Annotated in this window: 40 protein-coding genes and 1 rRNA gene (1 of these 41 running past the window's edge); 19 read left to right on the top strand and 22 right to left on the bottom strand. The window is 49.1% G+C overall.

The genetic code is table 11. The features are described from left to right. The 4 genes from FPG75_RS14435 to FPG75_RS14420 form a co-directional block, all read right to left on the bottom strand. On the bottom strand, nucleotides 1–1,392 hold the 5' portion of the coding sequence (locus tag FPG75_RS14435; protein ID WP_143307577.1) for a sulfatase-like hydrolase/transferase. 156 nt of this gene lie to the left of the window's left edge; 1,392 of the gene's 1,548 nt are visible here — the first part of the coding sequence; the start codon lies at nucleotides 1,390–1,392; its stop codon lies beyond the left edge, outside the window. 13 nt (nucleotides 1,393–1,405) lie between these two features. After that, nucleotides 1,406–2,878 (bottom strand): SusD/RagB family nutrient-binding outer membrane lipoprotein, encoded by a 1,473-nt coding sequence (locus tag FPG75_RS14430; RefSeq protein WP_143307576.1) that lies wholly within the window; start codon nucleotides 2,876–2,878, stop codon nucleotides 1,406–1,408. Nucleotides 2,879–2,900: 22 nt separating this feature from the next. Further along, nucleotides 2,901–6,167, bottom strand: a complete 3,267-nt coding sequence (locus FPG75_RS14425; RefSeq protein WP_143307575.1) for a SusC/RagA family TonB-linked outer membrane protein — start codon at nucleotides 6,165–6,167, stop codon at nucleotides 2,901–2,903. Between the two features lie 79 nt (nucleotides 6,168–6,246). Continuing rightward, nucleotides 6,247–7,161, bottom strand: a complete 915-nt coding sequence (locus tag FPG75_RS14420; RefSeq protein ID WP_143307574.1) for a hypothetical protein — start codon at nucleotides 7,159–7,161, stop codon at nucleotides 6,247–6,249. Nucleotides 7,162–7,694: 533 nt separating this feature from the next. On the opposite strand from FPG75_RS14420, the gene FPG75_RS14415 reads away from it, so the two are divergent. From FPG75_RS14415 to FPG75_RS14405, 3 genes are all read left to right on the top strand, one after another. Beyond that, nucleotides 7,695–8,525, top strand: coding sequence for a YitT family protein (locus FPG75_RS14415; protein WP_143307573.1), 831 nt, complete (start codon nucleotides 7,695–7,697; stop codon nucleotides 8,523–8,525). Nucleotides 8,526–8,684: 159 nt separating this feature from the next. After that, nucleotides 8,685–9,806, top strand: coding sequence for an acyltransferase family protein (locus tag FPG75_RS14410; protein ID WP_143307572.1), 1,122 nt, complete (start codon nucleotides 8,685–8,687; stop codon nucleotides 9,804–9,806). Between the two features lie 18 nt (nucleotides 9,807–9,824). Continuing rightward, nucleotides 9,825–10,610: an SDR family oxidoreductase gene (locus tag FPG75_RS14405; protein ID WP_143307571.1), complete on the top strand. Its 786-nt coding sequence runs from the start codon at nucleotides 9,825–9,827 to the stop codon at nucleotides 10,608–10,610. 240 nt (nucleotides 10,611–10,850) lie between these two features. Here the strand turns inward: FPG75_RS14405 and FPG75_RS14400 are convergent, their stop codons facing one another. Beyond that, a complete protein-coding gene (locus tag FPG75_RS14400; RefSeq protein ID WP_143307570.1) occupies nucleotides 10,851–11,471 on the bottom strand; it encodes a hypothetical protein in 621 nt (206 codons plus the stop codon). 146 nt (nucleotides 11,472–11,617) lie between these two features. Between FPG75_RS14400 and FPG75_RS14395 the strand changes: the two genes are divergently transcribed. After that, nucleotides 11,618–12,844, top strand: a complete 1,227-nt coding sequence (locus FPG75_RS14395) for a glycoside hydrolase family 88/105 protein (RefSeq protein ID WP_143307569.1) — start codon at nucleotides 11,618–11,620, stop codon at nucleotides 12,842–12,844. Between the two features lie 39 nt (nucleotides 12,845–12,883). Here the strand turns inward: FPG75_RS14395 and FPG75_RS14390 are convergent, their stop codons facing one another. From FPG75_RS14390 to FPG75_RS14365, 6 genes are all read right to left on the bottom strand, one after another. Continuing rightward, a complete protein-coding gene (locus FPG75_RS14390) occupies nucleotides 12,884–14,314 on the bottom strand; it encodes a SusD/RagB family nutrient-binding outer membrane lipoprotein (protein ID WP_143307568.1) in 1,431 nt (476 codons plus the stop codon). An 11-nt stretch (nucleotides 14,315–14,325) separates the two neighbouring features. After that, a complete protein-coding gene (locus FPG75_RS14385) occupies nucleotides 14,326–17,508 on the bottom strand; it encodes a SusC/RagA family TonB-linked outer membrane protein (RefSeq protein ID WP_143307567.1) in 3,183 nt (1,060 codons plus the stop codon). Nucleotides 17,509–17,772: 264 nt separating this feature from the next. After that, nucleotides 17,773–18,156, bottom strand: coding sequence for a hypothetical protein (locus FPG75_RS14380; protein WP_143307566.1), 384 nt, complete (start codon nucleotides 18,154–18,156; stop codon nucleotides 17,773–17,775). A 214-nt stretch (nucleotides 18,157–18,370) separates the two neighbouring features. Continuing rightward, entirely contained in the window at nucleotides 18,371–19,210 is an 840-nt protein-coding gene (locus tag FPG75_RS14375; RefSeq protein ID WP_236652793.1) for an N-acetylmuramoyl-L-alanine amidase, read from the bottom strand. Between the two features lie 38 nt (nucleotides 19,211–19,248). After that, nucleotides 19,249–19,938 (bottom strand): DJ-1/PfpI family protein, encoded by a 690-nt coding sequence (locus FPG75_RS14370; protein WP_161596807.1) that lies wholly within the window; start codon nucleotides 19,936–19,938, stop codon nucleotides 19,249–19,251. Nucleotides 19,939–19,988: 50 nt separating this feature from the next. Continuing rightward, complete coding sequence (locus FPG75_RS14365) at nucleotides 19,989–20,885, bottom strand: aldo/keto reductase (protein WP_143307564.1); 897 nt, start codon at nucleotides 20,883–20,885, stop codon at nucleotides 19,989–19,991. 1,296 nt (nucleotides 20,886–22,181) lie between these two features. On the opposite strand from FPG75_RS14365, the gene FPG75_RS14360 reads away from it, so the two are divergent. Both FPG75_RS14360 and FPG75_RS14355 read left to right on the top strand, forming a co-directional pair. Then, entirely contained in the window at nucleotides 22,182–23,132 is a 951-nt protein-coding gene (locus FPG75_RS14360; protein WP_143307563.1) for an ADP-ribosylglycohydrolase family protein, read from the top strand. 70 nt (nucleotides 23,133–23,202) lie between these two features. Beyond that, nucleotides 23,203–24,090 carry a DUF6515 family protein gene (locus FPG75_RS14355; protein WP_143307562.1) on the top strand — a complete coding sequence of 296 codons (888 nt, stop codon included), beginning with the start codon at nucleotides 23,203–23,205 and terminating at the stop codon, nucleotides 24,088–24,090. Between the two features lie 62 nt (nucleotides 24,091–24,152). On the opposite strand, the gene FPG75_RS14350 is transcribed toward FPG75_RS14355, so the two are convergent. Further along, nucleotides 24,153–25,724, bottom strand: a complete 1,572-nt coding sequence (locus FPG75_RS14350; RefSeq protein ID WP_161596806.1) for a TPM domain-containing protein — start codon at nucleotides 25,722–25,724, stop codon at nucleotides 24,153–24,155. Between the two features lie 156 nt (nucleotides 25,725–25,880). On the opposite strand from FPG75_RS14350, the gene FPG75_RS14345 reads away from it, so the two are divergent. The 10 genes from FPG75_RS14345 to FPG75_RS14300 all read left to right on the top strand — a co-directional run bounded on the left by FPG75_RS14345 (nucleotide 25,881) and on the right by FPG75_RS14300 (nucleotide 40,551). Next, nucleotides 25,881–26,963 carry a hypothetical protein gene (locus FPG75_RS14345; protein WP_161596805.1) on the top strand — a complete coding sequence of 361 codons (1,083 nt, stop codon included), beginning with the start codon at nucleotides 25,881–25,883 and terminating at the stop codon, nucleotides 26,961–26,963. Between the two features lie 41 nt (nucleotides 26,964–27,004). Then, complete coding sequence (locus FPG75_RS14340) at nucleotides 27,005–27,469, top strand: VOC family protein (protein ID WP_143307559.1); 465 nt, start codon at nucleotides 27,005–27,007, stop codon at nucleotides 27,467–27,469. Nucleotides 27,470–27,599: 130 nt separating this feature from the next. Continuing rightward, nucleotides 27,600–28,229 (top strand): DUF5710 domain-containing protein, encoded by a 630-nt coding sequence (locus FPG75_RS14335; RefSeq protein WP_143307558.1) that lies wholly within the window; start codon nucleotides 27,600–27,602, stop codon nucleotides 28,227–28,229. 181 nt (nucleotides 28,230–28,410) lie between these two features. Then, nucleotides 28,411–31,584, top strand: a complete 3,174-nt coding sequence (locus FPG75_RS14330; RefSeq protein WP_143307557.1) for a SusC/RagA family TonB-linked outer membrane protein — start codon at nucleotides 28,411–28,413, stop codon at nucleotides 31,582–31,584. 11 nt (nucleotides 31,585–31,595) lie between these two features. Next, nucleotides 31,596–33,122 (top strand): SusD/RagB family nutrient-binding outer membrane lipoprotein, encoded by a 1,527-nt coding sequence (locus FPG75_RS14325; protein ID WP_143307556.1) that lies wholly within the window; start codon nucleotides 31,596–31,598, stop codon nucleotides 33,120–33,122. Nucleotides 33,123–33,142: 20 nt separating this feature from the next. Further along, nucleotides 33,143–34,663, top strand: coding sequence for a DUF5689 domain-containing protein (locus FPG75_RS14320; RefSeq protein ID WP_143307555.1), 1,521 nt, complete (start codon nucleotides 33,143–33,145; stop codon nucleotides 34,661–34,663). A gap of 225 nt (nucleotides 34,664–34,888) precedes the next feature. Next, a complete protein-coding gene (locus FPG75_RS14315) occupies nucleotides 34,889–35,713 on the top strand; it encodes an NmrA family NAD(P)-binding protein (protein WP_143307554.1) in 825 nt (274 codons plus the stop codon). 76 nt (nucleotides 35,714–35,789) lie between these two features. After that, nucleotides 35,790–36,788, top strand: a complete 999-nt coding sequence (locus FPG75_RS14310; RefSeq protein ID WP_143307553.1) for an endo alpha-1,4 polygalactosaminidase — start codon at nucleotides 35,790–35,792, stop codon at nucleotides 36,786–36,788. An 87-nt stretch (nucleotides 36,789–36,875) separates the two neighbouring features. Next, a complete protein-coding gene (locus FPG75_RS14305; protein WP_143307552.1) occupies nucleotides 36,876–37,760 on the top strand; it encodes a DUF6438 domain-containing protein in 885 nt (294 codons plus the stop codon). Between the two features lie 208 nt (nucleotides 37,761–37,968). After that, entirely contained in the window at nucleotides 37,969–40,551 is a 2,583-nt protein-coding gene (locus FPG75_RS14300) for a bifunctional YncE family protein/alkaline phosphatase family protein (protein ID WP_143307551.1), read from the top strand. A 39-nt stretch (nucleotides 40,552–40,590) separates the two neighbouring features. On the opposite strand, the gene FPG75_RS14295 is transcribed toward FPG75_RS14300, so the two are convergent. The 9 genes from FPG75_RS14295 to FPG75_RS14255 all read right to left on the bottom strand — a co-directional run bounded on the left by FPG75_RS14295 (nucleotide 40,591) and on the right by FPG75_RS14255 (nucleotide 52,193). Further along, entirely contained in the window at nucleotides 40,591–41,007 is a 417-nt protein-coding gene (locus FPG75_RS14295; RefSeq protein WP_143307550.1) for an LIC_13387 family protein, read from the bottom strand. Between the two features lie 60 nt (nucleotides 41,008–41,067). Further along, nucleotides 41,068–41,637, bottom strand: a complete 570-nt coding sequence (locus FPG75_RS14290) for a Crp/Fnr family transcriptional regulator (RefSeq protein ID WP_143307549.1) — start codon at nucleotides 41,635–41,637, stop codon at nucleotides 41,068–41,070. A gap of 99 nt (nucleotides 41,638–41,736) precedes the next feature. Beyond that, complete coding sequence (locus tag FPG75_RS14285) at nucleotides 41,737–43,722, bottom strand: SusD/RagB family nutrient-binding outer membrane lipoprotein (RefSeq protein WP_143307548.1); 1,986 nt, start codon at nucleotides 43,720–43,722, stop codon at nucleotides 41,737–41,739. Nucleotides 43,723–43,733: 11 nt separating this feature from the next. Then, on the bottom strand, nucleotides 43,734–47,069 hold the full coding sequence (locus FPG75_RS14280; RefSeq protein WP_143307547.1) for a SusC/RagA family TonB-linked outer membrane protein: 3,336 nt from the start codon (nucleotides 47,067–47,069) through the stop codon (nucleotides 43,734–43,736). A gap of 511 nt (nucleotides 47,070–47,580) precedes the next feature. After that, nucleotides 47,581–48,963: a tRNA uridine-5-carboxymethylaminomethyl(34) synthesis GTPase MnmE gene (gene mnmE, locus FPG75_RS14275; RefSeq protein WP_143307546.1), complete on the bottom strand. Its 1,383-nt coding sequence runs from the start codon at nucleotides 48,961–48,963 to the stop codon at nucleotides 47,581–47,583. 109 nt (nucleotides 48,964–49,072) lie between these two features. Then, nucleotides 49,073–49,909, bottom strand: coding sequence for an energy transducer TonB (locus FPG75_RS14270; protein ID WP_143307545.1), 837 nt, complete (start codon nucleotides 49,907–49,909; stop codon nucleotides 49,073–49,075). 52 nt (nucleotides 49,910–49,961) lie between these two features. After that, nucleotides 49,962–50,552 (bottom strand): ExbD/TolR family protein, encoded by a 591-nt coding sequence (locus FPG75_RS14265; protein WP_143307544.1) that lies wholly within the window; start codon nucleotides 50,550–50,552, stop codon nucleotides 49,962–49,964. A gap of 65 nt (nucleotides 50,553–50,617) precedes the next feature. Beyond that, nucleotides 50,618–51,265 carry an ExbD/TolR family protein gene (locus tag FPG75_RS14260; RefSeq protein WP_262712058.1) on the bottom strand — a complete coding sequence of 216 codons (648 nt, stop codon included), beginning with the start codon at nucleotides 51,263–51,265 and terminating at the stop codon, nucleotides 50,618–50,620. A 73-nt stretch (nucleotides 51,266–51,338) separates the two neighbouring features. After that, a complete protein-coding gene (locus FPG75_RS14255) occupies nucleotides 51,339–52,193 on the bottom strand; it encodes a MotA/TolQ/ExbB proton channel family protein (protein WP_143307542.1) in 855 nt (284 codons plus the stop codon). Between the two features lie 747 nt (nucleotides 52,194–52,940). Between FPG75_RS14255 and FPG75_RS14250 the strand changes: the two genes are divergently transcribed. The 3 genes from FPG75_RS14250 (at nucleotide 52,941) to FPG75_RS14240 (ending at nucleotide 57,509) form a co-directional block, all read left to right on the top strand. After that, nucleotides 52,941–55,505, top strand: a complete 2,565-nt coding sequence (locus FPG75_RS14250) for a zinc-dependent metalloprotease (protein ID WP_143307541.1) — start codon at nucleotides 52,941–52,943, stop codon at nucleotides 55,503–55,505. 136 nt (nucleotides 55,506–55,641) lie between these two features. Beyond that, entirely contained in the window at nucleotides 55,642–56,667 is a 1,026-nt protein-coding gene (locus tag FPG75_RS14245) for a LacI family DNA-binding transcriptional regulator (protein WP_143307540.1), read from the top strand. A gap of 23 nt (nucleotides 56,668–56,690) precedes the next feature. Then, complete coding sequence (locus tag FPG75_RS14240; protein WP_143307539.1) at nucleotides 56,691–57,509, top strand: hypothetical protein; 819 nt, start codon at nucleotides 56,691–56,693, stop codon at nucleotides 57,507–57,509. Between the two features lie 47 nt (nucleotides 57,510–57,556). Here FPG75_RS14240 and rrf read toward each other — a convergent pair. Continuing rightward, a 5S ribosomal RNA gene (gene rrf / locus FPG75_RS14235) occupies nucleotides 57,557–57,668 on the bottom strand. Nucleotides 57,669–57,671 lie beyond the last annotated feature (3 nt).

The raw sequence follows: 57,671 nt of genomic DNA, 5'->3' as shown, positions 1-57,671 counted from the left end.
TGCAATATCTTCTCTCACATTATACAGGAACTGTTTATTATTTCTTTCATTCACATACAACTTGTAATCTCCCTTCAGCACGGCTTTGGAGTATCCGCTGCGCCAGTAAAGGATTTCATGCGGCGTAGTGTGCTGCTGGCCGAGATAGGGCAACAGGTTCACGCCATCGTATACACGCCCTTCCGGCAGCGGAATGCCTGCGGCGGCGGCGGCAGTGGTATAGATATCGAGATTGCTCACCGCTTGCTGGTATTGCTTGCCGGCAGGCACTTTGCCAGGATATACCACATAGAAAGGAATACGGATGCCACCATCGAAATCGGAGAGTTTCCCTCCTTTCAGCGGCCGGTTGTCGGTAGCGCGGGTATAGGTGGCGCCGCCATTGTCGCTGGTAAAGAAAATAATGGTTTCTTCATCGAGGTGCAGTTTTTTCAGTTGCTCCCGGATACGGCCTACCGCGCGGTCCAGTGCGGTGATCATACCATAGTACACTCTTTTCGTAGTGTCTTTAACGTTAGGATAGAGATCGAAATCTTCTTTCTTTGCCTGGAAAGGATCATGCGGCGCGTTGAAAGGCAGGTAGAGGAAGAAAGGCTGATCCTTGTTCTCTGTGATGTATTGGATAGCCTCATCCGCCAGTTTATCCGTGAGATACTTTTTTTCCAGCACTTCCACATTGTTACGCACAATACGGTTGGAGCCGTTGCGGTGCCAGGCGGCCACTTCGCTCAGCGACCAGGGCAGGTGCCAGTCTACAATACCGGGAGTATGTTCCGGCGCGTACTCGGTGAGGCCGCTGTAGAAGCCATAATGATAATCGAATCCGCGCTGCTGCGGGAAGAAACCTTCTTTTTCTCCCAGGTGCCACTTGCCGATAACAGCCGTTTTGTAACCGGCGTTATGAAACAATTGTCCTAATGATACTTCCGAGGCTGGCAGGCCTTTGGGCAGTTTGTCGAACTCCTCGTCGGTGATATCGAGCTTTTCAATGATGCTGTTACGCGACTGCAGGCGTGCTGCCAGGGCGCGTTGTTGTTCGGGCGACAGGCGTACGCCTGCATCCTGTGGCACCAGGTACTCAAATCCGAAGCGCTGCTGGTAGCGGCCTGTCATCAGGCCCGCCCGCGAAGGAGAGCAGATGGCGGCAGTACTGAAGGCATGGGTGAAGCGGGTACCGTCTTTCCCCAGCGCGTCGATGTTCGGTGTTTTGATCACCTCATTGCCGAAGGCGTGCAGATCGCTGTAGCCCAGGTCATCGGCCAGTATCACGATCACATTGGGGCGTTTTTTATGTGCAGGTTTTTCATTTTCGCGTGTAGTCATTGCAGTTAGTGCGCCAGATACGATGGTCAATAGCAGCAATGGTGTTCTTAAGGTGGCAAATGTGAACATAAATAATCATTTTTTATTGATCCCACCAGAGGCGGGGCGTTTGATAATTGGTATTAGCAGGCGTATGGCTGTTGAGCGATTGCTCCGACTGTGGATACGGGAACCGCCGCGGAATGGCGCCATTGGGGTTCAGTGCATGTGTCGCATTCTGGGCCAGCGGTATATCGGGGTAGCCGGTACGCCGGTAGTCTGTCCAGGCCTCCGGTTGCAGGAACAAGGCGATATACTTCTGTGTGATCACGGTTTGCAGGTCGGCGTTAAAATCGCCGCTCAGTGTAGCCTTTCCCGTTATATAAGCCTGTTGCTTCGCCGGCGTGGCAAAAGGATCATCTGCATTGGTGATCACTTTTTCAAAAGATGCCTTCACGGCATCCTGCAAGGCAGTTTGGGCCAGAGGATCGGCGGCGTTGAGGATCAGCCTTGCTTCTGCTTCGATGAACTTGGCTTCTGCGAAGCTGATCAATACCACCGGCGAGGTGGGCGCGCCGTAGTAGCTGCCTATCAGCGAGAAAGCGCCTGGCACGCCGGCAACGCTGCCCCTGTAGGTGCTGCTGCCCGACGGCGAGGTGGTGGCGAAGTAGGCCCGACGCGGATCTACCAATGCGGCGGGCGCTTGTGTAGACGGATCTTTCACGCCGTTGCCATTGAGCAGGTTCACGAATGCCGCTCCTAACCCCACCCACCCCGGACGGGTCACATTTTGTTGATAAAACGGGTTTGCATTGGTAGCTGCCGAACCGAAGTTGAGCAGCGCATCCTGGCGGCTGTTGGCGATGCCCCGCCAGCTGTTGTTACTATAGAGATATGCCAATGCCTGCGTGGCGGCCTGTTGCGCTCCTTGTTTGCTAAGATGCAGTGCCAGCCGGGCTTTCAGCGTCCAGGTGGCAGCGATCCATTTGCGGGTGTCACCGTTGAAGACGAGATCGTCGGAGCCAGGCAGCGCGCCTTTATTAGCAGAGGCGGGCTGCGACAGCTCCTGTAAAGCAGTATCCAGTTGTAGTTGCAGGTCTTTATAGATATCCTGTTGTTTGTCGTAAACAGGGGTGGCGGCGCCGCGCAACTGCAAGGCCTGTGAATAGGGAATATCACCGAAGAGGTCAGTAAGCGTACTATAGCCGTAAGTGAGCAGTACCCTCGCGATCCCTTTATAGTAGGGCAATTGCTGCTGTGCGGCCTTCACTTGCAACTGCCGGAGGTTTTCAAAGGAGGTATAATAAAAGTTGCTCCATACCGCATTGAAACGCGCAGGGCCGGCAGTATAATTGTCGTTGGAGGCGGCATCGCCATTGGCGCCGCTTACCTGCTGGATCACCGTACCGGTAATGAGGCCGGCATCCACTCCGAGGCTGAACGACAAAGACACTTCGGCGCCGCTGAGGATGGCGCTCACCGGCGCATCCGGCGTGGCGTTCGGGTTCACGTTGGTGCCCGACAAGCGGCAACCGGCCGTCAGCAATAATAAAAGTGTATATCTGTATATTTTCATATATCCGTTACCGTTATCTTCATTAAAAAACTACATTCAGTGCAGCGCCATAACTGCGGGTGCCAGGCGTTGTCCAGAAATCCACGCCGGAAGCGTTGGACAGGCCATTACGGGCGCCGAGGTCCGGATCACTGCCGGTATAATTGGTGGCCAGCAGGAAATTGCGGCCCGACAACGTTACGCTGGCTCTTTGCAGGTGCACGCTTTTCAGCCAGTGTTCCGGCAGCTGGTAAGTGATGTTGATATCTTTCAACTTGATCCAGTAAATGTTCTTCTCCACATATAATCCCTGTATATTGAAGGTGCTGCGGTACCAGTCCTGGCTCAATACGGCAGGAATATCGTTGGCAGTGCCTTTTCCGGCTTTTATGCCTTCAAATACTGTGGTGCTGCCGCGGTTGGCGGTGGATTCATCCACACCGTTGAATACCATTTGCAAACGGGGCGCATTAAACACGTCAAAGCCATAGCGGGTATCCAGCAGGAAGGAAAGCTGTACCGGGCCGATCTTCAGCTCGTTACGCCAGCCTGCGTTGAATTTGGGATTGGGATCACCTATACGGCTAAACGAAGTATTGATGAGCGGGTAGCCGTAATTGGGATTGGGCTTGCCCCCGATGGTGGCATTATCATCGATGAGCACCTGGCCTTTATCATTACGTTTCACATCATTGCCAAAGAATACGCCATAGGGCTGACCAGCCATACCACGGGCTTCTATCCACACGCCGCCGAGCGTAACGCTGTTGAGGCCATCGGCGAGCGTTCGTACCTCGCTGATATTTTTAGAGAAGAGCAGCGTGGTATTCCATTCAAAATGCCGGGTACGTACGATGCGTTGCTGCAAACTCGCTTCTATGCCGCGGTTCACGATCACGCCGGCATTGCGCAGGTCGTACAGTGCGCCTGAAGATGCCGGCAAAGACACGGGAATGATCTGATCGCGGCTGGTATTATGATAGTATACCCCTTCGAGGATGGTTTTATTTTTGAAGAAATGCAATTCTGCGCCGGCCTCCCAAGTTTGTATGCGCTCCGGTTTCAGATCGGGATTGCCCAACACGCCCGACAGATCCCCTTGCTGATTGCCGATCGCCAGTCCGGGCTGGTTGTTGAAGGGAAAAGTGATACCGCTTTGTATCCATCCGGATACGCGCGCATTGTTATAATACGTTTGCAGAGAATACGGATCAGCATCGTTGCCCACTTCCGCAAACGTAGCACGCACTTTACCAAAATTGAGGATGCCCCAATTGGTATGTATGGCATCTGTGAAAATAAAACTGCTGCCTATTGAAGGATAAAAGAAAGCATTGCGGCCTTTGGGCAGCGTGGAGCTCCACTCGTTGCGGCCAGTGAGCTCCAGGAACAGCCATTGCTTGTAATCCAGTTTGATATCGCCGTAGCCAGCCACCAGTTTCCTGCGGATCGTTTGGTTGAAAGTGAGCGTGGTAGCGGCATTGGAGATATTGAAATTGCCGGGCACGGTAAGGCCGTCGCCGCGGGTATTCACCTGGTTCCGCCAGGAGTTATAATAGTTATGGCCGAGTATAACGGTAAGGCCTATATCCTTTCCGATCTTCCTTTGAGCGGAGAGGATGAAATCGGTGTTGATATCTCTTCTGCCGTAATTAACATCATTGATGGTGCCGGTGGCCACTCCTGAAGTACCCCGGCTGAAGGCCCCTTTGCGCACATCGGTATAGTTATCGATGCCGTAGCGGAAAGTGGCCTTGAGCCAGTCGAGTACGTCGTAGTTGGCTTCCGTAAAGCCAATAAAGCGATTGGTCTGGTCGCTCTGCGGGTTCATGTTGAGCGACCAGTAGGGGTTATCCCATCCGCGGCCATTGGCGTAAGAGCGGGAATCGCCCCAGGGTTTGGCGGTGGTAGGCGGGAGCTTGTAGGCATCGTCGTGCCGCCAGGCATCACTGTAACCATTCGTGATGTCGAAGTTGTCCGGAGAATTGATCAGCGCCCGCACCACATTGGTATTGAAGCCACCCATGAGGGCGCGGTTGTTGGCGCCCGACTGGATGTAATTAATACCGGCTGCGATCTTCAGCCGTTCTGTTACGGTGTAGTCGGCGTTCAGGCGCACCGTATGCCGGTAGAAATCGGTGGTGGGTATGATGCCTGTCTGATAGAGATCTCCATAGGATAAATAATATCCGGCATTACCGGTATTGCCGTAGGCGCTGATGTTGTGATCGCGGGTCCACCCTTTCACAAAAAAATTGCCTATGTTATCGTAGTGGTTAACAGGAACGCCGTTGGAGGTAGGATCGCTCTTTCCTACGATCGTACCATTCCTGTCGAAAAGGCTGGGTTGACGGCTATAGGTGAGCGTATCCAGGCGTGCGCCCCAGTTTTCATCGGAGCCGGGTTGGCCCGGCAGCACGTATTGCCCGTTGAGGCCATTGGAGAAAAGGTGCTGGCGCGGCTGCACGCGGCGGTTGATCTCATCCATCGTGATACTGCCGCTATAGCTCACATTCCATTTTCTTTCCGTTAGCTGGCTGCCTCTTTTGGTATTGATGATCACGGCGCCGTTGGCAGCGCGGATACCGTACAAAGCGGCGGCGGCAGGGCCTTTCAGCACGGTAAGGCTGGCCACGTCTTCACTGTTGATATCGATAGCGCGATTGGAAGGCGTAGCGAGAGAAAGCGTATTGGTGATATTGCCCAGAATATCCTGTACGGAATTATCAATGGGCACGCCATCGAGGATGAATAGCGGCGCATTGTTGCCGAGCAGGGAGCTGTTACCACGGATACGGATACTCGCAGATCCGCCGGGCGATCCGCCGGAGTTATTGATCTGCACACCGGACACCTTTCCGCTGAGTGCCGCTACCACATTGGCTTCGCGGGCATTGCTCAGCTCTTGTCCTTTAATCTCCCCTACACTGTATCCGAGAGAGCGGGTCGTGCTTTTGATGCCTACCGCGGTAACCACCACTTCAGAGAGCACCTGGCGTGAACGCAAGGTGATCTCTGCATTTTCGGGTGGTTCATATATCTCCAGTTCGCGGGGCTGATAGCCTACAAATCCCACCAGTACGGTTTGTGGCAAGGGCCCTTTGAAGGGGAGACTGTAGTTTCCGTTTGCGTCGGTGACGGCGCCGCCAGTGCCGTTCTTAAAGCGGATGGTGGCGCCGATCAGTGGTTCATGTGTTTGCAGGTCGATGATACGACCTTTGAGCACCAGCTGGGCAAAGAGGATATTGCTTGCCAGCAGCAGGTACGTCAGCAAGATGAAAGTGCGTATATATGTAGAGATGAAATGCATAATGTAAAGAGATGCGCAGGACTGTACAGCCACCGGAAAACGGCGGCTGTTGCAGTCTTTATGGCTTTAGCGGTTTAGATCAGTTGCTGGACAGATGTTGGAAGAGTTGCCGGTTTTTCGCCAATTGCTGTTGGTCTTGTTTCAGGAAACCGAAAGCATGCAGCTGTTGCTGGCCCTGGTCAAGGACATACTGTATCCAGGCCTTGAGTGCAGGCTTGCTTTTTTCGAGGCGGCGATCGTAGGCAAAGGTGACGCCTTCTACGGGTATGGCCGCCGGGGGAGCAGTTTCCAGGCGTTGTATCAGAACATCCAGATTACTGTAGAAATCTTCGTCGGCGTCCAGTTTTCCGTTGTCATTCAAATCCAGCGGTATCACGGCGATGTGGCTTACCGGTTTACGATTGTGCAGATCGTAGATAAAGCCCGGGTTGTTGAACGATATACCTCTGGGATCGTCCTGCACCGCTTGTAACAGATGCTGGTCATCCCCCACTACACTCTTTCCTTTGATATCTTCAAAAGTAGCGCCGTAAAAGGCCGCAAATGTAACAGGGGCGCAGGATTTCTCCAGGCGGTTATATATAACGGGGGCAGTAGCGGCGGGCGTCTCTTTCTTCTTATCGATGTTATTATCTTCAAAATAAAGGGCGCGCAAGGCCTTTACTTTAAGCGGATGGTTGGCATATTCATTTTGTGTATTGGCTACCGGCAGCAATGCATAGCGTGCCACATCCACATATATATTTTGCGGGGAGCGCTGCTCCGGTGTGATCTTTTGGGCAGAGATGCGGACATCTGCATTGGCAGCGGCGGCCTCTCTCGGGGAAACCAGCCTGAACACCACACCCGGATGATCCTGATGGAAATCATTGATCCACTGTTGTACCAATGGAAATGTAAAGCGTGTACCCGTTACCGTTATAGTATCTGATTGTGCCTGTGTTGTATGGGCAGCAAATACGGCTGCCAGCAACAGGCTAATGGTTGTTTTCATGAAATATTTTTTTAGAGGAAAGCAATAAAGAAGGCTGTTGATCCCTGAGATGCCGGGTGGGCGCGGGTTAGGTACGATACTGAAAAATTTACCACCAATAAATTTGCAGCATACCCTCCCCGCAGGCCTGACCGGGCATTCTATTTACAGCTTACAGAACGCAAGACTTTTCATCAACAGCAACAGCTACAACAGCAGGTTGCCGTTTGCATGTAACGGGAACAGGTATTAACAGTTCCTGGTAATGGCGTGTGGGAACGCCTTCCACAGATATGTGTGTGCCGTTTCATAGTGTGTATGTTTACACAGTTTTTAATTTGTGGCAGCAGCACCTTGCTGGTGGATCAGGATGCCGGGAGCACGTTGCCTTGACTCCCTTATTGGTGGTGGTAAATTTTATTAGTCTACTTAATTGGTAGACAAATATACATCGTGTTTTTAAATTTCCAAACAGCAGCCCCTATTTTTCTTAAAATAATTTTTAAGAAATGTATAGCAGACGACGCTTCGCTGAAATGGGCTAATTTTGCGGCATGAAAGAGCATATCAAAAATATTCTGCTGATCCTCGCCGGCGCATTCATTTTCGCGGTGGGCATCAATTACCTTGCTATCCCTAACAAATTATCTGAAGGCGGTGTGATTGGTATCACCATCGTTACTTACTATTACTGGGGCTGGTCGCCGGGCATTACCAACTTTGCTCTCAACGTAATATTGATAGCGGTGGGTTACAAAGTGCTCGACAAGCGCACCATGCTTTATACCATACTGGGCATCATTGCATGTTCAGCTGCTTTATACCTGACGGAGAACCATCTGCCCTCCGTTACCTCCAACACTTTGCTGGCAGCCATTTTTGCGGGATTGCTGGTAGGCATTGGCATTGGTCTCGTATTCCTTTCCGGCGGCACTACCGGCGGATCGGCCATTGTAGCGCGGTTGGTCAACAAACTTTTTGGTTGGTCGCTGGGCAATGCCATGCTGATATTTGATATCGTGGTGATCGGCGTATCCAGCTTTATCATTGGTATCGAAAAAACCATGTACACTTTTATTGCAGTATATATCGGCGCCCGGGCGGTTGATTTTATTGTAGACGGCCTGAACACCAAACGCGCCATCACCATCATCTCTGATCATACCCCTGATATTGCCGCGCGCATCACCAATGACATGAAACGCGGCGCCACCGTATTGCATGGCCATGGCGCCTATACGGGCCAGCGCAAGGAAGTGCTGTATGTAGTAATCGGCAAACAGGAACTGATGCGCCTCAAAGCATTGGTACAGGAAACAGATCCCGAAGCATTTGTAGTGATACACGAAGTACATGAAGTACTAGGCAGAGGCTTTTCGATGTGAGAATTTTTTGATTTACGGATTTTTTGATTTACGGATTTATGAATTTGTGGCGTATCTGAAGTCTGCCACAAATTCATAAATCCATAAATCAAGAAATCCGTAAATTTTTTTATATATTGGGACACTCTTACCATCTTGTCAACCATAATTACCGGGAACATGACGCAAACCTCCCAACGCTTTTTACCGCTGGACGTATTCCGCGGCATGACGATATGTTTTATGATCATTGTGAACACCGGCGGCACGGGCGGTGTATTTGCCCCGCTCGAACATGCCGCCTGGCACGGCTTCACACCTACCGACCTTGTTTTCCCGTCTTTCCTGTTTGCCGTAGGCAATGCCATGAGCTTCAGCATGCGTAAGTATGCAGCGCTCGGACAAGCCTCCGTGCTCGGAAAGATATTCAAACGTACCGCGATCATTTTCCTCTTAGGATTTTTGATGTACTGGCTGCCGTTTGTAAAACATACTGCCAACGGGCTGGAGTTCATTCCCTTCTCCCACACCCGCATCATGGGAGTGCTGCAACGCATTGCCTTGTGTTATTGCATTGCTTCTCTCCTTATCTATTATTTTCCAAAGAAATGGGTATGGGGCATCAGTGCCTTACTGCTGTTCGGTTATTGGGCCATCCTCTGGTATTGTGGCACGCCTGGCGATCAATACGGCATCCATGGCAATGCAGGACTTGCCCTCGATAAATGGGTCCTGGGCGATGACCATCTTTATCATGGTGAACATTTTCCGTTTGACCCTGAAGGAATACTGAGCACACTGCCCGCTGTAGTGAATGTGGTAGCGGGCTACTATGCAGGCCTGTTCATACAACAGGAAGGCAAAACCACTAAAGGCGTGTCAAAGCTGGTGCTGGCGGGCGTTATATTGATTGCTGCGGCACTGCTCTGGAATACTGCCTTTCCTATCAACAAAAAACTGTGGACCAGCTCCTACGTTCTCCTTACAGTTGGCATCGATCTGTTGATCATCTCCCTGCTCATCTATCTCATCGATATTTCGGGTATCCAGGCGGGTACCGGCTTCTTCACCGTATTCGGGAAAAACCCGCTGTTCCTGTATTTGCTATCGGAAGTGCTGGTCATTTTTATGCACTTCATTCAGATTGGCGATGTGAACAGTTATCATTGGATCAATGATCACATCTTCCAGGCGATGATACCCGGCAAGCTGGGCTCCCTGCTGTTTTCCGTATCTTACATGTTGCTATGCTGGCTCGTAGGTTATTTCCTCGACAAGCGGCGCATCTATGTTAGAGTATAAACCATCAACAGTACTGCTATGGACCTGTCATTAAAAGGAAAAACAGCGTTGATATGCGGCAGTTCGCAAGGCATTGGCCTGGCCACCGCCGTCGAGTTATCATTGTTAGGCGCCAGCTGCATTTTGCTGGCCAGAGATGAAGAGCGGCTGAAAGCCGCCACCGCACAGCTTCACAGCTCCCACGGGCAGCAGCATCGTTATGAGATTGCCGATTTCTCGCGCATCGACGAAGTGATCAGCGTAGCCAACGATATTGCTGCCGGCGCCACGGTGCATATCCTGGTGAACAACACTGGCGGTCCGGCTTCCGGCCCGGTGCTGGAAGCAGAGACCAAAGCCTTTGCCGCCGCCTTTGAGCAGCATCTCCTCTGTAACCAGGTACTGGCGCAGGCTTTAGTGCCTGGTATGATCGAGGCAAAGTATGGCCGTATTATCAATATCATTTCCACCTCTGTTAAAACACCGCTGAAGAACCTCGGCGTATCCAATACCACCCGGTGGGCCGTGGCGGCCTGGTCCAAGACCTTAGCCACCGAACTGGCGCCACACGGCATCACAGTCAACAACGTATTGCCTGGTTCTACCAACACTGGCCGCCTCAACAGCCTGTTCGACGCCAGCGCTGCCAAAAGAAACATTTCCAAAGACCAGGTTGCCGACGAATGGCTTGCGGAAATTCCCATGAAACGTTTCGGCGATCCCCACGAAGTGGCCGCCCTGGCGGCTTTCCTCGCCACTCCCGCCGCCTCCTACATCACCGGCACCAGCACCGCCGTGGATGGCGGGAAGACGCCCGTAGCGTAATCTTTGCTCAGGATTAAAGGATTGAAAGGATTAACAGGATTTTTTTACAGGATTAAAAAAGATTAAAGGAGATTGACGAGAAGATCGACGAGGTTCCAGCCCTTGAAGCGCTTTGAGCGCTTCAAGGGCTATCTTCGCGAAGATCAAATCGAATTGTTCTTCTCGTCAATCTCCTTTAATCTTTTTTAATCCTGTAAAAAAATCCTGTTAATCCTTTCAATCCTATAATCCTGAGCCAATTTAGCAAGGAATGAAGCAAACTACACTCACCAGTTTGCCGTCTTTGAAGAAGAGCTGGACGGCGCTGTCGCTGTCGGGATCGGTGGAATCACGGAGGGTGATGAGGTCGGTGCGGCCTTCGTTTTCGGCTTGCTTTACGGCCATGGGAAAGAGTTTGCGCGCGTCGGCCCAGGTGGTGTTGCCCGTGAGGGTGATGTTGCCGCTGGTGAGAGAATTGTTGTTGGTGAAATGAAACTGGTCGCAGGCGATGGAATCTTTACAGCGCTCAAAGCGGGAACCATCTTTGAAGATATACAGGAAATCCTCATCGAATTGTGCGGCGCAGACATCTTCATAGTCGGGCGTGATCACGCTGTCTGGCCGGCCCCAGGTGGTTTCAAATTGCCGGATATTGGTATATAAGGGCTGTTTTTTATTGGCCACCGCGCGGGTGAAACTGAATACTTCAATATGCTCCCAGGCAATGTCTTGCCGGGCTTCCTGCAGGGAGTCTTCGTCTTCCACCGGCGCGCTCATGTTTTCGGCTGGCGCCGTTATCACCGTCTGCTCCTGATCGTCTGTTCTCGCGCTATGGCAGGCCATGGCAGCCACTATTATCAATAAGCATGTTACTCTGTTCATACTCAATTTTTCGTATACCCGATACCGTTTGATGCCGAGGCGCACTAAATTTATAAAACTTTCCGCTTATGGAATATTTTAATGCAATCGTTTGCATAAATGAGAAAAACCAGTTATCTTGGTTATATAAAATCCACGGACCCGTTATGAAAAAAATGATGCTATTATGCCTGGGACTGGCCATCGCGCGCATCGGCGCAGCTCAGGACAATGACGCCGCCATTGTGAAAAAAGTGGCCGATTATGTTATCGCGCACGCGGCATTCAAATTCACCGGCGATAATAATCAGACCTATAACAACAGCAAAGACATCCCGGAGAATGTAAAAGCCAAAATATCCGATCATCTCAGCGAATGGCATTATCCCAACGGTGTACTGAACGTAGCCATGATCGACCTGGGCAACTACCTGAAAGACGAGAAATATAACAACTTTGCCAAACAGCATGTCGCCTTCGCATTCGACAACTATCAATACTTTGAAGCGCTGCAAAAAAAAGGCGTGAAATATGCCGGCTTCCCTTTCAATCAACTGATCAACACCCGCGTGCTCGATGATTGCGGCTCCATAGGCGCCAGCGTGATCGATGTTTATAACAGCGTGAAAAGGGCAGACTATAAAACCTATATCGATAAAGCGGCCCATCATATCAGCGATGTGCAGGAACGCCTCCCCGACGGCACCCTCTGCCGCCCAAACCCTTTCAAATGGACACTCTGGGGCGATGACCTATACATGAGCGTGCCCTTCCTCGCACGCATGGGCAAACTCACCAACGACAAAAAATATTTCGATGACGCCGTAGCGCAAGTCAAACATTTCTCCCATTACCTTTGGGATGAAAAGGCCGGCCTGTATGTACACTACTATTACCAGGACCTGCAACGCCCCGGCGTAGCGCACTGGGGCCGCGCCAATGGCTGGATCATGCTGGCAAAAGTACAGCTGCTCAACAACCTCCCGAAAGATCATCCCGGCCGCCAGGAAGTGATCGATGACCTCACCCGCCAGATACTCGGCGTAGCGCCATATCAATCTGCCAGCGGCATCTGGCACCAGGTGCTGGACCGCAATGACTCCTACACCGAAACTTCCTGTACCGCCATGTTCGTATATGCCATCGCGAGAGCCGTAAATGAAGGCTGGCTCGATAAACGCTATATCACCATCGCAGAACGCGGATGGGATGGATTGGTGAAAGAGAAGATACAGCCGGACGGACAGCTGAAAGATGTTTGTATCGGCACTAACACCTCTGCCGATATCACATTTTATTATAACCGCCCCACGGAACTCAACGACTTCCACGGCCTGGGACCCGTGATAGAAGCGGGGATCGAGATCATGCGCTACCGCGCCAGGACTAAATAAAAAAGATGGCCCACTTGCAGTGGGCCATCTTTTTTTATTTTAATACACATCAAACCAGACCCTGGTGGTGAGCACATCGGCTCCCTGTCTGGCTACGGCTTCTTTGTAATTAATTCCGTTCAGCGCCTGTTCGCTGGAAGGATAAGTGAGGCGCAGCGGCATCTTGCCATTCAAAGCGCCGGTATAAGCGGGCTTCAGCTGTGGATAATCCAGTCTTCGCCATTCTGCAAATGCTTCCAATCCTTCGCCGAACAGTGCCAGCCATTTTTGTTCGCCAATAGATTTTTTATAATTAAGCGGATCATACACTACCGCAGGCTGCGCGAGATAAGCTGCTACCGGCGCGCCCGTAATACCATATTGTTTGAAAGAAGCAGTGATCGCTGAAACATACAGCGATGCTGCATCTCCGCTGATCAAGCCACGTTGCGCAGCCTCTGCCAGGATGAATTGCTGTTCTGCATAGCTGAACAATACTGCCGGTGCAGTAGTAGCAGTGAACACGGCGCCGGCATCGGAGGTTTTTGTGAAACCCAGTCTGGATGCGGAATCCGCTGTAAGACCATTGGTCACGCCGATATACACATTGGTATCTTTGGGCAATGCGGCGTATATGGGTAAGCGTGGATCGTTGAGCGCATAGAGCTTATCCACGATCGTTTTGCTGACGCGGTAATCATTACGCGTTTCGCGGTTGCGGCCCACAGGGTTCTGATTGGGGGAGGCAAGATAGTTCAGCTGCACGTCGCCATCATTGGCAGTGAGCAGCACATTGCCGCCGGCCGCAACATCCGCAAATACAGCCTTGGCAGCGTTGAAATCGCGATCAGCAATACGTAATGCGATGCGCAGGCGCAGGCCATTGGCAAATTTTCTCCAACGTTGCAGGTTGTTGTTGTTCAGGATATCTCCCTGGATACCATCTGCTTTATCATCCAGCAAAGCTACGGCTGTCTTGAGTTCCGACAGGATACCGTTGTATACTACCCGCTGGCTGTCGTATTTAGGCGTAAGATATTTTTCGATATTGGCGGCCTGTGTATAAGGCACATCGCCATAAAGATCGGTAACGAGCTGGAAGAGCCAGGAGCGCATGATAATAGCCGTGGCTTTGTAGTTCGGGTTATGGAGACTATCGCCCAGTTGCGCCAGCGTAGTGAAATCCTGTATCCCCTGTGCATAGAAATTACTCCACACGGCCTGCACGCTGGTAGCCGCGGGCACGTAACGGTCAGGATCGGGGTACTGTATCTTGGACCAGTATTGCACATAGAGCAGGGAAGCATCCATGGTGGCATCCTGGCCCCAGTAGGTATCCACATTGGCTTTGATACCGTTCGATAGCAGATAGTCCGGCTGCAAGGTGGTAGGTTCGTTCGGGTTTTTATTGATGCGCTCCAGTTCTTTCTGGCAGCTGGCCAGCAGCACTATAGCGGCGAATATGATGCTTGATGTCAACAACTTTTTCATCTCTCTTCAAATTAAAATGAAACATTCAGGTTAAAGCCGATGCTGCGCGTGGTGGGTATCTGCAAGGTTTCAAGTCCCTGGCCGTTACCGGTATTGAACGCTGTTTCAGGATCGATGTTAGGGACTTTCTTTTGCAGGTATCCGAGGTTCCTGGCCACCAGCGCCACATTCACCTGTTGCAGCTTCCAGCGTTTGGTGAGCGATGCCGGCAAAGTATATCCCAGCTTCACTTCGCGCAGTTTGATGAAGGAGGCGTCGTATACGCTGCTTTCATTGAGGCTGCTGTTATATACTGCTTTGTAGTAACGTTGTGCGGAGATGATGGTAGTGTTCTTCTTACCATCAGCAGTATAACCATCGAACACCATACCATCATGATACACCGTGCTGCCGTTGGGCGCCGGCGCGTCATGACCGGGCAATTGCACCGCTGTGCCATTATTGATGTAATAAGGAATACCGCCGTGGTCTGCATCGCGGCCTGGTAAGGATGCCGCCAATACGCCGGTGTAGATGCCGGTGTAGTTGGTGCCCGACCAGATGTTGCCACCTTGCTTGGTATCGATCAAAAAGCTGAGGCTAAAGCCTTTGAAAGAAAAACTGTTGTTGATGCTGCCTGTCCATTTGGGTGTGAAATAACCCAGTATTTTTTTATTGGGATCGATCGCCGGCGTACCATCTGCATTCACTACTACCCTGCCGAGCGAATCCCGCTGAAAGGCTTTACCATAAAGGGCTCCATAGCGTTTGCCTTTGCTGGCCAGCACCTGTATATTACCCGAGCTGCCAAGCACATAGTCTGTCAAAAATCCTTCTTTATCCAGCTCTACCACTTTACTCACATTGCGTGCGTAGTTGATGTTCACATTCCAGATAAAGCCGGAGCGTGTAGTGATGGGCGTTAGTCCGAGCATCACTTCTACCCCTTTGTTATTGATTTCACCGGCATTGAGCAGTTTCTTGAGATAGCCGGTAGTAGGGCTTACATCTGCGAGCAATATCTGGTTATAGCTGTTGGAGTTATAGTAGGTAACATCCAGTCTTGCGCGGTTATGGAAGAAACCTGCTTCCAGCCCTACTTCTGTGGAAGCTGTGATTTCCGGTTTCAGGTCTTTCTTCAAAAATTTATCTGATACGGTGAGCAGCGGATAAGAGCCGAAGGGCTGATTGAAAGGATAGGTATTCACCAGTTGGTAAGGATCGGTGTCTTTACCTACCTGTGCCCATCCGCCACGTACTTTCAGGGAGCTGAGCACATCGCTTTGTATATGCAGCGCTTCCGAGAGCACGAGGCTGGCATTAACGGAAGGATAGAAATAACTGTTGTTGCCGCGTGGCAGCGTGGACGACCAATCGTTGCGGGCGGTTACGTTCAAAAAGGCGTAGTTGCGGAATCCGAGCTGTGCGGAGCCGAATGCGCTATATACTTTTTGTTTGGAGAAATAGCTGGTGGAGATCAGCGGATCGCGGGAGTTGTTGAGCGTGTACACGTCTTTCACGGCGAGTTTGGGCGCTTGTTGATAGTTTTGCTCAAACTGGTTGCTGCGGATATTGCCGCCGGCGAGTACATCGATATCAAAATCACTATTCAGCTTTTTCTTTGCATTCAGTGTGAACTCGCCATTGGTTTCGCCGAGTGCGTAATTGTCTTCCGTGTAAGAACCGAAGGGTGTGCCGTTGGTATAGTAGGCTACTTTGTATTTGCGTTTATCCGTGTAGTAGTCAGTACCTATGCGCAGGTTGGCGCTGAGCCAGTCGAGCAGTTGGTACGACAGCCGGGCGTTTCCGAAGAAGCGGTTACGCAGCTGGCCTACGGTATTTTCGTTCTGGATCCAGTAAGGGTTGCTATAGTAGCTGTGGTTCCAGTTGTAATCGGTACCATCAGGATTTTTATAATCTTTCAGGCGGGAGATATCCACCTGGCGTCCGAACCAGATGAACTGGAGCGTTACGCTGTTGCCGCGGCGGCCATCCACGCCGGGCAGGTTATCGGCGGAGCTGCGCACATAATCAGCATAAGTGCTGAGTGTGAGCTTGGGCGTGAGCCGGAAAGTATTGCTGGCCGTGAATGTATTCCGTGTGATGCCGGTGTTGGGGAGGATACCGCTTTGTTTGGTATTATTATAAGAGAAACGGTAATCGAGCTTTTCATTGGAGCCGCCAACGGCGAGGCCATTGTTCAGCGTATAGCCGGTCACGTAGAAATCTTTCACGTTATTGGGATGCGCTACAAATGGCGCTGGCTGGCCATTAGAGAAGAATTGCGGAATGAGGCGGCCGTCCATTTTAGGTCCCCAGCTCTCGTCCACGCCATCGTTGATACCGCCGCCTTTACCATCTTTATAAGAGAATTGTCCGCCGGTACCTTGTCCGTATACGTTCTGGAAGGTAGGCAGGATCAGTACTTTCTCGAAGGTGGCGTTAGAATTTACGGTGATGCCGAATCCGCCGCGGGTATCTTTTCCTGTTTTAGTTTTGATAAGGATCACGCCGTTGGAGGCGCGCGAGCCATAGAGAGCGGCGGCGTTGGGGCCTTTCAACACGCTAAGACTGGCGATATCATCTGCATTGATATCAGCGATAGCGTTGGCAAAGTCGCGGCCGGAGCCTATGCCGAGCTGGCTGTTATCCACCGGGATACCATCTACCACAAACAGCGGCTGGTTATTGCCGGCGATAGAGGTTTCGCCGCGTATCACGATACGGGAAGAGCCGAGGTTACCCTGACTGTTGGTTACCTGTACCCCTGCGATCTTTCCGGAGAGGGCATTTACCAGATTGGTTTCGCGGGCTTCGGAAATATCTTTTGATTTCAGCTCTTGTACGGCATATCCCAGTGATTTCTTTTCACGGGAGATACCGAGCGCCGTTACCACTACCTCTTGTAATTTGCTTTCATTGTTTTCCAGGGAGATGTTGAGCGCCCGGCTGTTGCCGACAGCCACCAGGGCCGTTTGGAAGCCGATAGACGATACCTGTAAAGTATCGTTGGCCTGTGCGCTGATGCTGTATTTACCATCTACATCTGTTTGTGTACCCCTGCTGGTGCCTTTTACCTGTATAACGGCGCCGGGTATACGCTGTGCATCGCTGCGGGAGGTGACTACCCCGCTCACCCTTACATCCTGGGCAATAGTTTGTTGCAGCCACAGTATGCCGGGCAACAGGTAGAAGAGCCTTTTCATGTACTTCATTATGAGGACTGTATTTATTGTCTAAATAGACCGTTGGCGCGGGATCGACAACCCCTTACTTCCGATTTTGGTATCCTTGCTACAATTGACTTTGGTGTACGTTTGCGGGGGCGAAGATAAAATAGAAATATTATTCTACCAAACTTATAGACTAAATAGATTATAAAGATTTTCGAATTTATGAATTTACGGATTTACGAATTTATAGCGAACCTCAGCTTCGCCATAAATTCGTAAATCCGTAAATCAATAAATCCGAAAATCCTACTGTCCCAATAGCTTCTTCAGCGCGCTTTTGCAGGCTTCTACGTCGTCGTAAATGGGTCTGTCTTTGCAGGCCGTGCCAATGTACTTGATGGTGACTTTGCTTTTGCGCAGTACAATCTGGTAGTATTCGGAGGCGTCGGGAGAGTTTTCCCAGGTGGTTTTGCCATTTTCTTCTATGCCGCCGGCGAATTTGTCGTCGATGGTTTCGATCACTTTTTTACGCAGGTTATCTGCGAAATCGAAACTGGTTTCAGTTTTTACATGGCAGGTATCACGGGTGGCGATAGCAGGCTGGTAGCGGGCGGCAGACTTTTGCGAGGCGGCTATCAGTAAGGCAACGGCAGCCAGGAAGATGAACGGGAATTTAAGATTGCTTTTCATGGCAAGAGAAATTATAAGTAAGGGTGATGAAACAAATCCAGGGCATCACAGTTTTACATGCGGCAATTGAGGCGATGATCAGATTCCAGATTTTGGCGATAACGGTTTTCTACTCATTATTAAAATAACATATTTATCTCAATCTGCAAAACTTTCGTCAATAATAATGGCCCTCCTGCGGATTGCGGGAGGGCCATTATTATTGACGAAACAGTTATTGATATTTCTTGAGAACGTTGAAGAGGATCTTCTTATCGGCATCCGTCATGCCGGGGAGTGAATCCTGTGGCACGAAATGCCTTTTGAAAGCCTGCATGGCAGCGGATGAATCCTTGATATCATAGCCAATGATGCGCAGCGCCTGCAATTGGTTGAAGTTATCCGGCAATTGCACACGAGTGGTATCGTCGTACCAAAGGCCGAAACCTTTTTGCGCCAGCTGCTGCCAGGGGAAATAGGCGCTGGGATCCACTTTGCGGCCGGGAGCGATATCCCCATGACCAACGAAGTTAGCGGCAGGAATACCATAGCGGTGCTGTAAGGTATCCAGCAATATCATCAGGCTGTTGATCTGCACGGGTGCAAAGGGCTCTGCGCCATTGTTGTCCAGCTCGATGCCGATGGAAGAAGAATTGATATCTGTCAAACTTCCCCATTTCGCGACGCCTCCATGCCAGGCGCGGAGGTAATCATTGAGCGTGTGATGGATGGTACCGTCGCGGCAGATGACATAGTGGGCGCTCACCTGGGTGCGGTCGGTGGTAAATGTTTTCAGCGTTTGCTCGCAGGAGTTTTGTGCAGTATGATGGATGATCACCAGGTTGGGCTTCCGCAGGTTGAAATTGGTGGTGCCTACCCACCAGGCCGGCAATACGCCACCATCGCCGCGAAGCATGGATGGCTGCTCGCGCAGGGTGCGGGCAAATTTCTTTGCCTGTTGTTTATAGATCTTGTTGGTGGCGGCATACGGGTTGCGGGCGCAATAACTGCAACACAGCAGCACTGCCAGCAGCCAGAGCATTCCCGGGAAACCTTTTTTGGCATTGAGTTTCATTGGATATCGTTTGTTGAGTGCATACTAAAGATACTAAACTATTGCGCAGTGCGCCGCTGTAATAAGGAACGGATGATCGTTTTGCGGGTATCGAACATCCATTGCGTAAGCTCGCGCGTTCTCTGCAATACCGGGATACCGGCTGTGTGCGGCGATCCGGCGTTGAAAGGCGGCTGCGGATGATATTCCAGTTGCAGTTGTATGATCTTTGCCAGTTCCTCTCCACCCACCATGGCCGTGAGTTTCAGGCCGAAGTCGATGCCCGCTGTTACGCCGCCGCCAGTGATGCGATTGCGGTCGCGCACTACGCGCTCTTCCACCACTTCCACGCCAAACATACGGAGCAGGTCGAGCGAGCGCCAGTGGGTAGTAGCCTTGTAGCCATCGAGCAGGCCGGCGGCGGCCAGCACCAATGCGCCGGTGCAAACGGATGTGAAGTATTTCACTCCCGGCGCCTGCCGTTGCAGAAAGCCGATCACAGCATCGTTAGTGAGCAAGGCATTGATACCTTTGCCGCCTGGTATGAAGAGCACATCCAGTTGCGGGCAATCGTTCAATGAAATATCGGTTTGCAGCCGGAGGCCGCCTTCGGCGCGGATGAGCTGTGTATCTTCTCCGATGATCAGCACTTCAAAGCAGGGCGCTTTGATAAACACATCATAAGGTCCGGTAAAATCCATGATGGTGAGATCAGGGAACAGCAACATGCCAATTTTCAACTTTTGCATGAACAGGGTTTTAGGGTGTCGTAAATATAACACATCTGCCTGCAGAGGCATCAGCGGTGTTGATCGTAGACGTTCGGCGTCAATACATCCCTTAGCTGCTGCATTTCGCTGCTGGTAAGCGCTGGCGCCTGTGTGGCGCCTACGGCGTCTTCCAGCTGTTCATGGGTGCGTATGCCTACTACTGCGCTGGTGACGGGCGCCTGCTGTAATACGAAACGCAGCGCTGTTTGTGCAGCATTCCTGCCCGGCACTGTCAGCTGCTGAATGGCGGCGGCAGCGATGGATACAGCATCGGCATCATAGTCGAGGTAAGGAGCTGCGGGCTTGCCAGCCAGCAATCCTTTGGCTACGGCGCCTCTCGCCAGCACGCCAATGTTGTGTTGTTCCAGCAGGGGCAGGGCGCTTTCTTCCGGGCGGCGGTCGAGCAGGCTGTATTGCATCATTACGCTCACCATATGCGAACGTTTCACATATTCCCGGATCACATTGGGCCTGATGGAAGAAATGCCGTAGTGGCGGATCTTGCCTTGTTGCACCAGCAGTTCGAATGCGGCGATGGTATCATCTATCGGGTCGTTGATCGTACCGCCGTGTAGTTGGTACAAGTCGATATAATCCGTTCCAAGCCTTTGCAGGCTTGCTTCTACAGCGGAAAGAATATAGGCTTTGGATGGGTTCCAATCCCAGCCGCTGCCATCTGCACGCCACTGGTTACCAACTTTTGTAGCGATCACCACATCGGCACGATGCTGCCGGAGCGCTTTGCCCACGGAGCTTTCATTATGCCCGTGATCATACAGGTCAGCCGTATCAAAAAAATTGATGCCTTTGTCGATGGCTGCATGCAGCAGCCTTGCATTGGCGGCATCGTCGTTGCTTAAAGACATACATCCATAGGCAATTTCGCTGACTTTCAACGTAGTGTTGCCCAGTGTGTGGTATTGCATGGTCCGGAGATTTTATTCTGCCGTCAAGGTAAGGATATTCTGTTGATTGAAATAAGTGGCCTCCCTCCTTGCGGAGTTCGGCCACTTCTCAAATCAACATCTGCACATGAAATCTGTTATCAAACAGGCCGCTTTGATAAACAGCCTGGTCCGCATGATTCGTTTACCACTTCAAAAAACAATAGCCAGTATATGTTGACAGTACCGCGCTTGTGCGCCTGCACTGGAATTTTCAGGGTAAGGGCCGCCTGGAAAAGCAACCCGCGTTAATTGTCTGTCCTATAGTATTTGTTGTTGCCCGACAAGTAACCGTGTTAGTGGTTACAAAGTCTGGATCACCTGGAAAGGCGGCCCCTATGGTTACAAAGTCAACCATTGTGCTTATGACAAAGTTCCGCCCCTGGCATATGTTAAAGCTGTTTGCACAGCTGGATCTTCCAATAAAGGGGACTGTTTGAAAAAACGGTCCCTGTTCGCTGAATCAATCGTACTTCCCGCATAGCTGATTGCCGCAGCTATAGTGGTAGGTTCATCTTATGGCTCTGTACTAAATTTTTTTCATGCTGCTAACTTTAAAAGATAGAGGCTACCTGGAAAAGCGGCCCCGTTGTGCTTTCCATTGACTTCTGTTATGTAGCATTCCAAAAACGTATATGCATTACCGTGACATTACGCCACTGGCGCGAATAATTTTTGTAAAGAGACTGCCTGGAAAAACAGTCCGTTGTTCTCTAGTAAATCTTACCCCATTAATTGCCGATTCTAAGCAAGTGTTTAACAAACAATGAATGTTGTTAACAGTCGGAAACAGCGATGCTTCCGCTGCTACAGCAAAAAAGTTCCGGGAAAAACATGACAACCGCCGGTTGTCGTGACTGGTGCAGTATGCCCAGTTTTGTAAGGTCCACTGCTGGCGGCCTGTAACAACAGGGCTGCCTTTAATAATGGCTGGTTAATAATGCTCATCGATCAGTTTTTTTTGCTCAATAAGAATATGGCTCAAGGGAACAAACAATAACGCCGATGTTGTTGGTCTGCCTGGTTGGTGCGACAGTTGTTACTCGTTACAATGCAAAGGTAGTCCGCCGCAATACAATACGAGCGGGCTTTCGCGGCGATGTTGCAGTGAATAAGAATGAACGGATCAAAATAGCAGTGAATAAAATGGATTTCATCTTCCTGAAAAAAATACTTATGCAGTGGCATCGCGTTACCGGCGGATATTAGCAAATGAAAACGTATATTCGGTGATGTTTCTCTCAAAGGATCCAGCCCTTCATCTTTAAAAATATCTTTATGCAGGAAAAAATAAAAGGTGCTTTCTATGGGGTCGCCATCGGCGATGCGATCGGCGTGCCGGCAGAGTTCAAAACCAGGGCCTTCCTCCGCGAAAACCCGGTAGACAGCATGACCGGCTACGGCAGCTGGCACCAGCCACCAGGCACCTTTTCAGACGACGCTTCCCTCACCTTCTGCACTGCTGAAAGCCTGCTGCAAGGCTATGATATCAATAACATGGCGGCCTTGTTTGTAAAATGGTATCAACATGGCTACTGGGGCGCACATGACGAAGTATTCGACATTGGCCACACCACCCGCCGTTCCCTGCAACGGGTGTCTGTAGGCACTTCCCCGCTGGTAACCGGCGGCTTCGAAGATTTCGAGAATGGTAACGGTTCCCTCATGCGCATGATGCCGGTAGCGCTCTATGCCGCCAAAGAAACCGATATAGAAAAAAGATATCATCTGGTAAGAGAGATATCCGGTATCACCCATCAACATTTCAGATCGGTGCTCGCCTGTTTTATTTATACAGAATTGATGCGCATCCTGCTGTCGGAGCCCGACAAACAGCTGGCCTACCAACGTACCCAACAAACGGTTAACAGTTTCCTCAGCGCCCGTCAATTCAATCCTACGGAAGTCAAATACTTCAACCGCATCCTGCAACACAATATTGCGCTGGTGGCCGAAGCCGATATTTCGGCCTCGGGCTATGTGCTGCATACGCTGGAAAGCGCCCTGTGGAGCTTCCTGAATACGGACTCCTACCAGGACTGCGTACTCCGGGCGGTCAATCTTGGCGAAGACACTGACACTACCGGCGCAGTGGCGGGCGCGCTCGCAGGCCTGTATTACGGCATCGACGGCATTCCTCCAGCGTGGATCACCATGGTGGCCAAATCCGCAGAAATCGCTGCCCTGGCGGAAAGATTTAATGCCACCTTAAACTTCCAGCCCGCTTAGCCGTCTAACAACTATTAAACGCAATAATCACTCGTATAGCAGACATCTACGCGACACAATGTTTTAGATCATGAAGAACAGAACATATATCCTGTTAGTGCTGATTGGCCTTTTAAGCACTTGTACAGCGGGAATAACCTATGCGCAAAGAGGCCATGGCGGCGGCGGAGGCCATTTCGGTGGTGGAGGCGGCAGTCATTTTGGCGGCAGCCGGGTGATGTCGGCCCCAAGAACATCCGTGATGTCGGCCCCCCGCGTTTCATCTCCCCGTATCTCCTCCAATCGCATCGTGAGAGGCGACAACTACGCCGGCGGCAGCCGTGTGATCGCCTCCGGCACCCGGTACTATCCCGGTGGATATTACCACGGCCGTTATTATGGCGGCGGATATTATTACCGGCATCCCTGGTATCGCCCGTACTATCACTTCTTCTATCCTCCGATAGGATTCTATGTATCTGTATTACCTTACGGCTATTTCACACTGGGACCGGCTTTCGGACCGATGTACTACTACCAGGGCACCTACTATCAGCCTTCGAATGATGAGAGAGGCGGCTATAAGGTAACCGATGCACCGCTCAATGCCGAAGTGCCCAACCTGCCGGATGGCGCACAGGAAATACAGGTGAACGGTAACACCTACTACGATGTGAACGGCACCTATTACCAGGAGATCATGACCGACAATGGCCGGCGCTACAAAGTAGTAGGCAAGAATGGAAAGATCGGCGACCAGGACGTTACCTCGGAAAGCAGCGTTCCTAACGCTAACAACCCTACGAATAATAGCAGCACTCCTGACAATATCGTATCACAGCTGCCGGAAGGTTGTCGTACCGTTACCATCAACGGGCAGGAACTGTACCTCTCCCCCGATGGCATGTACTATCAGCTGGTGACCTCCGGTAATACTACCGGTTACAAAGTGGTAGGAAAGATCAATGCAGAACAATAAGATCCTTTTGTCATAGCATTTGTATGAAAGCGGGCCCGCAGCGTTGCGGGCCCTTTCTTTTGCTACCAGCTGCTGCTGGCGCCGCCGCCATCGGAAGAGCCGCCCCCCCAGTCAGAAGAAGATGAAGAAGAGAAAGCATCTGAATCAGAAGAAAAAGAACTGCTTCCACCGGAAGAAGAAGAGGATAATTTCGCGATCACAAATTTGTAGTCATGCGTAAACGCACAGGCGGCGCATACGTACGTTTTCATGCCCCAGCCTTCACTGCTGGTAGTTGCACGTGCTTTGGTAATTGTTTTTTTGCACTGGAAGGTTTTATGAGAACAGGAAGGACAAATCGACACCGCGGAGTTCACATTCGTGTAATCCAGCACCAGCTGTTGTTTGCAATGATCGCATCTCCATACATCATAATCTACAGATTGCATTTTTTCTTCCATCACCTGCGCTTTATCCAGGTAGTGCTCTTCTGTTTTTTCATCCAGTTTCTGCATAGCCTGACGACAGTTCGGGCAATTATACGGATCATTGCGGAGCTTATCCTGCCGGCTTCTGAAATACTGCAAATACAATAACAGGAAAGGCAGGGGGAACATATAAGCCATGGGCTTCAGGTGCTGATGTGCAGCCTCCAGCCGCTGCCAGCGCTCGTGGCGGTCGGCGCCGCGCAATGCCATCTCTGCACGCACCCGTATGATCAGCACGGCCAGGTGCACGAACAAGGCCCACACCACATAGTATACCAGTATAGCCGTCAAGAAACCTAGATGTATATTGGCCCGCACATTCACCCACCAGAAAAGATAGACTGCCAGCACATTCACCAGCAAAACGCCCATCCAGCCGGGACGCAGGTATTCGTTAGGCAGATCGCCCACACTCATAGGCTCGTCATCTGCCTTCCTCGTTTTCTTCCAGCCAAAACAAGCGTGTATGATAGCCAGGGTGACAATAAAACAAAAGATCAACGCGAAGAAGAAACCGCCTCCTGGCGGATCGCTGGATGCGGAAGCAACATTACTGCTGCTATTGCCTGCAAAGGTTTGGGTGGGCGCGTATACCGTGGAATCGTCAGCTGCCATCAGTGAAGTATCGGATACAACCGGCGCTGACAGCTGGTCGTAGGCATAGTTGCCGGTATAGAACAAAGAACGGATCGCATGCACGCCATTCATGAATGCGGCATCATAATTACCTTCCTTGATACGCGGGATCATATACTCCTGCTGGATATGGAAGCAAGTAATATCCGGCATATCCCCTTCGATGCCTTTGCCGGTTTCAAATACAAGTTTATGGGCATCGTTTACAAGCAATACCAGCAAACCGTTATTGGTGGCCTTTTCGCCGATACGCCAATAGTTGAACAGTTCATGCGCAAATTCTTTCGAGTCCTTATCCCCGATGGAACGCAGCAGCACAAGGGCTACCTGTGCTTTATGCGCCTGATCAAGCAGGGCAAGCTGGCTGTTGAGCGAATCAACTGTGATATCGCTGATGAGATGATCCGGATTGCTGACATAACCGCCGCCATGCTGTTTGGGGTCGGGAACATTCTTCACTGAGAACGGCTGCTGGCGCGCGCTTGAAAGTAAGAACAACAGTAACACCAACAGCCACGATGAATACTTCATGGGGATACACAATATTGATGCGGCTAAGATAAGCGTTTTAGGGTATGATCTCAATATCACATACACATGATAATAAAAGGGGATTACCCGCCGTTTATGAAGAATAATACATAAATTGGTATTGTTGCAAAAACAACCACCTCTCAAACAGTGTATATGAAACGGCTTTTCGTATTGATTGCCCTTGCTTTTCCGCTTATCCTGAATGCCCAGTCCAAGCTGACACAGGCCATCATGGACGATTTTTCCGCCCGTGCGGCCTACCATTACCAACAACCGCATGATTCCATTATGGGATACATCGCAGAGCAGATGAACCGCAGCGGCGCCGGCGGACTGGATATCGACTCCACCATCTTCAACCTGAAAAAAGATCCGGCAGCCCTGGATGCCGCACTGAAATATCTTTACCAATACAGCGATTGTAACCGTCAGCGATTCATCGCCAACCTGCGCAGCATGAATGTGCAAAGCGCCAACGTATTCCCGATCGCCACTTACACCGCTAACAAGTATAAGAACGATACCAAATCGCTCCTGGAAGACAAAGCCGATTTTCTGAAAACATACACCGGCCCTCAAACCGGCAAATCGCCGGCAATAGCGGCTGCACCTGCCGCTACAGCCACTTCCGCCACTTCCGCTACACCGGATGCGGCCAGCGCTGCTACCACCACAGGCGCCACGCCTGCTGCTGCGCCAGCGGCTGCACCAACGCCAACGGATACACGTAACTGGGAAGTGCGCCCGATCTTCCAGGCCCGCAATGCCGACCAGCTGGCAGAAATGTTCGGTAAAGAGAACATCTCCGTAAGGGAAGCCACCGACCTTGCCGGCAACAACAGCGGCGATGCCTACGTCATCTACCCCGATACCGACAATGAGCTGGAAGTGCAGTTCGACGGCGATCGCGGTAACATACTCACCTTCTCCCACGAACATTCCAAATGGAAATCACCTTTTGGGATTAAAGCCGGCGATCCGCTGGATAAACTCATCAAAGTAAACGGCCGCCCCTTCGTCATCAACGGTTTTGAATGGGCCGATGGCGGCATCGTGAGCAGCTGGAACGGCGGCGCGCTCGAAGGTAAAGGCGTTACCATCCTCCTCAAAGCCAATAACACCGGCGATCCCAAACAATACGACCAGGTTACCGGCGGTAAAAAGATCCGCTCCGATCTCCCTGTGCTCAAAAAACTCGACGTAGTGATACAATCCGTTGCCTTTAAAAGTAACTAGTGAACACTTGCAGGAGTAAAGACGGATTGTTATCTTGTAACATGAGAAACTTGTTTTTAGCCGGGGTACTATGGCTCATCGCCATGACCGGCATTTCCACCGACATGAAAGCACAAACGAAAAAATATCCGACCGTCAACCATGTGGCGGTATATGTGGTAGACCTGGCAAAAAGCACCGCCTTCTACCGCGATGTGATAGGCCTGGAGCCCATGGATGAACCTTTCAAAGATGGCCGCCATAGCTGGTTCAAGGTTGGCCCGCACAGCCAGGTGCATATCATCTCCGGCGCCGCCGGCGTAGCTACGCACGATAAAAACGCACATCTCTGCTTCAGCGTACCGTCCATGAAAGATTTCATTGCCAACCTGGAAAAACACCAGGTACCTTTTGAAGACTGGCCCGGCCATCCAGGCGCTATCAACAAAAGAGTAGATGGCGTACAACAGATCTATTTCAAAGACCCGGATGGCTACTGGATAGAGATCAACGACGATCCTTATTAATTACGAATTGCGAATTAAGAATTACGGAGTTGTGGGTAGATGATATTAATATCGGTCTACCCACAACTCCGTAATTCTTAATTCGCAATTCGTAATTTTTTTCCTTATATTCAGTAAGAATTGTTCCTTTATGGCATTACTACTGAATGTTCCGGATGCAGACAAATCAGCCGCCCTGGCTGAAGGCGCCCGCTGGGAAGCCGCTTCAAAAACATGGTACCTGCCGACTGAAAATTATGGCAAGCTGAAAGAAGTGGAACGCTGGATGATCCATGATGGTACAGACATTATCCTCTCCAACGAACTGCTGGTGGCCCATACCAACAGCGCCTGCCACAAATGCGGCCATATCAACCGCGTGATCGCCATCGGCTCAGATACTTTTTATGAGAGAGATATGAACGAGCGCGACGAAGCCGTTTGGCTGGAACAGGATTTCTTCACCCTCTTTCAACAGATCACACAGGTATCAGGCAACCTGAAATCCTTACTGCATGAGCATTACCCCCGCTATCAACCTGCCTGGTCCAAAACCGCCAATACGCATCTCTGGTGCAACCATTGTGAACAATGCAAGAGCAAACAGGGCGACTGGTGCCTCTTCGACAAGCCCGGCAGCCCCTTTCATCCGGAGCAACAGGAAGAAGCCGCTAATATTCTGATCAAGATATACCCCCTCAAATTTGCGCCGCTCGTAAATGCCGGATACGGCTTCGGGCCCCATCTGCGCCTCATTTCGGAGTTTGCCGTCCGCGGATGATTATTTCGTGCAGCCGTTCCCGTTACAAAAGAAAACCAGAACAGACTTTACAAAAAGTTCACACAATCTTAATCTGCCATTTATAAAAACTTCCGGCGATCCTTCTACCTTGGCCGCCGCAAAATCAACCGATGCGAATTGGTTCTGATAACTGTAGCAATTATGTAATCAACCTATAAGTATGAGGCATTTTCTATTCCTGCTCACCATCTTCCTGATGGTGGATGCTGCGCTTTTTGCCCAGCAAAAGAAAATCACGGGTACGGTAAAAGATCCCGTCGATAACAGTCCGATTCCTGCCGTGAATGTGCGCGTTAAAGGCGCCGCCCGCGGCACACAAACCAACAGCGAAGGTATCTTCACCATCATGGCCGACGAAAACGAAACGCTCGTTTTCTCCGCTGTAGGCCTGCAACCTAAAGAGATCAAAGTAGGCGCGCAAACCATGATCGCGGTACAACTAAGCAGCGACGTAAAACAATTACACAACGTAGTGATCACTGCTTTGGGTATCAAACGTGAAGAGAAAGCGCTGGGCTACGCCACCACCGTAGTACAGGGCGAACAACTCACCAATGCGCTCTCCAGCAACTGGACAGACGCATTGTCCGGTAAAGTGGCAGGTCTTAATCTCGTAAGGTCCAACGGCGGCCCTACAGGCTCCAACAAGATCATCCTGCGCGGAGAGAACAACCTCACCGGGGAGAACGAAGCACTGATCGTAGTGGATGGCGTGGTGATCAACCACGGCAGCGGACGGCGCACCGCCGTGAGCGGCGAAGCCACCTATGGCGTCAACAACGACAATATGCCCGCCGACTATGGCAGCGGATTGAATGATATCAATCCGGAAGATATCGAAACCATCACCGTGCTGAAAGGCCCTGGCGCCGCCGCTTTATACGGACAACGCGGCGCCAACGGCGCCATCATCATCACCACCAAATCCGGCAGCAACAAAAGAAAAGGCCTTGGCATCACCATCAACTCCAATGGTAACATGGAAAAAGTGAACCGCTGGCCCGACCTGCAATATGAATACGGACAAGGCCTCGATGGCGCGGCCTACTACTCCTACGGCGCATCGCCCGATGGTAACAGCACCAGCGGCACCAGCTCCGCCTATGGCCCGCGTTTCAACGGACAACAATTCTTTCAATATGATCCGCTAACACAGGCCCAGGGCAAAACAAGAACACCGTGGACGCCCTACCGCAATCTCAATTCTTTCTTCAATACCGCGCAAACCTTCACCAATTCGGTAAGTCTGGATGGCGGCACCGACAAAACCACCGCCCGCTTCTCTTTCACCAATGTGGATAACAAATGGATCGTCCCAAACACAGGCTACAAGCGCAACAGCCTCGCCATGAGCGTGAACTCCAGGGTGAACGACAAATTGCAGGTATCTTCCAAAGTAAATTATACCAACAAATTCAGCGATAACCTCCCCGGCGCAGGATATGGTAACCAGTCGCTCATGTACTGGTACATCTTCTGGCAGCCCAGTGCCAATATCGACTGGCTCAGGAATTACTGGGTCAACGGACAGGAAGGTAAAGTGATCAAATATCCTTTCAGCACCTATCCTTCCAACCCTTATGCAGTAGCCTATGAGTATCTCAACAAATCCAACAGACATAATGTAACGGGTAACTTCACAGCCACTTACAATTTCACCAAAGAGCTGAGCCTGCAAGTGAGAACCTCTATGGACCTCTCCTATGAAATGCGCTCCCAGCAAAGGCCTTACGGCGCCGGTGCTAAATATGCAAAAGGCAGTTACCGCACACAGAATATCTTTTCCATGGAAGCCAGCAGCGACTTCCTCCTGAAATATGCGAAGAAGATCAGCAGTGATTTTGACTTTTCTGCCACCTTCGGCGGCAGCACGCTGAGAAATAATTACAACAAAGATGAGAACCGTGCGGACTCGCTCACTTATCCCGGCATCTACACGATGGCCAATGCCGCAGGGCCGCTGGTAACGCTGCCTTACCGCTCCAAATATGCGATCAATAGCCTGTATGGCTTGCTGGCCGCGAGTTACAAAGGATTCCTCTTTGCGGACCTCACCGCCCGCCAGGACTGGAACAGCGTACTCGCCACACCCACACGTACCGCTAATGCCGGCTTCTTCTATCCATCCGCCAACCTGAGCTTCATTTTGTCGGAAGTAGCGAAACTGCCCGCAGTCATCAATTTCGCCAAGCTGCGCTTCTCTGCATCCGGCGTGGGTAGCGGTGGTACGTCTCCCTACACAACGGCGTACTACTATACCTCCGCAGGGAGCTTGTACAGCGGCGGCCTGGAAGTACCGTCCACACTGGCAAATCCGGACCTGCGCCCACTGCGCACCATCACCTATGAAGCAGGCGCCAATGTGATGTTGCTCAAAAATCGCCTCGGTTTCGATATCGCGCTGTATGCCGGCAAAACAAAAGACCAGATCCTGAAACGCTTCACTGATCCGGCTTCCGGCTATACCAACGCCATCATTAACGGCGGCCTCGTTAGCAACAAAGGCCTGGAAGTAGCCATCAACGCCACTCCTGTAACCACGAGAAGCGGCTTCAAATGGACTTCCAACCTCGTATTCTCCACTAACAAAAACAGGATCGAATCATTACCCGATAGCTCCATCGTACTGCAAACCGGCCCTGTTGGCGGCGGACAGATCGTTGCCAAAGCCGGCGGCAGCATGGGCGACCTCTATGGACGCGGCTACCTCAGATCTCCCGACGGACAAGTGATCTACGATAACAAAACCGGCGTAGCCCTGCTCACCACCGATATTGTATATCTCGGTAATACTATTCCGAAATGGAAGATCGGCTTCACCAACCAGTTCTCTTACAAACAGTTTAGCGTGAATTTCCTGTTCGATGCGCAATACGGCGCCGTAGCGCATTCACTCATGAACTATAAACTTTCCGAACAAGGTAAAACTACCAACACGTTGCCAGGCCGCTACAGCGGCATCATCGGCAATGGCGTAGTGAGGAACGAAGATGGATCCTTCCGTAAAAATGATGTGGTAGCCACTAACGTAGATGAATATTACCGCTCGCACTTCGGCCAGGACAACGCAGAAGGAAGCACTTTCCGTACCGACTTCATCAAATTCAGGGAAGCGCGCATCGACTATACGCTGAAACCATCCGTGAGCAAGCGTATCGGGCTGCAACGCCTCACCGTGGGCGTTTACGGACGTAACCTCTTCATCTGGTCGCCATGGCCAATGTTCGATCCTGAATTTGGCACCCTCAGCGGTACCGATATCATTCAGGGCTTTGAAATAGGTCAGTTCCCGTCCACCCGCTCTTATGGATTCAACATTGTTATCGGCCTTTAATTTTTTTGATCATGAAGAAACACATATATATCCTGGGATGTGCTGCTTTGCTTTTCAGCATGGCATTCATCTCCTGTAAAAAAGATTTTGAAGAGATCAACACTGATCCCAACAGTACCCAAAATGCGCTGCCACAGCAGCTTCTGGCGCCCGCACTCGTGAACACCCTCAGCGCTAACCTCTACAGGAACCGCAACTTCAACAATGAACTGATGCAGGTAACCGTAGATATGAACGATGCAGAAGGAAAAGTTTTCCGCTATGATTACCGGGCCAGCTGGTCTGACTATCTCTATACCGCCTGGTACAGTGAGCTCACTAATTTCAAGGCGCTGTATAAAACTGCCAGCGATTCCCTCACCTTCAACAAATCATATCAGGGCATCTCCCTCATCTGCCAGTCGTGGATATACTCCCTGCTTACAGATACCTATGGCGATGTGCCTTATTTCAAATCCAATATGGCGAAAGACAGCGCCATCTCTTATCCTCCCTTCGACAGGCAGAAAGATATTTATGTAGATATCTTCAAGCAGCTGGAAGCCGCCAATGACCTGCTCAGCGCGGGCGTCAACATCTCCGGCGGCAGTGATCCTGTATACGGCGGAGCGGTATACAAATGGCGCAAGTTCGGTAACTCCCTTTACCTGCGCTTGCTGATGAGAGTATCCGCCAAACAGGAAGTGGCAGATACCGTGATCGGGAAGATCAGGGAGATAGTAGATATCAATCCCGGCAAATACCCTGTCATGGCTGGCAACGACGAATCCGCCATCCTGCGCTGGACGGGCATCGGGCCCTTGTCGTCGCCACTGCTGGGTGTAAGGGAACAGGATTTCCGTTCTCCCGGTCTTGCCAGTTTCTTCATTAGTCATTTGTCTGATTGGAACGATCCGCGTATTGACATTCCTACTTATGGCAATGGCAGCTATAACCGCTGGGCTATCATCCCTTACAACGGCATGTACCAGGGCATCCCGAGTGGTTATGCACCCGGTGAAAATCCGCAGAAGAAATGTTACTTCGGTTCTTACGTAGCTACCTCCACCGCCCCCAGTTTGATGAATGATCCGATGACCGGCATGATGCTCAACTATGCGGAGCTGAACTTCATCCTGGCGGAAGCCGCCACCAAAGGCTGGATTAAAGGTGCAGCCAAAGATTATTACAATACGGGAGTGAAAACTTCTATCACGCAGTGGGTGCCGAAATATGAAGATCAACCGATCGATAAATATCTCGCAGCAGCAGATATGGAATGGAATGAGGGGGAGACGCTGGATCAGAAGATGGAAAAGATCCATCTGCAAAAATATTATGCATTGTTCCTTACCGATATGCAGCAATGGTTTGAATACCGCCGCACCGGCCATCCCGTATTACCCAAAGGCGCTGGCTTGAAAAACAATGGTATCATGCCTGCGCGCATGCCTTATCCGGTGTTTGTACAATCCACCAACCCGGGCAATTACAAGGCCGCTGTGGCAGCGCAGGGCCCGGATGTACTGTCCACACAGGTGTGGTGGCAGAAACCATAATTCAATTTAAAAAATGTGTCATGAAGCAATTCAATATATATGCATTTCTTTTGCTGACGCTGATGATAGCGGGAGGATGTAAGAAAGATAATTATCCGGGGGGAGAGATCAGCCAGTACATCGCGATATTTGATGTGAGAGATCTCTACAGTGGTAACGATGTAGCCCTTACAACGGAAGCCCTGCGCGGCTCCAGCAAACTGGCCGCCATGGTGGTATCCGATCATTCCGGCAATAACCTGCCAGCAGGCTTGCTGGTGGTGCAGGACAGCCGCCGCCTCTCCAAGTTGAGAGGCATCTCTATACAACTCGGCGCTGATGCAGCGAAATATCAACCCGGCGATTCCGTGATCATCAACATCACTGGTGGCGTACTGAAAAGAGTAGATGGCATCCTGCAAATTACCGGTATCAATAACAGCGCTGTTACCAAAGTATCTTCCGGCAATACCATTCCGCTCAACCGTGTGCCTGCCAGCCAGATACTTTCCAATCCCGGCGATTACGAAAGTACTTTGTCTGTAATCGTAAAAGGAGGCTTTAATCCTTTGCCCAAGCCTGGCGACAAGATCGGCGGCGACAAGCTCCTCAACGATGGTTTCGGCAACATCACTTTGCACACGGAAGCACGCGCAGCCTTCGCCGACAGCACAACGCCCTTCCTTGCGAATTTCTATGGCATCGTATTCAATGCCAAATCCGGCGATACGCTGGCGCCGCAACTGCGCATCCGCAATTATAAAGATGTGACGGTGCTCAGCTCCACCATCAATGTGGCGCCCATCGTGATCTCCGGCTTCGCCAGCGATGTGAAAGGCGCCGATGGCAACTACGAATATGTACAGCTGCTCGCCACACAGGATATTGACTTTGCGGCAACGCCCTACTCCTTTATCGTGAATAATAACGCCAACGCCTCTACGCCAACAGGCTTCCCGGTGAATGGCTGGGCCACCGGCGGCATGCGTACCTACAAAATAAATATCACACAGGGCAAGGTTGCCAAAGGCGCTTATTGCTATGTAGGCGGCACCACCAAAATGATCAATGGCGCCGGCTCCACCGTGATGAGCACTTCCAACTGGGTGCGTATGCTCGACTATACGAAATATGATGGCGACGACTTCGGCCTGAAAACCGGCGGCCTGATGGCCAACAGCGGCAACTCCTTTGGCATGGCCATTTTCGCCGGCACAAAGGTAACGGCTGATTCTCAACCTGTAGATGCCGTGTTCATCAGCAATGGTGGAAGTCTGTATACTGCCGGCCCGCCAGCATTGGGTTACCGCATCCCGAACAATGACTTCTATGATGCTATCAACCCCATCACGCTGAAAGAGCAGGCATTCTACAGAAGCGGTTCCAACACGCTTTGCTTTGCCTACAACACCGCAGATATGGGCTATTTCAACCAGCTGGGCGGCGTTTACAGCCCCGCCCTCGGCAGGTGGATGAAAGCGAGATCACAAACCAATATCCTCATGAGCAAAATGACTGTGGCAGCGGATATTGAAGGAGCTGGATCTACCGCGCTGCAATAAAGACCAGAGCGATTTTTTCTCGCAAAGACGCAAAGAAGCAAAGGACCGAAGCGGATTTTAAGTTTACAGAGAGAAGATGGCCTTCCTTCTCTGTGAGCTTAAAATCCGCTTCGGTCCTTTGCTTCTTTGCGTCTTTGCGAGAAAAAATCGCTCTGGTCTCCCGCTGTCGGTTTTGTTCTATTTTCCCGCTTTGCCGCGTCATAGTTTTGAGTAAAATTCAACACCATGAAAGCAAATAACACTGTACTCGTATTAGGCGGCACCGGCAAAACAGGTAGCAGAATTGCACAGCAACTCACACAAAAAGGATGGCCCGTGAGGATCGGCTCCCGTGGCGCCAATCCACCTTTTGATTGGGAAGATCAATCTACCTGGGCCGCCGCACTGGATGGCATCAATGCGGTATATCTCTCCTATCAGCCCGATCTCTGCGTTCCTGGCGCTATTGATACGATCCGCGTATTCATCACAGCCGCTAAAAAAATCGGCGTAAAAAAAATAGTTTTGTTATCAGGCCGTGGAGAACATGAAGCGCAGGCATGTGAAGCCCTTGTACAACAAAGCGGCCTGGCCTGGACCATCCTGCGTTGCTCCTGGTTTTCACAGAACTTCAGCGAAGGTCCGTTCTTCGAGTCTGTGCAGGCAGGCCATGTAGCGCTCCCTGTCAGCGATGTGAAAGAGCCTTTCCTGGATGTTAACGATATCGCTGATGTAGCTGTAGCCTCCCTGACGGAAACAGGCCATGATGGCCAGTTATACGAACTCACTGGTCCTCGCCTTATCACATTCGCAGAAGCTGTGGCAGAGATATCAAAAGCAACCGGCAAAGACATCCAGTTTCATTCCATCACCATGGAAGAATATAAAGACATGCTCCATGAATATGGTATTCCGGAAGATTTTATCTGGCTGGTAAGCTATCTCTTCACAGAAGTGCTGGATGGCAGGAATGAAAAACTGACCGATGGCGTACAACGCGCGTTGGGCCGGGCTCCCCGCGACTTCGCCGACTACGCACGCACAACAGCCGCAACAGGCGTATGGGGATAATATAGGGGGAAATGAGGATCCTCACGTCTTATTTCCGGAAAAACCCATTATCCTCTAAACCGAAAACCGAAGAACCATGCGGCATTATTTTTCGGCCATGGCAGCTGTGATCCTCTTCACATCCTGCGGCAAGCCAGAACAGATCAGCATCAAAAAAGTAAAAGAACACCTGCAAACAGAAGGCATCAACTACCGCCAGGAACTGCGCACCTTCATACAGGATATCAGCGCCTGGGCACGTACACAGCAGCCCAATTTCATTGTGGTGGCGCAAAACAGCTCCGAGCTACTTACCACAGGCGGCAGCGCTACCGACAGCGTAGTAAGCGCCTATGTGAAAGCACTCAATGGCATCGGAAGAGAAGAACTGTTGTATGGTTATGACAACAATGACGACATGGCCACACCTGCCGACGTAAAAAATGAATGGTTAAGTCTTTGCAAGCTCGCCAAAACCAACGGCCTGCAAGTAATGGCCACCGACTACTGTACCACGCCGGCAAAGATTACGGACTCCTACCAAACGAACAACAAGTACGGTTTCATTTCTTTTGCCGCCACCAAACGCCAGCTGAGCAATGTCCCGGCAGGAGCGCCTTACAACGAAAATACCAACAACATCAACACCCTGGCGGATGCAAAGAATTTCCTCTATTACATCAATGCCGGTGATGATACCAAATTCCTCGCCTCGCTGAAAGCCACCAACTATGATGTGCTGGTCATCGACGCTTTTTCGCAAGACAATCGTTTGCCCTGGTCAAAGGCCGTTATCAATTCCTTGAAAGTAAAAAAGAATGGCGCCAAACGCCTGGTGCTGGCCTATATGAGCATCGGCCAGGCGGAGCAATACCGCTGGTACTGGCATAGCGACTGGAAAAGTAACCCGCCCGAATGGCTCGAACAACTCGATCCCTACTGGGAGGGCAACTTCTACGTCCGCTACTGGATGCCTGAATGGAAAAAATTGATCTATGGTAACGCCGACGCCTATACGCAAAAGATCCTCGACGCAGGATTCGACGGCACCTATCTCGATCCCGTAGACGGATCAGGATATTGGGAAGAGAAATAAAACTGAAATGCCGGAGGAGAAGGGCTTCTCCGGCATTTCTTTTATCCACAAAAAAGATTATCTTTTATCCGGTAAATCCACCGGTTTATGAAATCATCCCTATTGCTAATTGTATTTCTGCTGGTATCTGTAGCAGGTTTTTCCAATAAAATAGATAGCCTTCAGACGATCAAAGAGGCAATACAATTCATAAATACGCTGGGCTACCACCTCAATGATGACACTACCGCATCCTTTATCAAGATAGATTTAGATGGTAATAAGCTCACCGATCTGCTGATCAAGGGAAACCCGCTCACCATCGTGATGGACAAGGGCAAGGATGGTTATCAGGTTCAACGTCTCTCTCCTCCTGACTTCAATTTTATATATAAACTCCAACAGATCGACAGCTCCGATACGGCCAAACGCCTGCTGCTGAAAAAAGCGCTGAAGCCACAGTTCGAATATTATCTGAAAGAGACACCCGACACCTCACTAAAGAAACTCCTCAGCCTAAATTATTCCGACTCCCTGTATGCAAATCGTATAGACACCATGGTGTATCAATTCGGTCATTTCATTGAATATACCGCCGCTCCTGCCAAATATAAAATAAAGTCGATTCGCTTAACCACCACCACTTGCTTCGGCGTTTGTCCGGAATACAATATGACGATACACAGCAACCGTAAAGCAAAATATAACGCCGGAATTTTTACAGAAGAATCCGGTTACTTCAGTGGCGTAATCGACGAACATTCCTACCAGGAGCTGATGGAGCTGATAAATTATATCCACATTCGCTCACTACACGACAATTATAGCATCAAGTCAACCGACTCTCCCACCGTTTATCTAAAAATAGTGTTTGAAGACGGCAAGAAAAAATCTATCCGTGATTATGGAAAGCGGGGAACATTCGGCCTGAGAGCATTGTATCAATTCATAGACGGTTTGAGAACATCGCAGAAATGGGTCGCCACCCATTAAATGCACTGGGCTTCCCTCAGCCTCAAAAAAATATCACAGAAAGCAGCTTTCGAAATAAAATACTTCCGTAGCATATTAGGCCCCTCTCAGCGGCATGCAGGCTGCCAATTTTCTTTGCCCACACAAATTAACCATATGTTCATTTTTAAGATTGAACCAGCCGCCGTACTTTTAATATATATTAATTCATGTTTAGCATATATATATTATGAAGTCAAGACCGCTTTTTTCTCTAAAAAATACTTTTGTCTGCGCGCTATTGGCCGCTCAAAGCCTGCAGGCACAAAATGCGGAGCCACACAAGGATATCAGGAAACCCGTTGAAACTAACCGGGATAAATTTTTAGCAGGAGATAAATTATTGCCCAATGGCCAGTTGCTAACACCCGCAGGGCAAAGCCTCAACTTAAAAAAAGGCACCAGGGTATTGAACCTGGAACTTGCCCAACAACAGCAGGTACTCATTGCCAAAACCAATAGTCAGCTGTCTTTCATCGATGCTAAAGATTTCAAAACGCTGAATGCGTTTGCCTATCAGGATAAAGAATCAGGCTCGATGAATGGGCTGGCGGTGGGCGACAACGATTCTACCATTTATTTCACCGGCCTGCAGAAGAATTTATATGTGGGCAATGTGGGCAGCAACGGCACATTTACGCTGACGAAGAAAATCGATCTGTCTATACATAATAAAAACACCAATCCCCTCGGTATTGGCTTATGCAACAATAATATCGCCCTTGTAGCGCTTGCCATCACCAACGAAATTGCAGTAGTAGATCTTTCAAAAGGTAAATTATTAAATACGATACCAGTAGGTGTTTGTCCTTACGCGGTCGTGATCAGTAAAGATAAAAAACTCGCATTTGTGAGCAATTTCGGAGGACCGCACCCGCAAAAAGGCGACAGAACAGAAGCATCAGCAGGAACAGATGTGGCGGTAGATGACCGCTCTGTAGCGCTGCGGGGTTCTGTGACAGTCATCGATATCCAGTCAGGAAAAAAGATGACAGAGATCGCCACCCGCATCCACCCGGAATCCATGACCCTCTCTCCCGACGGTAAATTACTCTATGTAACAGATGATAGCGGCGATGGCATCAGTGTGATAGACGTAAAGACCTTGAAAGTTGTACATACCATTAATACCAAGCCCGATCCTTCTCTTCCCTATGGCAGCCTTACAACGGCCCTCGCATTCAGCGCCGACGGCAAAACACTGCTGGCCGCCAACGCCGGCAATAATTCTATCGCGCTTATAGATCCGAAACACCCGCAAAAGGCGCCCTATGGCTTCATCGCAGCAGGAGGCTTTCCCGGAACGATCGCCGTTGGCGGAAATAATTTATTTATTGGAAACGTTACTGCCCTGAAAGGAGAGATCCAGAAAGTAGCGCTTCCCCATAGTCCAACCGAAGTAGAGAGCTATACAACTGAAGCCAGAAAAGGGTTTCATTTCATAGAACTGCTGCGGGCGCAAGCCATGAGCCAGGCCAGCGTGAAACCCAAGCCCATCCCCGATCATCTCGGAGAACCATCTTCCATCAAACACGTTGTATATATTATTAAAGAGAATAAAAAATTTGACCAGGTACTGGGTGATTTCGGCAAAGGTAACTGCGATCCCAAACTGGTTGAATTTGGGAAAACGATCACTCCCAACACCCACGAACTGGCGAAACAATTTGTACTGCTGGATAACTACTATTGCAATGGCGTTAACTCCAGCGACGGCCACCAATGGGCGATCCAGGGCATTACCACGCCTTACCACGAAAAAGATTTTTCAAACGGGCATTGCGCCTATGATTTCGGCACCGACCCGCTCTCTTACGCAGGCTGCGGTTTCATCTGGAATCACCTGCTGCGTAAAGGCATCTCCTTCAGAAACTTTGGAGAAACAGATCTTGCCGAAATAACCAAAGGAAAAACCTGGACAGACGTATATAACGCCTGGAAAAATAAAAATGACTCCGCCCGGTTTAAATGTTCGTACGCCATGAAGAGTCTCGAAAAATACAGCGACCTGCGTTACCCGGGCTGGAACATGAATATTACAGACCAGGTGAGAGCAGATGTATTTATCAACGCACTGAAGGAATACGAAGCAGCCGGCAACCTGCCTGAATTTATGATCGTTTACTTACCCAACGACCATACCAGCGGATATAGTGAAGAAACGCCCACTCCCCGCGCCTATGTAACGGACAACGACTGGGCAACAGGCAGAGTGGTGGAAGCGCTTTCAAAAAGTTCTTTCTGGAAAGATATGGCAGTATTCATCAATGAAGATGATCCGCAAAGCGGTACAGATCACGTAGACGGGCACCGCTCCCTCTGTTTGATTGCCAGCCCTTATGCGAAGCATGATTCGATTGTTAGTAACTTCTACAACCAATCATCGGTACTGCATACCATTTGCCACATATTCGGCGTACAGCCCATGAACCAAATGGTGGCCGCCGCGCCGTTAATGACGACATGCTTTCAACAACAGCCTGATTATACCGCCTATACCGCTCAAACGCCAACCATTGCGATCAATGAACTGAATCCACGCAAAGATCAGATCAAAAGCAAAACCACCGCCAGGTTAGCGCCCATGACACAGAAAATGGATTTCTCCAAACCCGACCTGATTGATAAAGACGCTTTGTTATTCAGCGAATATGTATGGTCCACCATACATGGCGACAAACCCTTTCCCAGAGCGTATTTCGGCGCACATCAAAAGGGTCTGAAAGCCCTCGGCCTGAAGCTGGATGCCAAAGCCGAAAAAGATAACGACTAAGAAAAAAACCGTCCTGAAAATATTTTTCGGGACGGTTTTCTACATCATCAATATCATGATATAAGAAAGGATAAAACAAGCCCAGGCCACACTCAACATTATCATCACCACTTTAAGCCAATACTTCCACGCTACCCACACATAAAACCCCATGGCAAGTATCGTCAACAAAAGCAAAAATTGACTGGACCTCAAAAACGTAAAGCAGCACAGTGCCAGGTAAAAGTTCGCGATCCCGATAAAAACAGCGCCGCTGCTATGTGTAGCGTTAAATCCTATCCATGATTTCCATAGCATCAGTTTATCTGAAAACAGCAGCGAAGTATTTTTCATTTCTCCTATCAGTTTTTCATCCCGTGGCGATAATTTATCGGTTCCCAGTGTAACACGAAGGTGAGAAAGGCCCATCAGTCCAATAATGGCGGAACCTGTTTCCCAAAGATATTGAGCGATCATATTGTTGATATATTTCCTGCAAAATTAGCAGACAAACATCCTCCCGTAAATGAACCTGGGTTAAGAAATCCGCTTCCGGATCCTGCTCAGCGCCTGGGGCGTAACGCCAATGTAGGAAGCGAGGTATTTCAGCGGCACCTGCCGCAATAAGTGAGGAGCGATGTTGAAGAGATCGAGGTAGCGTTCTTCAGCGGATTTTGTAAGAAGAGAAAGTTCCCTTTCAGATTTTAATAAAAGCATCTGCTCAGTAGCCAGCCGTCCTATTCTTTCTACTACTTTTAACCGCTCAAACATTTCCTGCAGATCATCGTAATGCATGCGCCAGATGTGAGTCTCAGTAAGGGTTTCGCCATAGTACATCGAAGGCTTGCGCGTATAAAAGGAACTGAACACGCTCATAAACCAACCTTCAAATGAAAAGCCGACCGTGGTTTCGTTGCCATCTTTACCTTCTACATAAAATCGCAATAACCCGCGATCAACAAACGACAGGTAATTTTCGGTTTCTCCCGCCTTCAGATAAAAAGTTTTTGCAGGATAAATTTTCTGTTCAAAACGTGAAGAAAACAATAACCAATCTTCATCAGAGATATCTACTTGCTTTCGCAGCAATTCATGCATCAATTGCATAGCTCACCATATTGCGCCTCAAGATAGCACTAAAAACAATAAGGCCGCGCGATGGCGGCCCTATTGTTGTCTTTTATATGTTTTTAAAACTGGGGATGCCTATTCCAATGCATTCTTCCATTTGGTAGTACGACCAGTAAACCACACAGGGAGGTCCGGATTGTTTGAAGGACTGATAATCGACCAGCCTTCCGGATCGGAAGCCTGCACGCTACTTGGGTAGGTCATTCTTTCTTTCCATTTGAACCTTTCATACATAGAAGCCGGATTGGTGCCCAGGTATTTAATTAATCTGCGGGCAGCGGTATATGGCACTTCAAAGTTCAACATATTGTAGTGCAACTGAAGTTGATTAAAAATTGCCTGAACTTTTTGTGTGCTTGACATTGCGTCAAATTTCTGAGCCGCATTCTCTGCAAAAGCGCTTGCGTTATATTCCATTGCCGGCCGGGCATTGATTCTCGAATTGTCCATCGTTGTGGGCATAGCCGGCAAAGTTGTTTTGGAATATTGATTAGAGTTATTCAGCTCATACCAATATTTGCAGGACAAGATGATCGCATTCTTGTAGTGATCACGGGCAGCGCCATTCAATTGACCGAAACCTCTTACTGCTGCTTCTGCCAGGGAAAGCTCTGTTTCAACTGCATGAATGGTGGGATATTTCAATGCAAAGTTGAATTGTGCGCGTACATTGTACTCGGCAACCAGATTGTTTTCTGTACCTACGTTCCAACCATTGTCGTCGTAATTGGCCACTCTGCTGCGAAGGGTATTTAACAGGAATGCCTCACGTTTACTCAGATCTGCTTTTGATGCAGCATCCAACACAATCGACTGGCTATTATTGACGCCATAATAAAAGGTTGTTTTTGAGATATCAGTCAGGATAGGATCGTTGATGTAGAAGCCACGTAAAACTTTGTTTAAATAGCTATTCTGATCTGTATTGCCGTCCCATTTTGTATCAACGCCAAGGTATCTGCCACTCCAGTCGGGAGCGAATATATAAGCAACACGCGGGTCAACGGTACCATCCAGTAAACCTGTTGCGGAATTATCACCGCTGAAATAGTACAAGGTTTGTCCGTTTACCATTTTGCTGCCTACGGTAGGTTGGCAGTACATCACATCTTGCAGGAATTTTTTTCCTGCGCGGCAATCATCTGCTCTTTCCCTGAAAGCACGCGTAATGCCCAGTTCATTACAGATACGATTAAGCGCTATAACAGCTATGTCGGCTACGCCGGCCACGTCGTTATAGTCTGTCAGTAAAGGCTTGCCTTGTAAGTCGGCCAGTACCTGCCTGGTAAGTTCAGGCATTACTTCGCTTACGTTCATGGCACAACGCAGCCTTAATGAATTAATATACTTGCGCCATTTCACGACGTTTCCGCCAAAGAGAATGTCTTGCTGGCTGAATGCTGCCTGCTGGGTAGCGGTAAGCGTCAGTGTTGTGAGCGCTGCTTCGGCACTTTTGAAATCACTGAGTATTTTAGGATAGATGTCTGATTGGCCGAGGTATTTTGCTTTAACGCCATCGAGCCCGCCTGCTGAACCTGTTTCTATATAAGGAATCTTATCGTACATATCAGTGGCCCTTTGGTAGGCATAGCCTTTTAAAACATGCATCAGGGTGATATACAGGCTATCCAGGTTAGTCCTTTTAGCTTGCGGCGTGTTATTGTATTCACGTTGCGCCCACAGGATTGGCGTGATCCATTGTGTATTAACAAAGTTAAAAACAGATTCATTGAAACCGCCTGTACCCCAGTCGTGCTCTACATCTGCGAGCGTATGCGAACTTCCTTCTGCGGTCACATGATAGATCTGAATGGCATTTGCCATGATCCTGTCGCCGCTTCTTACCTGGTGATAAACGGAACCATAATCGCCGCTGAGGAAGAAACCCTGGGTTAGCTGTGAGGTGAAGAATCCCGCAATAACGCTTACGCCAGACTTGTCAGCCATTTCTTTTGAATAGCCATCAGGGTTTTGATATAAGTCGTCCAGTTTCTTCTTACATGCTACTGAAGATAGCAACACCGTAAGCAAGAAAAATGATTTTAATTTTATGTATTTCATCTTAGTTGCTTTTAGAATTTAGTTTTGATAGAAATACCTATTGAACGTTGTGAGGGTAAGGCCGTTGTTCCATAGGAACCAACGCCCCAGCCTGTTCCATTGGTTGATTCAGGTACTGCATTGGGAGCAGCTTTGTAGAGGTAGGCCACATTGTTTGCAAAAACAGATATTACCAGGCTGCTCATATGGATCTTTTGAGGCAGCTTTGAGCCTACGGTGTAGTCAATGGCGATATTACGCAGTGCTACGTAGTCGCTTTTAAAGATCCTGTCTTCAGGGAAGAAGCCATTGGAAAAATAAGAATCGTAATAGTAATTATCAGCAGAAACTACTTTGGTATTCGGTTTACCATCAGCGCTAACACCATCCAATATTACACCGTCGTGGAAGGTGGGTCCGCCATTGGGGTTTGTACCAGCAACTTTTTTGGAGTTTGCATCTAAATAATAAGCAGCGCCGCCATGAGCCTCGTCTCTATATTTCAATGATTCTTTTAATGCACCGGCAGCCATCATATAGGTTTCTGAACCAGACAGGAAAGTGGCGCCAAACTGGTAGTCGATATTTGCAATCAGGCGTATCTTTTTGTAAGAGAAGGAAGTGAAAAATCCTCCCGTTACATCAGGAATTGTTTTGCCGATCAACTTGGCAGCGCTTTTATAGTCATAGGCAGAACCAGCAGCATTAACCACTCTCTTTCCATTGTTTGGATCATGTGCGTCATTAGGATTGTTGTAAGTATAGGTGGATTTAGTGAGGTAAAGCTGACCATATTCCTGGCCAACATTAGCCACTGCATTCACGGCGCCGAAGGCGGTCCACAAGGTGAGGGATTGCAGTTTGCCATCCAGTTTTTCAACATAAGTTTTACCGTGTGCAAACATCAGGTTCACATCCCATTCAAAATCCTTCGTTAAGATCGGTTTGGTTTTAATTGCCAGCTCCCATCCTTTGTTCATCACGTTACCAGCGTTCATGCGGATATTTTTAACACCCATTCCCGGAGGTGCAGCTACCGCCATGATCTGGTCGTAGATGTTTGATTTGTAATAGGAGAAGTCTACGCCAATTCTTCTGTTTTGCAGCAGGTAAGTTTCAAAGCCTACTTCAAATTCACGTTTACGTTCAGGCTTCAGATTGGGGTAGCCATTAGCATCCATCGGAGGAAGATCGGACGGAGGAGTAAGCACATAGCCGCCGCCGGTTTGAGAAGAAGTATAGTTCACATTACTGAAATAACGTGGTCCCGGACGGCCCACATCGGCCCATGATGCCCTTACTTTGGCATAATCAAATACCGCCGGCAGTTTCAGGCTCTCACTTAATATCCACGCTGCGCTCACACCAGGATAGAAATAACTGTTATGACCTGGCGGCAGGATAGATGACCAGTCTTGCCTGGCCTGGGCTTCTATATACACCTGGTTTCTCCATGCCAGTTGAGCGGACCCCAGCAAGCTGTATAACATATCCTGCCCGTTTGCAAACTGGTACTGAGGCTGTACGCCTAAAGGCAAATTATTAAATGAGAAATAGTTGGGAATAACAAGTTGTCCGTAACCATTCACAGAAGCGCCTTTCCCTTCTGTATAATTTTTTCTGATCACTCCACCCACAAAACCAGACAGATCAAAATCAGCATTTACTTTGGTATTGAAGTTCAGCATACCTTGACCATAGGTGTTCTTGTACGTATTCGTTACATCGCTGTACATGAAGCCGCTATTAGGTCCTATCAACTGTGGGTCTAATAATCTGCCCTTATATTCATTCCGCTCAGTGCTGTAATCTATACCACCCATTAATGTGGCGCTGAAGATATTGGTGAGTTTTATATCAGCAGATAATGACTGGATATTATGCAATCTTGTAAAGATAGATTGATTCTCGAGTTGATCCCAGAGATAACCTACAACACCCTTTCTGCCATTAGAGATCAAATTCCTTTGGCTTGGGTTGGCAAAGTAATTATATCCGTCGGGCGTTACCAAATGCGACTTTATCAGGCCTACATTGATATCAGCGCTAAATGCCCCGATCTCTGCCTGCTGGCCTTCTCCGTTCATGGTGCTCAGGTTGGCGGCATTCAGGTTTTTAGAGATATAGAAGTTACCGGTGTATTTAAGAGTGATGTTATTGTTTAACTTGTAGGAGGTATTAAGGCTAAACGTATTTTTGTTATAATCTGAACCTGGCCTGATCGGGGTCATACTCATGTTAGTGTATGAAAAACGGATCTGTCCCTGATCATTTCCTCCGGTTAAAGCCACATTTGTGGTGTTTTGATGCCCGGTTTGGTAAAGATCATTATAGATATTTTTGGTTTGCGCCTGCCATGGTCTTTCTACGCCATCCCACCACAAGAGCTTCACGCTCGGGTCGAATTTCGGCCCGAATGCAGCTGCGCCAAAACCGTCTCCCAAAGTAGTTGCCAGCGCTCTCTTTCCATTCGCATCAATATAATATCCCTGGGCATCATTCCTCGGGTTACTAGGACTGGAGCCTGTTCCATACTCGTTCTGTAATTTAGGAAGGAATGCTGCGCGATCCCATGATGTGGTAAAAGAAGCTGCCACTCCCAGACCTTTACCTTTTGTACCGCTTTTGGTGGTGATGAGCACAACGCCATTGGCGCCTTCACTACCATATAGCACAGATGCTTTAGCTCCTTTCAAAATTTCCATAGAAGCGATGTCGTCAGGGTTGATATCGTTAATACCTGTTCCATTATCACGATCCGTAGCGCCAAATCCCATTTGGGTATTCTGGTCGTGAATGGGCACGCCATCTACTACGATCAGCGGACGAGTGGATGAGTTCTGGTCAAAAGACACGGCATTACGAATGTTGATCTTCATACCAGCAGACGGGCCGGCTGCCGTGGCGGCTACCTGTACGCCGGGTGCAGCGCCGTAGAGCGCCTGTAAAGCATTCGTAGGCGTGCCACTGGCCATAATCCTGTCATTATCTATTTTGGATACCGCATAGCCTAATGCCTTGGATTGTTTTTTGATACCGAGGGCTGTCACAACTACTTCTTCAGCGGTCCGGATATTCGCTTCCAGCGTTATCTGCATAGAAGCGGTGGCCGGCACTTCTTTGGTGATAAATCCAACATAAGAGATCACCAGTTTTGCATCTGGTTTTACGTGGAGGGTAAAGCTACCGCCCTTGCCTGTGGGCACCCAGTTGGATGTGCTTTTTTCACTCACGGTAGCTCCTTCAAGGCCATTGCCATTTGCGTCCTTGATGGTACCTGAAACCGTCATTTTCTCTTGCCCATAGGCAAACATGCTCCCTATGCAGAAGAGCATAAAAAGCAAAAGACATCTTTTGGTTGACTGCATCGTTTTTAAATTTTAAAAATTGAAGTGTTACGAATGGAATATTACTAAACGGTACTGATGCTTATTATTTTGGTCGATACGTTTTGGCAAAAGCCGCAGCTATTGCGCTATTTTATAACACAAAAACATGGATTAATTAAAATGGAGTAAAGGTGTCCTGCTCGGACATCACCGGTCGCCGACGCTACTTTATAACAGGAAGCCGATGTGATGAAACAGTCTGGCTACTAAGTGAATGACTAGGTTGAGTGCCCAAAATGGATAAAAGAAGTTTCTTGTGATTGTTATTGATCCTGGTTGGATTTTAAAGTTTAGGAATAAAATGTTGTAGGTGATTCTGCTCCTGACAAATACCTAAATGATTAAACGATTTAGCTACCCGTCTCCAATGCTCTTCTTATATTTTCAAACCTATATAAACTTTTTCAGGCTTCACAATTTTTTAGCATTTTTTTTAGCGAAAGATCAATATAGAATTACTTTTTATCAAAATAGGATCATCAGGAAGTTGTTACTTCCCGATACAAAACTTACTAAAAATATAATCCAGCCTGTCTTCATTCGTCACTTCACCAGTGATCTCTCCCAGGTAATGCAGGCACCTGCGGATGTCCAGTGCCAGCAGGTCTCCGGGCAAGCCGTTATCCATACCATGTTTTACATCCTGTAAGGATTTGAGCACTTCCTGCAAGGCAGCATGGTGGCGGGCATTGGTGATGATCGTATCTTCTGTATTGATATCGCCGGAGATCACTTTATGCACCAGCCTATCTTTGAGGTCCTGTATATGTGAATGATTTTTTGCAGAGATGAAGAGAATGCCCGGGATATCTTTGAAACGCTCACGGATGGCGGCTTCGCCGGTAACATCGGTTTTGTTGCCTACCAACAGGTAATTCACCTGATCCTGTTCAAATGCATCGATCTGATTACGTATATCCGTTGCCGTTAGTTCGTTCACATCAAAGAGATAAACCACTACGCCTGCTTCTTTGATCTTTTCCATAGTTTTCTGTACACCAATACTTTCGATGGTATCAGCGCTTTCGCGGATGCCGGCGGTATCTATCAGGCGGAAGAGAATACCGTCTATATTGAGCACTTCTTCAATAGTATCACGGGTGGTACCGGCGATATCGCTCACAATGGCCCTGTTCTCGTTGAGCAATGTATTCAGCAAGGTAGATTTACCGGCATTGGGCTTGCCTACAATGGCAGTATTCACGCCATTCTTGATCACATTGCCCATGCGGAAAGAATCGATGAGATGTTGCAGTACAGATGTAGCGGAGCTCACCAGCTCATAGAGGCGGGTACGGTCAGCAAACTCCACATCTTCCTGGCTGAAGTCCAGTTCCAGTTCTATCAATGCAGAAAAAGTAATGAGCTGTTCACGGAGCGTATGCAATTCGCGGGAAAAGCCGCCGCGCATTTGCTGCATAGCTGTTTGGTGAGAAGCGGCGGAGTTACTGGCGATAAGGTCTGCCACAGATTCAGCTTGTGTGAGATCCAGTTTACCGTTCAGGAAAGCGCGCTGGGTGAACTCTCCCGGCTTGGCCAGCCTGGCGCCGGCCTTGATGGTAGCATCGATCAACTGTTGCTGGATATACGGAGAACCGTGGCACGACAGCTCAATCACATCTTCCCCGGTATAAGAACGCGGGCCTTTAAAAAGACTGACCACTACCTCATCGATCACGCGTCCTTCTGATACAATGCTGCCAAAATGCAAGGTATGACTGGCCTGGCGGGACAGGTCCTTGGAGGGGAACAGGGCATTACAAATATCAAATGCCTTGCCGCCACTCAGCCTGATCACTGCAATGGCGCCTACTCCTGGCGCTGTGGCCACTGCCACGATCGTATCGTCAAACCCTGTTAATTTTCCCAGCATGCCTGTTTATATTGGAATTACCGATTTGCAAAGGTATGCTATAAAATCAAAATCCCCGTCCTGGCGTGAGCCCGGACGGGGATGATGACTATCAAATATGATTACAGTACTACTCCTGCAGCGTAAAGCGGATCGGGAGGTTGAACTGTACAGAAACCTGGCGGCCGTTCTGCTTACCAGCTTTCCAACGAGGCATGGTTTTCACCACGCGTACAGCTTCTTCTTCCAGACCGCCGCCTTTTGCGGCGCCCACTGTTTTAACATCTTTAATATTACCTTCAGAGTCTACGATGAACTGTACGAATACAGTGCCGGAGATACCGTTTTCCTGTGCTACGCGCGGGTAACGGATGTTTTTGCTGAGGTACTTGTTCAGGGCTTCCTCACCACCAGGGAAGGTTGGAGGTTGCTCTACGAAGGTAAAGATCTCTTCTTTGGCAGGCGCTGGAGGCGCTTCTACCACACCTGTACCTTTACTGTCTTCCAGCAGTCCGGCGTCGATACCGTTCGGATCACCTTCTACAGTTTTAGTACTGATAGATTTATCTTTAATATCCTCGTGTTTAGGTGGCTCCTCATCTGGTGGTACTTCATTATCTTTTTTGATTACCGGAGGAGTGAATTGTACTGACGGTTTTACCGGCGGGGGTGGTGCCGGCGGAGGAGGCGGTGGAGGCGGAGTTTTCGGATCATCCGGCAACTTCACGTCTTCCATCTTGATCTCCTGGATGATAGGCTTCTTGGTGTTTTCACCTTCAGATGCCCTCACCCAGTTTGAAACCAGGTAGCCACCGAGCAGCACTACGAACAGAGCTGCAGTACCCAGGATAGAGTTCCGCACACGTTTATCATAATGCTTTCTCAGATCGTAAGCCCCATAATCCTTATTCCTGCCGTCAAACAGGATATCAAGAAAATCGGACTTTAAGATTTTTGAAGAATCCATTGTTAGTCAATTGTTTTATGATGGATGCAAAAATTTCGTTTAATTCCTTAGACTATTTAACGCCGTTTGCAGCTTCAGTTTGTTTGATCCAGATTTTGTCCTGATCACTGATATCTACAGTTGCGTAACGTTGAATACGGTTGATAGCCATTTCATCGAGGATGTCTACAAAGTTTGCGTAAGTAGCATCGTCATCTGCTTTAATGATTATCACCACGTCTTCAGGTTCGCCTTTTGCATTCCTCAGTTTAGCAACATCGTCCCTTTTCTTGATGATCTCATCCCTGATACCTCCTTTATTGGCAAAGCTGGTAGCTTTGAAGAAGTCAGGGTTGGCAGATGCATTCGGGTCTTGTGCCAAACCTTCGTAGTAATATACTCTGTTTCCTTTACCAAGAAGAATGGTCAGTGCAGTACTTTCTTTTACTTTATTCTGCTCTTTCTCATCCTTCGTATCTTTTGGCATGATCAGGTCCATTGTTTTGGGCTTGGCCATGGTAGTGGTAAGCATGAAGAAGGTAATCAGGAGGAAACCCAGATCCACCATTGGTGTCATGTCTACACGGGTGGAGTGTTTTTTCGATTTCGTCCCACCGTGTTTCTTCCCTTTCCCACCACTACTACTGGTATCCATTTCTGCCATAGTAGTATGTTTTTTTTAGTTTCAGAATCGACAGCCTTCCAGGTCAGGAAGTCAATTGCTGCCATTTACTTTTTCTTGGGTACCGTAGCATTCATTTCCTCGTAAGCAGCAGTGCCTGGAGGAGCAGCTTTCAGGTTGGTAACCAGGTTGATCTTCTGAATATGTTTCTTTTTGAAAGTATCCAGAATTTCTTTGATCTTGGGATACGGTGTAGCATTATCAGCTTTGATACAGTATTTCAGTTTTGAAAACTGACCACCCTGTGCTGCGTTGCCATACTCGATCCAGGTAGCTAACTCGTTATTTGCAGAGTCAGTAGGAATACCTTTATCAAGACCAGATTTTTTACGCTGGTCGGGAGTCAAGGAAAGATAGGTTTTCAGGTCCTTGATAGGAGTGCCAACACTGGCGCCTACTACAAAGTTCTGAATTTCTTTCTGATCCAGATTCAGCTTGAATTGAGTATTCAGATCCTCAATCAGCTTCCTTCTTTTAGGCTGGCCGTCCATGCTGAAGAACACCCTGCCGTCTTTATCTACTGTAAACAACAGCACATCAGAATCAGGCAAAAGGGCGGTGTTGATAGACGATGGAGTTACTACGCTTACCGGCTCGTCCGGTTTGAACTTAGTTGCCAGCATGAAGAAAGTTAATAGCAGAAAAGCCACATCACACATTGCTGTCATGTCAACAAGCGTGCTTTTCCTTGGCATTTTAACTTTTGGCATCTTTACTTTTTTTATGGTTTACTTTAATAAGATTCAAAACCGCGGCGTTTCCACAAAATTATTTGTGGTTAGCAGCGAAGCTCTGTGTTAAAGTAAAGCCAGACTCGTCAATAGCGTAAGTGATGCTATCGATGTTAGTAGTAAAGTAGTTGTACATGATGATAGCGATAGCAGAAGTACCGATACCCAGTGCAGTGTTGATCAGGGCCTCAGAGATACCAAGTGCCAGCTGGGAAGAATCAGGAGCACCTGCGTTTGACATCGCGGAGAACGCCTTGATCATACCTAATACTGTACCGAACAGACCCAGCAGGGTAGCTACTGATGCGATAGTAGACAGGAACACGAGGTTCTTTTCCATCATCGGCAGTTCCAGTGCAGTTGTTTCTTCGATTTCGTTTTTGATAGTGAGGATCTTCTGTTCTGTATCCAGCTCTGAATTAGACACCATTTCTTTGTACTTTTTCAGACCTGCTTTCAGTACATTACCTACAGAACCTTTTTGTTTGTCACACTCAGCCAGCGCAGCATCAATATTTTTGTTAGCCAGGTGATACTGTACTTTACGTACCAGCTCAGAACCGCTGAATTTACCTTTTGCTTTAGCCAGGTACAGGAAACGCTCAATTACGAAAGTGAGACAGATCAGCAGTACGGAGATCAGCACCGGTACCACATAACCACCTTTGTAAACAGTTCCAAACCAGTGACCCATACCTTCTGCAACCGGATGTCCGTTAGGATTGTTACCTTCAAAGTTCGCAGGATTACCCAGTACGAAGAAGAAGATGATGAAACCAATCACTAAACAGATAGGTACAGCCAATGCGGCAAACAGATTGGATGACTTTTTAGGTTGATGAGAAGAAGCCTTAGCAGTAGCTGCAGTCACAGTTGTTTTAGTCTCAGCCATGTTGATTGAAATTTTAGTGTTAAAAATTAAACTATTGTTTGTTAGAAGTTACTAAATACTACGTTTTGTTGTCCTGTGGAATGCTTTGCAGCACTCAATTTACTCTTTAATCAGTGATTCGCAAAGTTATAAGGTTGGTTTAAAAAAACAAGTGCAGCTCAAAAAAACCCACAAAAATTAACCTTCACACGTAAAAGCCCCACCACAGGGCTTTTAAACCTCTCCGTTTTTTGATTGAGCACACACTTACATTAGCAAATAAACCAATATTTTACTGTTCCTACAACTGAAGCCACTGTCCCTAAACTTGAAATAGATTGATTTTTTTTCAAAGTTGGACGCACAATTTAAGAAAATTTTCAAATGTTCCAACAGAAATCTTACAATTCCCGGAACTTATTTCTTCCCGCGCCAGTCAACAGTTTGCGCCGACGCCAATTGCTCCCGGCAACCTGTCATCCTAAAATCCGACCGCACATCAACTCGGAATACAATACCATCGCGGCAATCATCTTCACACCCTATATAACCATAAAATATACTATAACAATAAATGATTACATAAAAGAGTTGCCATGACAATTATTGTTAAAACGGCATTAACATTTTTTAACATTCCTTTTTTCCATTCTTACGCACTTTAATGCGCTCGTGGATTTTCCTGATAAATTAATACATTATACACTTACTTGCAACCTTCATAAAAAAATACATCCGTCTATACGCATAAAACCAACTAATACCAACATGAGCAAAACACGATCAAACAAAGCGGCACTGGCCCTCGCCAGCGCCCTGTGCATCAGTGCTGCCACCCATTACACCGCACTCGCACAAAAGAAAAAACACAACGACGCCACACCTCCACCCACCACCGCCGCGAAAGATACCACCGGCAAAGGCCCCATGATCAAACCCGGCCCTAAACCCGCCGTAAAACCTTTCGCCGAAGTGATCACCGACAAAGCCAAAGCCGACTCCGGCCTGTTCAATGTCTACAAACAGGACGATCGCTTCTTCTTCGAGATCAGCGACTCCCTCCTCGGAAGAGATGTGCTGGTTGTCAACCGCCTCTCCAAATCCGCAGCAGGACTGCGTTTCCAGATGCAAGGCTTCAGCGGCGACCTGATCAACGAAAATGTGATCCGCTTCGAAAAAGGCCCCAACAACCGCATCTTCCTCCGGAATATTTCCTACTCGGAAGTATCGAAAGATTCCACCCAGCCCATGTTCAACGCCGTTATGAACTCCAACCTGCAACCCATCGTTGCTGCGTTCGATATCAAAGCGTTCTCAAAAGATAATAAAGGCAGCGTCATCGATCTCACCGATTTTATCGGCGGGGATAATGATATCCTCTTCTTCGATGCTCAGCTGAAAACCATGCTCAAACTCGGCGGCTATCAACCCGATAAATCCTACGTCTCCGACATCAGATCATATCCGCTCAACACCGAAATCAAAACGGTGAAAACCTATAGCAAAAGCGGCGGTCCCGGCATGCCCGGTATGCCTCCTTCTCCCGGCGGCGGCAATGCTACCGTAGAGCTCAACAGCTCGCTGGTGCTGCTTCCCGCAGTACCCATGCAGCCCCGCTACTTCGATCCGCGCGTAGGTTTCTTCACCACCTCTGTCACTGATTTCGACGCTGATCCGCAAGGCGTGAAAAAACTCTCCATGATCACCCGCTGGCGCCTCGAACCCAAACCGGAAGACATGGAAAAATATAAACGCGGCGAACTCGTAGAACCTAAAAAACCGATCGTTTTTTACATCGATCCCGCTACGCCCGCCAAATGGCGCAAATACCTGATCCAGGGCGTGAACGACTGGCAATCGGCCTTCGAACAAGCTGGCTTCAAAAACGCCATCATCGCTAAAATGGCGCCTACCAAAGAAGAAGATTCTACCTGGTCTATCGAAGATGCGCGCTTCTCTGCCATCGTATACAAACCCTCTGAAATACCCAATGCCAGCGGCCCGCACATCCATGATCCCCGCTCCGGCGAAATCCTGGAAAGCCATATCAACTGGTATCACAACGTGATGCACCTGCTGCGCAACTGGTATTTCGTACAATGCGCACCGAACGATCCACGCGCGCGCAACATGCAGTTCAGCGATGAACTGATGGGTGAACTGATCCGCTTCGTATCTTCTCATGAAGTAGGTCATACACTCGGCTTGCGCCATAACTTCGGCTCCAGCTCAACTTATCCTGTCGAAAAATTACGCGATAAAGAATGGGTGAAGAAGAACGGCCACGCCGCCTCCATCATGGATTACGCACGATTCAACTACGTGGCGCAACCAGAAGATGGTATCACCGGCGCCGACCTCTATCCCCGTATCAACTACTATGATAAATGGGCCATCGAATGGGGCTACAAACTGCTTCCAGAATATCACGACGCTACCGCTGAAAAAGCAACACTGAACAAATGGGTAGTGGAAAAACTGAAAGATAAAAAGTTCTGGTTCGGTACAGAAAGCAATCCGGATGATCCAAGATCGCAGAACGAAGACCTGGGCGACAATGCCATGAAAGCCGGCGCCTACGGTATCAAGAACCTGCAACGTATCATCCCCAACCTGCAAACCTGGACCCGCGAACCCAACGAAGGATATGCCACCCTCGGCGAACTATATAAAGAAGTAGTAGGCCAATATGGCCGCTACATGGGCCACGTGGCTAAAAATATCGGTGGTATTTATGAAACACCGAAAACCGTAGAACAAAGCGGCGCAGTGTATGAATTTGTACCTAAAGCCACACAAAAAGAAGCGATGCAATTCCTCACGCAGCAATTGTTCACTACTCCCAAGTGGTTACTGGATCAGGATATCTTCTCCCGCATCGGTGCGGATGGTCCTTCCATCATACTCTCCCGCCAGGAACCTGTGCTGGACAGGCTCATGAGCGTAAACACCATCAATAAACTGATCGCCGGTGAAACAGCCCTGGGCGCCAACGCTTACCAGGCAACAGATATGCTGAATGATCTGAAGAAAAGTATCTTCTCCGATATCTATGCACATCAGCCAGTAGATATATACCGGAGGAACCTCCAACGCATATACGTAGATAATCTCGCTGAACTGGTTGCACCGCCTGCCCCCGCAAACCCTGTTGCGGTGATGATGGGCGGAGCGCCTGCCAATGCTTCCAGATCCGACGCCGCTGGCCTGGGCCGTGCGCAACTCGTAGCCCTGAGAACAGAGCTACGTGGCGCTACCAGCGCGGATGCAATGACACGCTATCATATCCAGGACCTGATCGCCCGGATCAGCAAAGCGCTGGATCCGAAATAACTGTAACGCATATACGAAAGCAAATACCCCTTTCCGGACTGCCTGGAAAGGGGTATTTGCTTTCAGCGTATGTTATTCCATATTTTCGGGAAAATGCTTAATATCGCTTCATAATTAAAACCACGGGACCTCAAAAGTGAAAGATCGCACCAACAAAGTAACGATTTACGATATTGCTCATTCGCTGAATTTGTCTGCATCCACGGTATCACGCGCTTTACAGAACAATCCTCTCATCAATGAAGAAACGAGGGTAAAGGTGCAGGAAACAGCGGAAAAGATGGGCTATGTGCCTAACTGGATCGCTTCCAGCTTGCGCAAGAAACGCTCGAACATCATCGGCCTGATCGTACCACGTACCTCGATGTACTTTCAGAGTACCGCCATCAGCGGTATTCAGCATGAGGCGCACAAATATGGCTTCAGCATCGTGATCGGGCAGTCGGACGAAACAGTAGCGATGGAGAAGGAACTGGTGCACACATTCTATTCACTCCGTGTGGATGGCTTGCTGGCAGTGGCTTCTATGTTCACCAGCAATTTTGATCATTTCAATCCTTTTATCAAGAACAATATCCCGCTGGTGTTTTATGACCGCGTACCAACGGATTTCCAGGGATATACGATCACCGGAGATGATTTCAAAGGTGGATTCCTGGCTACGGAACACCTGATCAAACAAGGATGCCGCCGCATCGCGCACTTCTCTGGTGTGCTCACCTGTAACCTTTACCAGCAGCGGCTGGCAGGCTACAAGGAAGCGCTGGCAAAATACAAGATACCCTATGATGAAAGCCTCGTATATGTGCATAACCTCACAATGGACGCCGCAACGCAGGCGGCCCATCAGATATTTGAAAGCGATCACCTGCCCGATGGCCTCTTTGCCGCGAACGATAGCTCCGCAGTGGCTTTCATCCAGGAAGCCCGTAAGAGAAAGATCGATGTTCCCGGCAAAATCAAAGTGGTAGGCTATTCCAACGATCTGTCTTCCCGCATTATATCTCCTTCCTTAACTACGATCGAACAATCCGGATATAATATGGGACAGAAGGCAGTGGAAACCATTGTTCAGCTCATCAATCAGGATGAAAGCGTGAAAGTGACCCGGAATTATGTATTCCCTGTAGAGCTGATCCTGCGGGAATCTACAATAAAATAGCATTTTAAATAACCTGCAACTTTATGAAAACTCAACACTGGGCCGGGCTGCTCTTATTGGCTGCCGGCATCTCCTCCTGTAGCAAACATATTTATGTTCCGAATACCGCGAACGTCCCCTTGTTAAAAGAGAAATATGAGTTCAAGGGAAGTATTTCTCCCACCAATCTGCAAACGGCATTTGCGCTTACCAATAACATTGCCATCATGGCCAATGGTCAGTACGTGTACCGTTATAACTTCGATAAGGGTTCCAATAACAACAACGATTTGTTTCTCGACAATGATACCCGCGGTGGCGTGATCGAAGGCGCAGTGGGCTATTTCAAGCCATTGGATGCAAAGAAGCGGATGGTGCTGGATGTATTTGCAGGCTATGGTGGCGGCGGTTTCAGAACGCTGGATAAAAACTACAGTACTACTGCCGGCGCCGTAGAGAATGATTATTTGCTACGCAATCATTTCAGTAAAGTGTTCATACAGCCGAGCATAGGTTTTGTGCATCCTGTGTTTGAAGCGGCATTCACGAGCCGTTTTTCATTTGTGAATTTTTACAACATGTACATCGGTCCGAAAGCCTTTCAGAATGATGCCGCCAGTAAGGAGAATTTTTCGCGCATCAATGATAAACCGGTAGCTTTCTATGAGCCTGCGTTTACCTTCCGTGCGGGGTATAAATATGTGAAATTCCAGATGCAGGTATTATTTTCTGTGGTGATGGATGATAATGCGTACAACAACAGCAACTACAAGACCAATGAATATTTCCAGCCGGTGGCGGTGGGGTTGGGAGCGGCGTTTGATATTGGCCACTGGTATGATGATTTCAGGAAGAAGAGATAAAAATAAAAAAAGCCTTAGTGTTTATCACACTAAGGCTTTTCAAATAAATATGGCAGCTACCTACTCTCCCGCATTGTGGTGCAGTACCATCGGCCATGAGGGGCTTAACTTCTCTGTTCGGAATGGGAAGAGGTGAACACCCTCGGCAAAACCACCATAAGA

The organism is Chitinophaga vietnamensis, assembly GCF_902167635.1.
GTDB lineage: Bacteria > Bacteroidota > Bacteroidia > Chitinophagales > Chitinophagaceae > Chitinophaga > Chitinophaga vietnamensis.
This window is presented reverse-complemented; position numbering and strand designations above follow the sequence as displayed.

Excerpts from the sequence above, each read along its gene's own strand:
- mnmE (WP_143307546.1), bottom strand. The coding sequence starts at position 48,963 with ATGCTGGGAAAATTAACAGGGTTTGACGATACGATCGTGGCAGTGGCC.
- FPG75_RS14250 (WP_143307541.1), top strand. The coding sequence starts at position 52,941 with ATGAGCAAAACACGATCAAACAAAGCGGCACTGGCCCTCGCCAGCGCC.
- FPG75_RS14255 (WP_143307542.1), bottom strand. The coding sequence starts at position 52,193 with ATGGCTGAGACTAAAACAACTGTGACTGCAGCTACTGCTAAGGCTTCT.
- FPG75_RS14240 (WP_143307539.1), top strand. The coding sequence starts at position 56,691 with ATGAAAACTCAACACTGGGCCGGGCTGCTCTTATTGGCTGCCGGCATC.
- FPG75_RS14290 (WP_143307549.1), bottom strand. The coding sequence starts at position 41,637 with ATGCAATTGATGCATGAATTGCTGCGAAAGCAAGTAGATATCTCTGAT.
- FPG75_RS14415 (WP_143307573.1), top strand. The coding sequence starts at position 7,695 with ATGAAAGAGCATATCAAAAATATTCTGCTGATCCTCGCCGGCGCATTC.
- FPG75_RS14430 (WP_143307576.1), bottom strand. The coding sequence starts at position 2,878 with ATGAAAATATACAGATATACACTTTTATTATTGCTGACGGCCGGTTGC.
- FPG75_RS14395 (WP_143307569.1), top strand. The coding sequence starts at position 11,618 with ATGAAAAAAATGATGCTATTATGCCTGGGACTGGCCATCGCGCGCATC.
- FPG75_RS14345 (WP_161596805.1), top strand. The coding sequence starts at position 25,881 with ATGAAACGGCTTTTCGTATTGATTGCCCTTGCTTTTCCGCTTATCCTG.
- FPG75_RS14280 (WP_143307547.1), bottom strand. The coding sequence starts at position 47,069 with ATGCAGTCAACCAAAAGATGTCTTTTGCTTTTTATGCTCTTCTGCATA.
- FPG75_RS14350 (WP_161596806.1), bottom strand. The coding sequence starts at position 25,724 with ATGAAGTATTCATCGTGGCTGTTGGTGTTACTGTTGTTCTTACTTTCA.
- FPG75_RS14300 (WP_143307551.1), top strand. The coding sequence starts at position 37,969 with ATGAAGTCAAGACCGCTTTTTTCTCTAAAAAATACTTTTGTCTGCGCG.
- FPG75_RS14320 (WP_143307555.1), top strand. The coding sequence starts at position 33,143 with ATGAAGCAATTCAATATATATGCATTTCTTTTGCTGACGCTGATGATA.
- FPG75_RS14420 (WP_143307574.1), bottom strand. The coding sequence starts at position 7,161 with ATGAAAACAACCATTAGCCTGTTGCTGGCAGCCGTATTTGCTGCCCAT.
- FPG75_RS14425 (WP_143307575.1), bottom strand. The coding sequence starts at position 6,167 with ATGCATTTCATCTCTACATATATACGCACTTTCATCTTGCTGACGTAC.
- FPG75_RS14295 (WP_143307550.1), bottom strand. The coding sequence starts at position 41,007 with ATGATCGCTCAATATCTTTGGGAAACAGGTTCCGCCATTATTGGACTG.
- FPG75_RS14340 (WP_143307559.1), top strand. The coding sequence starts at position 27,005 with ATGAGAAACTTGTTTTTAGCCGGGGTACTATGGCTCATCGCCATGACC.
- FPG75_RS14355 (WP_143307562.1), top strand. The coding sequence starts at position 23,203 with ATGAAGAACAGAACATATATCCTGTTAGTGCTGATTGGCCTTTTAAGC.
- FPG75_RS14400 (WP_143307570.1), bottom strand. The coding sequence starts at position 11,471 with ATGAACAGAGTAACATGCTTATTGATAATAGTGGCTGCCATGGCCTGC.
- FPG75_RS14270 (WP_143307545.1), bottom strand. The coding sequence starts at position 49,909 with ATGGATTCTTCAAAAATCTTAAAGTCCGATTTTCTTGATATCCTGTTT.
- FPG75_RS14325 (WP_143307556.1), top strand. The coding sequence starts at position 31,596 with ATGAAGAAACACATATATATCCTGGGATGTGCTGCTTTGCTTTTCAGC.
- FPG75_RS14405 (WP_143307571.1), top strand. The coding sequence starts at position 9,825 with ATGGACCTGTCATTAAAAGGAAAAACAGCGTTGATATGCGGCAGTTCG.
- FPG75_RS14330 (WP_143307557.1), top strand. The coding sequence starts at position 28,411 with ATGAGGCATTTTCTATTCCTGCTCACCATCTTCCTGATGGTGGATGCT.
- FPG75_RS14260 (WP_262712058.1), bottom strand. The coding sequence starts at position 51,265 with ATGCCAAGGAAAAGCACGCTTGTTGACATGACAGCAATGTGTGATGTG.
- FPG75_RS14360 (WP_143307563.1), top strand. The coding sequence starts at position 22,182 with ATGCAGGAAAAAATAAAAGGTGCTTTCTATGGGGTCGCCATCGGCGAT.
- FPG75_RS14335 (WP_143307558.1), top strand. The coding sequence starts at position 27,600 with ATGGCATTACTACTGAATGTTCCGGATGCAGACAAATCAGCCGCCCTG.
- FPG75_RS14370 (WP_161596807.1), bottom strand. The coding sequence starts at position 19,938 with ATGCAAAAGTTGAAAATTGGCATGTTGCTGTTCCCTGATCTCACCATC.
- FPG75_RS14375 (WP_236652793.1), bottom strand. The coding sequence starts at position 19,210 with ATGAAACTCAATGCCAAAAAAGGTTTCCCGGGAATGCTCTGGCTGCTG.
- FPG75_RS14410 (WP_143307572.1), top strand. The coding sequence starts at position 8,685 with ATGACGCAAACCTCCCAACGCTTTTTACCGCTGGACGTATTCCGCGGC.
- FPG75_RS14390 (WP_143307568.1), bottom strand. The coding sequence starts at position 14,314 with ATGAAAAAGTTGTTGACATCAAGCATCATATTCGCCGCTATAGTGCTG.
- FPG75_RS14285 (WP_143307548.1), bottom strand. The coding sequence starts at position 43,722 with ATGAAATACATAAAATTAAAATCATTTTTCTTGCTTACGGTGTTGCTA.
- FPG75_RS14315 (WP_143307554.1), top strand. The coding sequence starts at position 34,889 with ATGAAAGCAAATAACACTGTACTCGTATTAGGCGGCACCGGCAAAACA.
- FPG75_RS14305 (WP_143307552.1), top strand. The coding sequence starts at position 36,876 with ATGAAATCATCCCTATTGCTAATTGTATTTCTGCTGGTATCTGTAGCA.
- FPG75_RS14310 (WP_143307553.1), top strand. The coding sequence starts at position 35,790 with ATGCGGCATTATTTTTCGGCCATGGCAGCTGTGATCCTCTTCACATCC.
- FPG75_RS14265 (WP_143307544.1), bottom strand. The coding sequence starts at position 50,552 with ATGGCAGAAATGGATACCAGTAGTAGTGGTGGGAAAGGGAAGAAACAC.
- FPG75_RS14385 (WP_143307567.1), bottom strand. The coding sequence starts at position 17,508 with ATGAAGTACATGAAAAGGCTCTTCTACCTGTTGCCCGGCATACTGTGG.
- FPG75_RS14380 (WP_143307566.1), bottom strand. The coding sequence starts at position 18,156 with ATGAAAAGCAATCTTAAATTCCCGTTCATCTTCCTGGCTGCCGTTGCC.
- FPG75_RS14365 (WP_143307564.1), bottom strand. The coding sequence starts at position 20,885 with ATGCAATACCACACACTGGGCAACACTACGTTGAAAGTCAGCGAAATT.